Origin of the sequence: Halomonas alkaliantarctica, from assembly GCF_029854215.1 — a bacterium.
Taxonomy (GTDB): Bacteria; Pseudomonadota; Gammaproteobacteria; order Pseudomonadales; family Halomonadaceae; genus Vreelandella; species Vreelandella alkaliantarctica_A.
The window spans coordinates 516549-574219 of the sequence record NZ_CP122961.1 but is presented as its reverse complement, the minus strand read 5'-3'; the positions used below and the strand labels follow the sequence as shown (position 1 = coordinate 574219).

The window sequence follows — 57671 nt, the reverse complement described above, 5'->3', positions numbered from 1 at the left end:
CCAAGGCGATGGACGAGTACCGCTTTGACCACGCTTCTCAGGCGCTGTATGAGTTCGTCTGGAACGAGTACTGCGACTGGTACCTGGAGCTTTCCAAGCCGGTACTGTGGGACGAAAACGCCACGGCAGAGGCGAAGCGGGGAACGCGTCGCACGCTGGTACGCGTACTCGAAGCCATTCTGCGCCTTGCTCACCCGATGATGCCCTATATCACCGAAGAGATCTGGCAGCGCGTCTCGCCGCTGGCGGGCGTATATATGGGTGAAAATGCCTCGATCATGCTGCAAGCCTGGCCAGAAGCCGACGAGAGCAAAATCGACGACCAGGCCAGCCTGGATATCGAGTGGTTAAAAGGCGTCATCATCGCCGTGCGAAACATCCGCGCCGAAATGAACATCGCTCCCGGCAAACCGCTTGATGTGCTGCTCACCAAAGGCAAGCCCGAAGACGCCGAGCGCCTGGAGAGCAACCGTCGCTTCCTTTCCAAACTCGCCAAGCTGGAAAGCGTTACCTGGCTTGAAAACCCGGACGATGCCCCGCTCTCTGCCACGCAGTTGGTGGGTGATATGGAAGTGCTGGTGCCGATGGCAGATCTGATCGACAAAGACGCCGAAATTGCCCGCCTCAGCAAAGAGATCGAAAAGCAGGACAAGCTGATCGGTGGCATCGAGAAGAAACTCGGCAACGACGGATTTATCGCCAAAGCCCCTGTCGCCGTGGTGGATAAAGAGCGTGGCAAGCTGGCCGAATTCCAAGCCACCAAGCAGCTGCTTGAAGAGCAAAAGGCGAAGATTGAAGCCTTGTAAAGTTGGTTAGTAAGCAATAGCTCAAACGAAACGGCACCCATTAGGTGTCGTTTTTGTTTTCGGCAACCGGTATGGGAGCTTACTCTGGCGTTAAGGTTGACATCTCATCAGCCTGACAAGGCCCTGGCTCGAGATTCAGCAAAGTGCGAACCTAATTCGTAACAGAAGGGAGAAACGGTGGATAAATGAGCGTTTATGGAATGCTTTTCATCGCCTGGGGCGCCGGTCTTATGGCACTTTTCGGCGGCTTTCTAGCACACGTTGAGGGAACCGCAAATACAATTGCCAAGCAAGAGCTTGTGCATGGAATCACAGCCTTTGGTGGCGGCATTTTAGTGGCGGCAGTGGCCTTTGCGCTGGTGCCAGAAGGCATGCATGAGTTAAACACTTGGCAATTGACGGGATTGTTTGCCGCAGGTGGCGTTACGTTTTGTGTTTTGGATGCCTGGTTACAAAACAATGAAGGCAATGTCGCACAGTTTATGGCGATGTTATTAGACTTTGTGCCGGAAGCGGTTTCACTTGGCGCGGTGTTTGCTGCTAACCCGCAAATGGGTGTCTTACTGGCTCTTTTTATCGCTGCGCAAAATTTCCCCGAAGGATTTAACGCCTATCGTGAATTAAGAGCCGCGAAATTAACGACTAAAACAGCATTATGGGGACTCTTGGGCGTGTCATTTTTCGGCCCGCTGTCTGCAATAATGGGGTATTGGTGGTTGAGTGAGGCGCCACAAATTACGGCGATGATCATGAGCTTCGCAGCAGGCGGCATTCTGTATCTGGTATTTCAGGATATTGCGCCGCAAGCGCGAATGCGGCGCCATTGGACACCCTCACTGGGTGCTGTACTTGGCTTCATCATTGGCATGCTGAGTAAGCAACTTTTAGGCTAGCCTTCAGTTTATAAAATCACTTTTTCTTATAAAACGTGTAAGGTTGGTACAAGATTCGCCACTAAGTGGCATCGCTTATTCAGCAACGACACGGACTGCTCTATGCCGACACCAACCGAAGCGCGTTTACAGGCGCTGGCAACCGAATTAAAGCGGGCCGGAATTACCTACCGTGAGCTTACGCCGATGGCGGATACCGGTCTGGCCCATGATCATGTGTGGATTCATCGCAGTGAGGACGATGACTGGGTGGCGCGGCTGCCGAAGCAGAGTCAGATGAACCTGCCACCTGAAGAGAACCTGGCCTATCAGACCGCCTGCTACCAGCGCGCCAGCGCTGGCGGACATACGCCAACACTTTACGGCACCCTGCCACCGAGCGAGGCACTGCCCCGGGGTGGGCTACTGGTTGAGGCTATCCGTGGCCGCTTGGCTAAACTCCCGGAAGACCTACACGCCATTGCCGATGCCCTGGCCAGCCTACACAGGCAACCGCTGCCCAGCGAAACACTGAGGGCGCCGCTGCTTGCCCCTGAAGACCCGTGGCAAGCGATGAAAGAGGAAGTGTGTCAGCAGGCTAACTGGTTGGGCGATGCGCAACTCTCGAGCAAGGTCACCCAGCGCATTAAACAGGAGCTGGATTTACTTCCGCCTCGCTTAAGCGAGGCCACCCCGACACTGATTAGCTTTGACACCCACCCTGGCAACTTCTTGATCCGTGACGATGGCCGTGCGGTGTTGGTGGATTTAGAGAAGTGCCGATACGGCCTACCGGGTATCGATCTCGCTCACACCAGCCTCTACACCTCGACCACCTGGGACATAAGCAGCCAGGCGGTGCTATCGCTAAGTGACGTGATTAGCTTTTATCGCCGCTGGCAAGCCAACATGGATGAGTCACCCGATACAGACACCCTGGTCGCCTGCCGACGCGCAACCTGGCTCTGGTCGTTGACCTGGTGTGCCAAGTGGCGCGCCCAGCACTTGAACGCCAAGGATGCCGAGCAGCGAGGGGAAGACTGGTCCGCTGAGCTCACTGACCCGGCCGTGATCGACCACGTGCGCGACCGCGTCGAGCATTACCTCTCACTGCCGAGTATTGATCACGTTCATAGCGAACTGCAGTGCTTGCAAGCCTCTCTATAACGTTTGGAACGCCTACAAAAGAGAAATGCGATGCCCATTAAACATCTCCCTTTACGCCTAACTCTCGCCACAGCGATGTTAGCTCTTGCGTCTCCTACCCTGGCCAACCCTGCCCCTGATGATTGGCAAAGCGTGTTAGCGGAAGCCGAAGGCCAAACCGTTTACTGGAATGCCTGGGGCGGTGATACGCGCACCAATCGCTACATCGATTGGGTGGCGAAGCAGATGCAGGCACAGTACGACGTTGAGGTGGCGCACGTAAAACTGGACGATACGGGCAGTGCAGTAGCGCGGGTACTGGCGGAAAAACAGGCGGACAATAACGACGACGGCAGTATCGATCTCATTTGGATCAACGGCGAGAACTTCGCGGCGATGCGCGAAAGCGACCTGCTGTTTGGCCCCTTTGCAGAATCGCTGCCCCATTTTGCGCTCACCAATGCCACCGATAACCCAGAGGTGGTGACCGACTTCACGCTACCTACAGAAGGCTATGAATCGCCCTGGGGTAAGGCACAAATCACCTTTTATTACGACAGCGCTCAAACCGAGACACCACCCCAGGATATGCAGGCACTACTCGCCTGGGCCAAAGATAATCCCGGCCAGTTCAGCTATCCGCGTATTCCCGATTTCACCGGCAGCACCTTTTTAAAGCAGGCGCTGATCGAGCTCACCGATCAGGAGAAGGCACTTTATCAGCCGGTTTCAGAAAGCGATTTTGAGACCGTCACAGAACCGCTATGGGCCTATTTAGACGCGCTGCACCCGCACCTGTGGCGCAGTGGTCGTGCTTTTCCCGACTCTGGCCCCAACCTGCGCACGTTGATGAGCGACGGCGAGCTAAGTTTGGCGTTTTCGTTTTACCCCACCGATGCCGCTGTGGCGGTGATGGAGTATGAGCTGCCTGAAAGCGTGCGTAGCTACGTGCTGGAAGGCGGCACGTTGGGTAACGTTCACTTCGTGGCAATTCCTTATAATTCGCCGCATAAAGCTGGCGCCATGGTGCTCGCCAATTTTCTGCTTTCACCGGAAGCTCAGGCGCAAAAGCAGTCGCTCGCGATGTGGGGTGATCGCAGCGTACTGGATATCGAGCAGCTCGACGCCGAGAACCAGGCGCTGTTCGAACAGGGTGATCGCCACCCTTCCGAGCTACCGGCGGACGCGCTGTCGAACACCCTGCCTGAACCGCACCCCAGCTGGATGACCGCGCTTCAAGACGCCTGGCTTGAGCGTTACGGCGTTAACTAACGATGCTGCGACTGGCCCCAGCTCTCATTATTGCCCTATTAGTATTCCCCGTGGGGGCGGGTCTTATAATGGTTCTGCTGCCTGCGTTTGGCTACTTGCCAGCACTAGGCGGCTATGGCGCCAGTTTAGCCCCCTGGCAAATGCTGTTCGCCCAGCCGGGGCTAGGACGCTCGATGGCGGTGAGTTTTGCCAGCGGGTTAATAAGCGCGGCTGTCGCGCTAGTGATTGTGGTGCTGTTTTTAGCCGCCAGTCGAGGCACGTGGTTAGATCGCGGCATACGACGGCTGGTATCACCGCTACTCGCCATCCCTCACGCCGCTATCGCCTTTGGGTTTGCCTTTTTGATTGCCCCTTCGGGTTTGGTGGCGCGACTGATATCGCCGTCGCTGACAGGCTGGGAGCGCCCCCTGGACGCGCTGATTATCAACGATCCCTGGGGGCTCTCACTGATGGCGGGGCTGGTACTCAAAGAAGTACCATTTTTGCTGCTGATGAGCTTGGCGGCACTGCCGCAGTTAGCGCCGGAGAAGCGCCTGATGCTGGCGAGGTCACTAGGCTATTCCCCCACCATTGGCTGGTTAAAAACGGTGCTTCCCTCCCTCTATCCACTAATTCGCCTGCCGGTTTATGCCGTGATCGCCTACGCCACCTCGGTTGTCGATATGGCGCTGATTCTTGGCCCGAAGCTGCCCCCCACGCTGAGCGTGTCTCTCTTGAGTTGGTTCAACGACCCGGATGTCAGTCATCGCTTTATGGCTTCGGCGGCGGCGGTACTGCAACTCGGCGTCACTGTCGCTGCGCTGCTGTGCTGGTGGCTGCTAGAACAGCTGATCCGCAGGCTGACGCGGTACTGGCTGACCAATGGCAGCCGCCAACGCGGCGAAATTATCCTGCGCCTCGTTGGCCGCTCGGCATTACTGCTTTCGAGTATCACAGCGCTGGCGGCCTTGGTTGGGTTGGGGCTATTTTCACTGGCTGGTTTCTGGCGCTTTCCAGAAGTGTTACCGCAGATGCTAACGCTGGACCACTGGCAACGCAGCGGCCCTATGCTATCTACACCGCTCATTAATACGGCATTGATTGGACTTATTTCTACCGCCTTGGCCACGGCGCTAGTGCTGGCAACGCTGGAAAATGAACACCGTCAGCACATTCAACCCAAGCGCGCGTTATGGTTACTCTATTTGCCCCTATTAGTGCCGCAAATCGCCTTCCTGTTTGGACTGGTCGTAGCGGCGGAAAGCCTGGGTATTCGCCCTCAGCTTGGTTTGGTAATCGCGGGTCACCTGCTGTTTGTGCTGCCCTATGTGTACCTCTCCCTGGCTGAAACCTATCGCCGATTGGATCCGCGTTGGCTAGAGGTAGCGCGTTCACTGGGGGTGTCACGCAGTGCCGCTTTTTGGCGGGTTCGCCTGCCGCTGTTGCTTGCGCCGCTGTTAACGGCGTTTGCCGTAGGTTTGGCAGTGAGCATTGGCCAATACTTACCCACCCAGTTACTCGGTGCGGGCCGCGTGACAACCGTGACAACCGAAGCCGTCGCGCTTGCCTCTGGCAATAATCGACGCTTAATCGGCGTCTGGGCATTAGTGCAGGCGAGCCTGCCGTTGATTGGCTTTATGCTCGCGCTGGGACTGCCCCGTTTATTGGGTACCCACCGCCGTGATTTAGCTACCTAAGAGGGACTTTGTGACAGCTTCTTTTTGCGCGCCGCTACGTCTTGAAAAAATTAGCATCGCCCTGGCCGGCCGTGAGTTACTGGCAGTGGATGCCACTATTACTCCCGGTGAGGTACTCACGGTAATGGGGCCCTCGGGGTCGGGAAAATCTACCTTATTAGCGTATATTGCAGGCTTTCTTGATCATGAATTCACCGCCAGCGGCGGCGTATGGCTGGGTGAGCGCGATTTGCTCAGCCTTCCCGCCGAACAGCGCAATATAGGGCTTCTGTTTCAGGACCCGCTGCTATTTCCGCACTTAAGCGTGGGCGGCAACTTGCGCTTCGGGCTACCTCGCCACAGCAAAGGGAAGCACCAGCAGGTTAGCCAGGCCCTGGAGCAGGTTGGGCTAGCGGGCTTTGAGTCCCGCGATCCGTCCACCCTTTCCGGCGGCCAGCAATCACGGGTGGCGTTGATGCGTCTGCTGCTTTCCAAGCCGCGAGCGGTGCTGCTAGACGAACCGTTTTCCAAGCTGGATACGGCGCTGCGCCAGGAGATGCGCACGCTGGTGTTTAGCCAACTACGCGAAGCCGGCCTGCCAGCGCTGCTGGTCACCCACGACCACGCGGATGCCAACGCCGCGGGGGGGCCGGTCATTGAGCTCGGCTGAACTCCCCCCTCGGCTAAGCATCGTTATCCCGGTGTTAAATGAAGCAACCACCCTCGCCGCTCACTTGACGGGGTTGCAACCGCTGCGCGCGCAGGGGGTCGAAGTGCTCGTGGTGGATGGTGGGAGCGATGACAGGAGCGCTCAAATCGCCCAACCACTGGCGGATCGTGTGCTCAACAGCCCGACCGAACGGGCACGACAAATGAACCTGGGCGCACAGTACGCCACTGCACCCGCGCTACTGTTTCTGCACGCGGACACCCAATTGCCCAAGAACGCCATTGAGCAGATACTCCAAGCGCTTAAACGCCACGCCTGGGGGCGTTTTGATATTAAGCTTTCAGGCTACAGCGGCTGGCTGCCCGTGGTGAGTTGGATGATGAACCAACGCTCCCGGCTTACCGGCATCGCCACCGGCGACCAGGGCATGTTTATGCACGTGAGCACCTTCAAGGCAGTCGGTGGCTTTCCCGAGCAGCCGCTGATGGAAGACGTTGAGCTGTCTAAACGGCTCAAGCGGTTATCGCGCCCCGTCTGTTTGAAGGCGAAAGTGGTAAGCTCGGGCAGGCGCTGGGATGAGTTTGGCGCGTGGAAAACCATCCGCCTCATGTGGCGGCTGCGCTACCGCTACTGGCGCGGCGTTAGCGCCACTCAACTCGCCAAGGAGTACCGCGATGCCCGCTGAAACACCTCATCTGCATTTGCTCGCCAAAGCCCCGCTGCCGGGGCAAGCGAAAACGCGCCTGTCACCCCTGCTCGGTTTGGAAGGTGCTGCCAACGCTCACGCAGAGCTTGTGCGCCACTGCGTCGCCAATGCCTGCAAAGCGCTGCCCGCGGAAAAAATCACGCTATGGACAGCGCTTGACCATACGCACCCGCTGTTTATCGAACTTCGTGAAGCCTTTGGTGTGACGCTAAGCGCCCAGCCAGAGGGCAACTTAGGCGCACGGGTTCGCCACGCGCTGAACAGCACCCCAGGGCCTGCCATGCTAATGGGCAGCGACTGCCCAAGCATCACCAGCGCGCTGATTGCCACCTGTGCACAGCAGTTGGCCAACGTTGAGGTGGTGATGTTACCCGCCGAAGATGGCGGCTACGGTTTTGTAGGCACCCAGCAAGACTATCCCGCATTGTTTGAAGGTATCCCCTGGGGTACCCAACGCGTGCTAGCGACCACTCAGCAGCGCATTGAGGCATTAGGCCTGCGCGCCGCCTACCCCGCGACTATTTGGGACGTGGATCGCCCCGAAGATTGGCAGCGCTGGAAAGGATTGCCTGTATCGATGTAAGCAAGTGGGCACTCTCTTCACACAGCAAACACTGATACTTACCTTACTAACGCTGGAGCGTTTATTGTGACCCGACAACGTTTGATTATTGCAGCGTTACTGCTTATTGCCATTGGGGCGTTTTTCATTAGTGGTGCCCACCAATGGTTCACCCTAGAAACCCTAAAGGCTTACCAAAGCGATTTCCAAACGGCATTTAATCAAAACCCCTGGCAGGTAGCGGGGATCTTTTTTGCTGTTTATGTGGTGATCACTGCGCTCTCACTGCCAGGCGCCACACTGATGACCCTACTTGGCGGTACGCTATTTGGTTTAGGTTGGGGTCTGCTGATTATCTCCTTCGCCAGCACCATGGGGGCCACACTGGCCTTTCTACTTTCACGGTTTCTTTTCCGTGGCCCTATCGAAAAACGTTTTCCGCGCCAGTTCGCCTCGGTGAATCGGGGCGTAGAGCGCGACGGTGCTCTCTATCTTTTCACCCTGCGTTTAGTGCCGGTATTCCCGTTTTTTATGATCAACCTGGTCATGGGACTGACACGGATCAAAACCGTCACGTTTTACTGGGTAAGCCAGGTCGCGATGCTCCCCGGCACCGCCATCTATGTGAATGCAGGTGGGCAACTAGGTGATTTAGAGAGTCTGAGGGGGATTCTCTCGCCGACGCTTATCGCCTCGTTTTTACTGCTGGCTATCTTCCCCTGGATAGCTCGGCGCATTGTACAACTGGTACAGAAGCGCAAAGCGTATAAAGGTTTTACCCGGCCAGCGCGTTTTGACTACGACATTGTGGTCATCGGCGGTGGCTCAGCCGGGCTAGTCACCAGCTATATAGCCAGTGCTGTGAACGCCAAAGTGGCGCTGGTGGAAAAACACAAGATGGGCGGCGACTGCCTGAATACCGGCTGCGTGCCGTCTAAAGCGTTAATTCGTGCCGCCCGCGCCGCCCATGAGGTTCGCACCGCCCACCGGTTCGGAGTGACTACCAGTGAGCCGCAGGTCGACTTTGCCAAGGTGATGCGCCATGTGCATCAGGCGATTAGCGATATCGAGCCCCACGACAGCGTGGAGCGCTATAGCGGCCTAGGCGTTGAGGTGTATCAGGATCACGCCACGTTGGCCTCACCCTGGGAAGTGCAGGTGGGGGATAAAATACTCACCGCCAGACATATCGTGCTGGCCACCGGCGCAAGGCCCAAAGTCCCCCCGTTACCCGGCATTATGGATGCGCCCGTTCTAACCTCGGAGAACCTTTGGTCGCTTACTGAACTGCCCGAACGTTTAGTGGTGTTGGGCGGTGGTGCCATTGGCTGCGAGCTAAGCCAGAGCTTTGCCCGCCTGGGTAGCCAAGTCACGCTGGTCGAAGGCATTTCCCAACTGCTGGGTCGCGAGGATCCAGAGGTCGGTGAACTAGTTGAAAGCACCCTGGCTGACGAAGGTGTGATGGTGATGACCGACGCCAAAGCGCTGGAAGTTCTTAACGAGGATGGCGGCTATCAGCTAGCGGTGGAGCATCATGGCGAGCGGAAATTGCTCCGCTTTGACTATTTGCTGGTGAGCGTGGGTCGCCAGGCCAATGTTGAGGGCTTAGGGCTAGAAGCGCTGGGGATCACGACCACCCAAACAGGCACTTTTGAACTTAACGAGCGGCTGCAAACCCGCATACCCAATATCTGGGCCTGCGGTGATTTAGCCGGACCTTACCAACTCACCCATGCCGCCGCCCACCAAGCGTGGCATGCGGCCGTCAATGCGCTGTTCGGCGAGCTGAAAAGCTTTGCGGTGGATTACCGCTATATGCCCACGGTCACCTACCTGCAGCCGGAAGTTGCGCGGGTGGGTTTAAACGAAAAAGAGGCGAACGCACAGGGCATTGCCTTTGAGATCACCCGCTACGCCATGGGAGAAAGCGACCGTGCCATTGCCGAAGGCGCGACCCAAGGATTTATCAAAGTACTCACCGTGCCCGGCAGAGACAAGATTATCGGTGCGACCATCGTGGCGGAAAACGCCGGTGAATGGCTGGGTGAATTTACCCTCGCCATGAAACACGGCCTGGGCCTCAACAAGCTGTTGGGCACCATTCACCCCTACCCAACGCTGGGCGAAGCAGCTAAAGCCACGGCGGGCGTATGGAAAAACGCTCACAAACCCGAGCGGGCACTGACACTATTGAAGCACTACTTCAATTGGCGACGCGGTGACAGTTCAGCAAAGAAAATTGACACCTAGCACATCGAACTGAAAGATAATTAGAAAAATGAGTCGACCTAATCGTTACGCCCGCTGGCAGGCGGGTGCACTTTAGCGAATGTTTCAATAATTTCGCGCACCACTTTACGCTGGGCAGCGGGAAGCTCCCGGTAGAGTGACAGCAATTGGCGCTCTTCACTGGTGGATGAAACGTCCCAACTTGCGGAAGGTTCGCTGACCGTATAAGCGCTGCTACTGCCGTAGCGCAAGTGGTGTGGATCGACTAACAGCCAACGGGCCAGAACCTGGAGCTTATCCTGGCTGGGGATCGAATCTCCGCGCAGCCAACGCCTAACGGCCTGAAAAGTGATCGGCTTTCCCCAGTAACGCAGGTTAAATTCCCGCTCAAGCACTGACGGCCGCGCTTCGTAACCGGCTGCTTCTAGTGCAGCTTTCAGACGCTCGGCGAACATGATTTTTTCATTCATGCCGCCAATGTGAAGCGATTGTTCAATAACAGTTGAATAACGGTTCACCTTTTGATTGAATCATTAATTCAATTTCGAGTTTTCGCTTAGGCGAGTTGCTATGCTAAGCGCTGAGAAGCGGCGCTTGAGGAGTCATTCAGGATGAGTGGCACACTATCTCCATCGGTGCAAAATCTCGACAATCTGTGCCTTAAGCTGGCCTTGCTATGCGGCTCGAAAACCCCTTTTGAGCTTTTTGAACTGCTGGCTAAAACGCTACATGCGCTTACCCAGGGTCAACCAGTGGTACTTTATCGCCGATTGAGCACAGGCAACCTTCGTTTGGCCTACTGCTATCCACTGGAAAGCACACTCGCCTCTCATCACGCGCTGCTCTCTATTCATTGTTACGACGACCTAGCCGCCTCAGAGCTGCAACTGTATGAGCTAAAGGGCGAACATGAAGTGTGGGGGTATATTGGGCATTCACCTGCCGCCTACGCAGGGCCTGGCAAGTGGATCCAACTACTCATTGATATTGCTTCCCAACGCTTACGCTTGTTAAAAGCGGAACGTATGGCCACCCGCCAGCTAGGTTTAAAGTCGCGCCGCAGATTGCTATCCAGAGATATTAAACGACTGACTTCCATTGATGATATTTTGCAGCATCATGGCGCTAGCTGGTGCGATATTTTTCAGGCCGAAGGCATTGCGCTGGCTTATCAGGGCGATCTCCACTGCTTTGGCAAATCCCCCTCCAGGCCCCAGATATTTCATCAGTTACAGCAGTTGAAACAGTACAACGCTCAAGACGAGATTGCCGAGCTAAACGGGAGCTGCCAAGGCGGTCTGGCGGCCCAGCTCAGCGTCGCGAATGCCTCGTTAGGCTGGTTAGTGCTGTTTCGCCAACAGCCGCTCCTCCCCGCTCTGGTGGCTGATACAACGCTTCAAGACGTCTTGAGTTATTGGATGCCGCTGGAAGCCTCTATGATGATTGAGCTGGCCGACGATTTAGCCGTGGCTATAACGGCCCAGGAGGTTGTTCGCCTCAATCGCCAGTTAACCAAGACCAATCAACGTCTCGAGGGCCTGGCCCATACCGACCCCTTAACAAAGTGCTGGAACCGCTACTACACAGAGCTTGTGATTGAGGATTTGATCCATTCGTCAGTCAGTTTTGCCCTGTTGATGTTTGATATTGATGATTTTAAAAATATTAACGATACCTATGGGCACGCAACTGGCGATGATATCTTGCGTGATATGGCTCAGTTAGTGCAGGAAACGTTGAGACATGAGGATCACCTTGGGCGCTGGGGAGGCGAAGAATTCGTCATCATATCCAAGGGTCTAAACCAGGACGCCAGTCTAAAGCTGGCTAACCGGCTCTGCCACAACGTGGAGCAACACGCCTTCAATATCGCTGGCACTTTAACAATCAGTATCGGCCTGACCCTTGTCCAGCCCGACGACCGGCCCCGTCAGTTATTTGAGCGGGCGGATCAAGGTATGTATCTGGCTAAAATGGCGGGTAAAAACCAAGTCTTTGTCTGTTAATCCCCAACAGCACCTTGCTTCTTCTATAGGCGATGTCCATGCAGCAATTATTACTCATGGGTGCGGGCCATGCCCACGCCTTTGTACTCGAAGCCTTCGCCAAACAGCCTGAACCAAGCATTGCGGTTACCGTGGTGAGTGATAGTCCTTTAGCAGCATACTCCGGCAGTGTACCCGCATGGTTAGCGGGAGAGTGTACGTTACGCGAGACACAGATTGACGTCGCAGCATTGTGCCAAAGAGCCAACGCTCGGCTAATTCTTTCCCCAGCGAAAATGATCGACCCCCAGGAACGTTGCGTAACGCTGGCGAATGGCGAGCGCGTTAATTTTGATGTGGCCTCCGTCAATATCGGCTCGACCCTGGCGCCTCCTCCGCTAAACGGAGAGAACCTACCCAAGCTACTCGCCATGCGGCCATTGAGTAGTCTGCATCAACGCTGGCAGGCGCTGAAAAATGACATTAGCCACTTACCCAGCGGCGGTGCCCAACGGGTGGTGGGCGTCGGAGGGGGCGCCGCTGGCTGTGAGACACTGATGAGCGTGCTGGGCCAGCTGCGCAAACAGCGCCCGGATATTGTCTGGCAGGGGCATTTGCTCAGCGCGTCTAACGCGTTATTGCCCGATGCCGGGCGCGTGCCACGCTGGCTAATGCGACGCGCGCTGTCACAGGCAGGTATTACCGTTCACGTTGAACAACGCGGCGAAACACTGATTGAAGGCGGAGTAACAACCCAGAACGGTAAACGCATCGATGCGGACATCGTTCTGTGGGCAACGGGGGCTGTCGGTCATCCATGGCTGGCGGGGACTGATCTGCCGTTGGATCAACACGGTTTTATCCGCGTAGACAACAAGCTGGAGGTCACCGGCCAACCGAATATGTTTGCCGCTGGCGACTGCGCAGCATTTACCCCAGCGCTACCAAATGCAGGAGTGTATGCAGTGCGCATGGGGCAACACTTAGCGGACAACCTCCGCCGCGCCTGCTACGACAAAACGTTACTCCCCTGGCAGCCGCCCAAACGCGTATTGGCACTGATTGGCACCGGCGACGGCCGCGCGATTGCCAGCCGGGGAGGCTTTGGGGTATCCGGAAAATGGGTATGGCAATGGAAAAAGCGGATTGATGCGCGCTTTATCGCCCGCTTCAATCCGCCTTTTGAAGACTAACCGGCTATCAGTTACCTTCGCGCCAGCCGCCTAAAACCCGACTATCCGGACCAAAGAACACCAACCGATCATGGTCGATCAAATACCGATAAGCGGTCTCCATCATATCGGTGACCCGCTTGGCATCGGCCATTTGCGGGCACGCCATGCGGGTGGTGGCTAACGGGCTAAACTCAATACGTTGGTTCTCACCGAGTTTTACTTCGCCAGTAAAGCGGTTACAGCCGTCGTGGCCGCTCACTTTGCCCTCTTTTGAAATCTGGAAAAAAGGCGTTTCCGGCATGGAGAGCCGCTCATCGGTCCCCACCAGCAATAAATTCCAACGTTGGTCGACGATAGCGCCTGAAAGCGAGGCGTCACTCGGCCCTGATTGCGGCGAAGTGCTTGGCCCTGGCGAACTGCTACAAGCACTTAACAGTAGCGCAGCGGAAGCGAGCAGTGGCAGTAAACGCCAACCTTTCGTGGTCATGGTGAACTTTCCTTGTGTCATAGCCTTTGTGGAACAGTCTGTGTGGAATAAAGCTTGTGTAATAGTTACCAGCTACCGGTGTTTTCCATGGAGGCCCATGGCTCTTGCGGTGCCAGGGCATCGCCTTTCTGCAGCAGCTCCACAGAGATTCCATCCGGTGATTTAACAAACGCCATATGGCCATCACGAGGTGGGCGATTAATTGTCACGCCATTGTCCTGCAGGTGCTGGCAGAGCGCATAAATGTCATCCACCCGGTAGGCTAGGTGGCCAAAGTTACGCCCGCCTGTGTACTCTTCCGGATCCCAGTTATACGTCAGTTCAAGCTCTGGAGCCGTCAGCCGCTCTGAGCGTGGCTCATCTTCTGGTGCGGCCAGAAACACCAGGGTGAAGCGTCCTTTCTCATTCTCTTTACGGCGTACTTCTTTAAGACCCAGCAGGTCGCAATAAAAGCGCAGTGAAGCATCTAGGTCACTAACACGCACCATGGTATGTAGATATTGCATATCGACTCCTGATAAAAACGGGCTTGGTTACACTTTACAGAAACGTGACAACGAAAATAAATTGCTACAACGCTGTATAATTAAATCATACCGTTTATCTTAGCTGGGTTTACCCGTCGGAGAAACCTGTGGATTCAGTCACGCAAGCCGCACTTGGCGCAACCATTGGTGGAGTCGTACTGGGCCGACGCCTAGGCCGGAAGGCCATTCTCATCGGCGCCGTACTGGGCACCCTGCCCGATCTTGATGTAGCGTTGGATTATGGCGATGCCGTGGCCAATGTCACCGAGCATCGTGGTTTTAGCCATTCGCTTTTTGTACTCACAGGGCTAGCCACCCTATTGGCGCTGCTTTGCGCACGCTTTGCTCCCGCAAAGGATATTAGCCTGCCCCGCTGGTGGTGCTTTTTTGCGCTTATATTGCTTACCCATCCGCTGCTGGATGCGCTGACCACTTACGGTACCCAGTTGCTTTGGCCGCTTGATCTCGCTCCTGCCGCGTGGCCGATTATTTTTATTATCGATCCGCTCTATACGCTGCCGTTGTTACTCACCCTGGGGATCGCCTTGATCTCTCAACGGGTCCGTAAAGCCTGCACGTGGGGATTGGCCATCACCAGTGTTTATCTAGTGGTAGCAGCAGGTGCGAAGTTAGCGGTAGAGCAACGTCTTGCCCCAGTCCTTGCGGAGCAGGGGCTTGAAGAAGCTCCGCTGCTGTTACAGCCAACACCGTTTAACATTGTGTTATGGCGCGCCACAGTGATTGACGGCGACCGCTATTATGAAAGTCTAATCAGTGTGTTTGACGGCGACCGTCAACCGCGTCTTGAGCCGCTGATTCGTAACACTGAACTAGAAATGTTCGCTTTGGCCAGCCAGCAAGGGCAGCGCTTAACATGGTTTACGGGACCTTTCTTGCGCTACGAAACGCGGCAGTTGGATGGAAAAGAGACGCTGATCGCTACTGATATTCGACTCGGTTTCCCAGGTTTTCATCCGTTTAACTTTACACTGGCAACGTTAGAGGACGAACGCTGGGCGCCGCTTGCGGTCAGCGAGCAGCTGGAAAGTACCCGCGGCATTCAGATGGAAACGCTATCGCGTCTTGCTGCTCGTGCCGCAGGCAACACCTCGGCCCTGTGCGCCAGCGACTTTGTGGCACATGAATGGCGGGCCGAGCGTGTGATTTATCGCTGCTGAGCTAGCGCTTTATTAGGGCGCAATACCTTGGCCACAGCCGCTATATTGCTCTCCACCATAGGTCAGCGTAACGCGAGCGGGGAAAGGCTTGCCGCTCATGTTATCGAAACAGGCTCCAGCGTCGATACGCACGCGGAAAAAGGGCTTCACGTCGGCGTTTTCAATTACGACCCGACCCGCTTCATTGTCCATCACACTAACCATATAAGGTAGTTGAAGGCGCTCTTCCCCGTAATTCGTCTCCATCGTCAGCGTTGGCGTGTCATTCGCTAAGGCAACCGTCCAGCCCGGTTCGTTACCCTGGCCAAAGAACATCACGCCGGGCTGGTCAGTGCGGGTTAAGGCGTCACGCTGCTCGGCCAGCGAGCACTGCAATTGTCCTCTTGGCGTTTCCACTAACGCCTTGTCTCCCCGGTTCCAGAAGCTGATCTCACCATCTTGGTAGCGTGCGCCGCTAGCCACGACGGCTTGGGGCAGTTGCCATGCGCCATGCAGCGACCATAGGCGCAAATCGTTGGCATTGGTGGCGGTGACTAAGTGCTGCTGAGCAGGCTCGCAGTGCCACGCATCAAAGGCCTGCGCAGAGCCAGGAAAAAGCGCCGATGGCAGAAACGGCGCCCGGTTATCCAGCGTTGCTTGGTTAGCGGCGTTCGTTTCTGTGGAGGGCGTCGCTGCACACCCCCCAAGCACCACTATTAAACTGGCAGCGGCGATAGCCCCACCCCATGCTTTTAACGTATTCATACGTCATGCTCCCTGTATAACTAATTCTATTACTTGCTGAACAACTTACCCACGTTTGAACGCCTGCAGATCATGCGTATCGATACTTTCCACCTGCGGGGGCAACCCTAGCTCTTCGCGCTTGATTTTAACCTGCATTTTTTCCGCTAGCCGTTCGGCGTCGTCATCGGTGGTGCGCCCATTAAGCTCCGCCAACTGCGCCATGCCCTGGTGATAGAAAGTGAGCAGATCCAGCGCCGTGCGATTGTTCTCTTCCACCGCTTTACGCAGTTGCGAAAGATAGCCACTGACTTGTGACAAATGATGTTTGAGCTGCCAGACGTAGCGCACCTCCGTCATCCAGGGTCGTTCACGCAGCACAGCAAATAGCGCGCTGGTGGCCAATAGCCCAAGTAGCACGCCTAGGGCATTGAGCCATAGGCTGCTGCCAAAGGTGGAGGTAAGGAGCATTGAGAACAGGAGGCCGAAAATAATCAGTTGCCCCGCCATGGCAAAGCTGATCATGCGGGCTTTGCGGCGGTAAGTCTCGGGGTCGTGATGTTCTAGGGTAAATACCATGGCCAGCCTCATTATCGCTGCAAACGCCCTATGATACGGGGCTGGCCAGGGCAAACAAGTAATAGTATTCGACTCCCCGCGCACAAATTGACGCAAGGGCGCTGTAGACCCTTCCATGGGCGCTACTTTCGCCATCTGACCGCCATGGATGGCGGAAATGCCGGAATTGTTGGGAACATTTTCCGGCCCTGGCGAAAGACCCTTGCTTTAACTTGTCCCCGGTTGTGTATGTACCTACGCCAAGCGATCTGCAGCCGTTTTGAGTAAGTGTTCGGTCGTTTCCCAGCCCACGCAGGCGTCGGTGACGGATACGCCGTAGCGCATCGCGCCAGGTTTTAGCGGCTGCTTGCCTTCGAACAGGTGGCTTTCCAGCATCAGCGCGACCAGGTTGGCTTCTCCTGCCTGACGCTGCGCCAATACATCCAGCATTACTTCACTCTGGCGGCGATGGTCTTTACGCGCATTGGCATGGCTGCAATCCACCATGAGCCGCGGGTTTTGCCCGGCATTACGCAGCGCGGTGGTTGCCGCACGTACGTGTTGTGCCTGATAGTTCGGCTCGCCGTGCCCGCCACGCAGCACTACGTGGGTGTGCGGGTTGCCTGCCGTTTGCTGGACGATTGGGTAACCTTGCGGGTCTACCGCGAAACGCTGGTGCGGATGGGCCGCCGCACTCATGGCATCGATAGCCACTTGTACATCGCCACTGGTGGCATTTTTGAACCCCACTGCCGCTGACAAATCGCTGGCCAGCTCACGGTGCAGTTGCGACTCGGTGGTGCGCGCACCAATGGCTACCCAGCTCAGCAAATCGTCTACATAGGGCGCCAACATCGGCTGTAGGAGCTCGGTAGCCACCGGCAGGCCGCGAGCAGCGACGGCATGCATCAGTTCACGAGAGAGCGCCAAACCACGGGGCATATCGCCGCTACCATCCAAATCTGGATCGTAAGCCAGCCCTTTCCAGCCCACGGTGGTGCGCGGTTTCTCAACGTAGACACGCATGACCGGCAAAATACGTTCGCTGACCTCTTCGCTTAGGGCAGCCAGGCGATCCGCGTACTCCAGCGCTGCATCGGGATCGTGAACGGAGCAAGGGCCAACGACAACAAGCAGGCGATCATCGTGACCACTCAAAATTTGCTGTACGGCGTGGCGCTGACGGGCAATTTGCTCAATAAGCGGATCGCTTAACGCAATACGTTGCCGGAGCTCGGCGGGGGTAGGCAGCCGCTTGGCAACTGACTCAGGCGCTGCAGGCGTTAGTCGAGCAGTAGCGTGGGCATTGGTTACAACAGTTTTATTAATAACAGGGCTGACAGGCGCATTCATGATTAACTCTCCGCGATCGTGTGACATCGTATGGTTGTGTGACCACCCAAGTGAACACGGTCGGAGGTGGTAGCTAGCACCGACCGCGCGTCGCTAAATCGCCAGCTATAGCCATTACCCACAAAATAGGTAGCGAAAGCGTTAGTCAGTGCGCGATAAATCATGATGCTGCTCCTTGATGAAATAATGATGAATAACTATTGCCGAAAATCGCTCAGCCTATACATCGCTGGGGCTCTAAAACGCCAGAAGCCCCGGCGGGGTTACCGACCGGGGCTTCTGTGCTTGCGGCAGGCAACCGAGTGGTGTGCCTGGTGGCGCGACGTTAGGCGTCGGCCAGGGGCACACCGTGGCTAAACCAATACCCATAAAACGCAAAACCACCAACCAATTCTAGCGGTGGATTCACTGTATCTGGTGTGGTTAGTCGCTGCATGCCCATATTCCGTTAGATTCTGTTAGTTACGCTGGCAATCGCTAGCCCAAGTAAAGCGCTTGTGATAAGGCTACCGCCATGGCGCTAAGGTTTAATCCTGCCTGCAAGCGCTGCAAATGGCAATACTCAACCGCCAAAAGCTTGAATCACGCCAATCGTCGCGGGCAGCGCGCTCATACTTACCAGTACCACCAAGCCTAGAAAGATGGACAGGAAACCAGAATTGTCTTTAAAGTTTTCGTCGTGATGGGCCATGTTAGCCTCCTTTTTTATCAACGCTATATCAGGGGGAGCGTTACAACGCTGCGGCCATATTAAGTAGAACGGGGTGCGTAGGCAAACACATCCGAAAACACCCGCTCAAGCTTCATGCCTTTTGTGTCGAGCACATCCAGGCAAGCGTAGACCATGTTGGGCGAACCCGAGATATAAACATCATGGGTATCTGGCGTGATATCTGCGGTTTTCAACACCTGATCAATACGCCCCAGGTGATGGGTGATCCGCTCGCCCGCTGCTAACGGTTCTTCCAAGGGCGATTCGGTTACCGCATGAAAGCAGACATTGTTGTGGGTTTGCGCCCACAGGCTGGCCAACTGTTCCAAATAGAGGTCGCGGTGTTCCCGAGCGGCCCACCACAGCGAAATATCTCGTTGTGGCTGTTCATGCAGTACCGCTTCGACAATGGCTTTCATCTGGGAAAAACCGGTTCCTGCTGCAATCAGCAGCAGCGGCCTTTCGCTCTCGCGATCAAGCACGCACTCACCGCCGGGCAAACGCAGCGTGAGCTGATTGGCTACCTGCAGTAGCTCACGCAGCCGCGCTGAGTTATCCCGTTCCGGCCAGTGTTGAATATGCAGCTCGATAACCCCGTCTCTACGATCTGCACTGGCAATCGAAAACGGCACCCAGGTGGTGTCGTCCAATTTAAGCTCTAAATATTGCCCCGGCGCGTGCTGCATGGCTTCGGCGCGCCCGGTTAGCGTCACACCAAACACATCGGGGCTTAAGTTCTCAACCTCGGTGACTTGGCAAGTCAACGTCCTTGCACTCATGAAAGCCTCTTTTTACAAAGTTGGTCAGCGATACATCGCATTCAGTGTCGAGCGGGCGGCAACTCAAGGTCGATACCCAGCGCTTCCCAGCGTTCATCCACGCGCGCTTTAACGGCATCGTCCATTACAATCGGGGTGCCCCATTCACGGTCAGTTTCGCCCGGCCACTTATTGGTGGCATCTAGCCCCATTTTCGAGCCCAGGCCTGAGACCGGCGAAGCAAAATCGAGATAATCAATGGGCGTATTTTCGACCATCACGGTATCCCGCGCGGGATCCATCCGGGTGGTGATCGCCCAGATCACATCTTCCCAATTGCGTGCGTCCACGTCGTCATCCAGCACAATCACAAACTTGGTGTACATAAACTGACGCAGAAAGCTCCATACCCCCATCATCACGCGCTTGGCGTGGCCGGGGTACTGCTTCTTCATAGTGACCACCGCCATGCGGTAAGAGCAGCCTTCCGGTGGCAGGTAGAAGTCGACAATTTCGGGAAACTGCTTACACAGAATGGGCACAAACACTTCGTTAAGCGCCACGCCGAGAATCGCCGGTTCATCCGGCGGACGCCCCGTATAGGTCGAGTGATAGATCGCATCACGGCGCATGGTCATCCGCGTGATGGTAAACACTGGGAAGTGGTCGACCTCATTGTAGTAACCGGTGTGGTCACCAAAGGGGCCTTCCGCTGCCATATCATCCGGATAGATAAAGCCTTCGAGGATAATCTCGCTGGACGCGGGAACATCAAGGTCGGCGTGTCCACACTTCACCAGCTCAGTACGCGAACCGCGCAGTAGGCCCGCAAAGGCATATTCTGAGAGCGAATCTGGTACTGGGGTAACGGCGCCCAGAATCGTCGCCGGGTCGGCGCCAAGCGCCACCGCAACCGGGAAAGGTTCGCCTGGGTGGGCTTTCTGGAACTCCAGAAAATCCAACGCGCCGCCACGATGGGAGAGCCAGCGCATGATCAGGCGGTTCTTACCAATCTTCTGCTGACGGTAAATCCCTAGATTCTGGCGCTTCTTGTTCGGCCCTTTGGTAATCACCAGTGGCCAAGTGACCAGGGGTGCCGCATCGCCAGGCCAGCAGTGCTGAATCGGCAGCAGGCCGAGATCGACCTCGTCGTCTTCATACACCACTTCCTGTACCGGCGCATGCTTGACGTTTTTCGGCCCCATGCTGAGCACTTGCTTGAAGATCGGCAGCTTGTCCCAGGCATCCTTCAAGCCTTTGGGGGGATCAGGCTCTTTGAGAAACGCCAACAGCTTGCCCACTTCTCTGAGGGCTTCTACCGAGTCTTGACCCATGCCCAGCGCAACCCGTTTGGGGGTGCCAAACAGGTTGCCCAGCAATGGCATGTCGTGGCCTTTGACGTTTTCAAACAGCAACGCCGGGCCACCGGCACGCAGCGTGCGGTCGCAAATTTCGGTGATTTCCAGGTAAGGATCGACTTCGACATGGATACGCTTGAGTTCACCCTGGGCTTCAAGTGCCGCGATGAACTCACGCAAGTCTTTATACTTCAAGGCACGCTCCCTGGCTGGCGAATGCGCCGCTCTAGCGGCGCTCTTTTTTTACCACAAGCTAGCGGCGCTTCATCGCTTCAAAGAACTCCAGATTGGTCTTGGTATCTTTCAGACGGTCAATCAGGAATTCAGTGGCAGCGGTGTCTTCCATCGGATTGAGCAACTTGCGCAGAATCCACATGCGCTGCATTTCATCTTCAGAGGCCAACAGGTCTTCACGACGGGTGCCACTGCGACGGATATTGATCGCCGGGAATACGCGACGCTCTGCCAGCTTACGGTCCAGGTGGGCTTCCATGTTGCCGGTACCCTTGAACTCTTCGAAGATGACTTCGTCCATCTTGGAGCCAGTATCGACCAGCGCCGTGGCGATAATCGTCAGGCTGCCGCCCTCTTCGATGTTACGCGCCGCACCAAAGAAGCGTTTCGGCTTCTCAAGGGCGTGGGCATCGACACCACCGGTGAGCACTTTGCCGGAGCTCGGTACCACGGTATTGTAAGCACGCGCTAAGCGGGTAATCGAGTCAAGCAGGATGACCACGTCTTTCTTGTGCTCAACCAAACGCTTGGCTTTCTCGATTACCATTTCAGCCACTTGCACGTGACGCGCAGGCGGCTCATCGAAAGTCGACGCCACTACTTCGCCACGCACGGTGCGCGACATTTCGGTCACTTCCTCAGGGCGCTCATCTATCAGTAGTACGATCAGATGACACTCTGGGTTGTTGCGCGTGATGGAGGTCGCGATGTTTTGCAACATCAACGTTTTACCCGCCTTGGGCGGCGATACCAGCAAGCCACGTTGGCCTTTACCGATCGGCGCGGTTAGATCGATGATCCGTGCGGTAAGGTCTTCCGTGGAGCCGTTACCGATCTCCATACGCATACGATCGTCTGGGAACAGGGGCGTCAAGTTCTCAAACAGGATCTTGTGCTTGGCATTTTCCGGGCGGTCAAAGTTGATTTGACTGACCTTCAGCAGGGCGAAATAACGCTCACCCTCCTTCGGTGGACGGATTTTGCCGGAAATGGAGTCACCCTTGCGCAGATTGAAACGGCGGATCTGCGAAGGCGATATGTAGATATCGTCGGGACCGGCGAGATAGGAGCTGTCAGCGCTACGCAGGAAGCCGAAGCCATCCTGAAGAATTTCCAGCACACCGTCGCCGTAAATATCCTCGCCACTTTTGGCGTGTTTCTTGAGGATGGCGAAAATGATGTCCTGCTTGCGCGAACGGGCCAAGTTATCAATACCCATTTCACGGGCGATATCAAGGAGCTCGGGAACGGTTTTTTGCTTGAGTTCAGTGAGATTCATCGGTGTGTTAGAAAGTTGCTCATGGAAGCTGGGCGCCAGGCGCCGGGAGTATGACAGGAGGCGTGAAAGTGACGCCGTGTGATGCGTTCAGACCCCGGTAAAGGCACGCGCTCGAAGATGAAAGGAACGGCGTTGGACTTAACTAACAACACAGCTGCTTGTTGTTATTAAGACTCAACTCGAGGGTGCTAACACTTGTTTAATCTGGTTGCACAGGAGAGTAGTGAAACCAGTGGGCTATCTGACGACTTGGAATTCTGGCTGACGCTAACGGGATAAACAGTGAGTAACGTCTGGGGCGACCAAGGTGCCGTACTTGAACGACGCATGCAATATGATTTATCTAAACTCTCTATTCAACTCGTCTATCTAAACCATCTTAACAACGAAGTACTTGTGGACACACTAACTAATCAGGTCAGATCAAGCCAGTAGCTCGATGGTAGTCAAGCGCCGCGACAAACGCAAGCCTTTGGCAATTGACAATAGGTAAAGGCCACCGCAACCTTGGCACAGCCAATACGAAGGAATGCTCATGCCCACGGATATTTCGCCCCCCATTGCCACCTCTGCCGCGGAGGCAGACAGCGGTGCACCGCAGCGCTTCGCCGCTATAGACCTGGGCTCTAACAGCTTTCACCTACTGGTGGCTAACTACCAACACGAACGCCTCCAGGTGGTCGCCCGCTTAGGTGAAAAAGTGCAGCTCGCCGCGGGTTTAGATGATGACGGCCAGCTCAGCGAAGAGGCAATGCAGCGTGCCCTGGACTGCCTGGGCCGTTTTGCGCCGTTTTTAAGCGACATTGCCAACGCCAATTTGCGTATTGTCGGCACTAACGCGCTGCGCGATGCCGATAATAGCCAAGCGTTTATCGAGCGCGCCGAGGCCCAACTAGGTCACGCCATCGAAATTATTGCCGGTCGCGAAGAGGCCCGGCTGATTTATTTAGGCGCCGCCCACGCGCTGGCCGAAAATGGCCGCCGCTTAATCGTCGACATTGGCGGCGGTTCAACCGAATTTATCATTGGCGAAGCCTTTGAGCCCAAAGCGCTGGAAAGCCTGCGCATGGGCTGCGTGACCTTTTCTCGGCGCTTCTTCCCCGACGGCGAGTTAAACGAAAAACGTATGCGCCGCGCCGAGCTAGCCGCCCTTTCGGAGCTTGCCAATATTCAGCGTCCTTACCAGCGCCTGGGCTGGGATGACCCCGTTGGTTCAAGCGGTACGATCAAGGCCGCCGCCAGCGTGCTGTATGCTTACGGCGATACGCCCCACGAAGGTGTGATCACCCGTGGAGGGTTGAAGAAACTGCGCGACCGGCTGCTAAAATGCAAGCAGCTGGATAAAGTCGCGCTGGATGGCCTAAAAGCTGACCGCGCTAAAGTCTTCCCAGCGGGCATTGCCATCCTTGGCGCGATCTTTGAAGCCTTTGATTTAACCCAGATGCGCTTTGCCGATGGCGCTCTGCGCGAGGGCGTTCTCTACGACATGGCCGGGCGCAATACCGCGGAAGACTCACGCTCGAAAAGCCTGGAGTCGCTGCAGCGCACGTACGATGTTGACACTCGCCAAGGGCTTAACGTTGCCGACACCGCCGAGCGCTTGTTTAATCAGGTGCGCCATGCCTGGTCGCTAAACCTTGATCAAGGACGCTATTTGCAATGGGCCAGCCATGTGCATGAAATCGGCCTGGCGATCTCCCACAGCCAGTTTCATCGCCACGGTGCCTACTTGCTTGAGCACTCCGACCTTGCTGGCTTTTCACGCCCTGAACAGCGCCTGTTGGCGTTTTTAGTGCGCGCCCATCGTCGTAAATTTCCGCTCAAAGAATGGCAGGCGCTGCCTGAAGCACAGCAAGCCGTGACGCAAAAGCTCTCCCGGCTGTTGCGTTTAGCCGTACTGCTCAACCATTCGCGCCCTGAAACCGCTCCCTCGCTGCCTGAGATAAGCGCTGACAGCGATAGCCTGACCATCACGCTGCCTGCAAACGATGAACCTACCCTGCTGAGCACCGATTTGGAGCAGGAGCAGGCGTTTATGGAAGCCGCCGGTTTTAAGCTGATCATTAAACAGGCGAAGTCAGACGGGTAAAGCGAACGCCCTCTGCCTGCCATAGCAGCTGAGCAGGGGGGCAAATCACCCCAATGCACGCTTCATCCTGCATGATGACCACCAGCCGCTCACGCTCCCAGGGCGGCATATCCGCCTCTTGTAGCAGCCGTTTGAGATCGCGCCGCCCTCGTTTGGGCAAATGAATCACCTCGCCGCCCTGACGCCAGCTCGCCCTCAATAGTTGAGAGTGCGGTTGAGATGGTGCCACTTGCCAGCCTAGCGGCCCAATGGGCGTCTCTAGCGGCGTTTGACCATCCCAGCTAGCTTCCCAAGGCGGTAGCGGTTCAAGGGGCTTAAGCAGATAGAGCCGCTGGCGCCATAGGCGCGCCTGCGCGCCCGGCCACTCAACGCAAACCTCGGCATCGGCTTTGGCTGCCAGTTGATCTAGAAGACTCTCTAAACGCTTCTGCGGCGGCGTTGGCAATTCTTGCTGCTGGCAAAGAGCACGCACCAGCAGCCGCTGGCGGGGGCGGGAGCGCTGACTAAGCGCGCTTGCATCTACCTGCCCTTCTCCGGTGATGAGCTCTGTTAGCTCCGCAGCTAAATACTCACTAAGCACTGCATCTGCTTCACTGGCATGGGCAGCGCTATTCGCCAGCGCCGTTTCTGCCGCCGGCCAGCGCTCGCGCATCGCGGGCAGTAGCCGGTGACGCAGGCGGTTGCGATCAAAGCGAATATCTTGATTGGTGGGGTCTTCGCACCAGCTTATCTCAAGCAGCCCAGCCGCCGCTTCGAGCTCCGCTCGGCGCACAGAGAGCCAGGGGCGCACCAGATAGATACTCTGAGCGTCCCGGCGATAGGGCATACCGGCCAGGCCACGTAGTCCGCTGCCGCGCAGAGCGGCGAGCAGAAAGGTTTCCGCCTGATCGTCCTGATGCTGGGCTAGCCAAAGGGTGTCACCCCCAGGAATAGTCGCGAAGAAGGCCTCGTAGCGGGCGTTTCGGGCGGCGCTTTCGATGCCTTCGCCCTGAGCATCTACCGTCACATTGACCACCGTCAGCGGCACGTTTAAACGCACACACATATCTCGGCAGTGCACTTCGAATGTCTGCGCTGCCGCCTGCAGGCCGTGGTTAACGTGGATTGCCTGCAAGCGGCGGTCTGCGTGCTCGCAGACCTCTGCGGCTAACGCGAGCAGTAGACAAGAGTCTAAACCGCCCGAGAGTGCCACCCAAATAGAGCGCCCCGGCGGGGTTTCCGCCAGGGCGTCGTTGAGTAAGCCTTGCAGCAAATTAAGCGGCTGGGGCGCCATAGCTCATTAAACGCTTATAGCGACGCTCTAGCAGCGCGTCGGTGTCCATCGACTGCAAACGTTCCAGGCTGGCGGTAAGCGCCTCTTTGACCCGTTCAGCGGTGGTGAGCGGATGGCGGTGAGAACCACCAAGCGGCTCCTTAATTAGTGAGTCGACAAAACCCAGCTCTTTAAGTCGCTCGGCGGTAATCCCCATGGCCTGAGCGGCGTCGGAAGCTTTGGTAGCGCTCTTCCATAGAATCGAGGCGCAGCCTTCCGGCGAGATCACCGAGTAGGTGGAGTACTGTAGCATTTGCAGCTCGTCGCATACGCCAATGGCCAGCGCGCCACCGGAGCCGCCTTCACCGACCACGGTAGAGATAATCGGTGTTTTCAGTCGCGACATAACGGCCAGATTATAGGCGATGGCCTCTGACTGGCCGCGCTCTTCCGCATCGATGCCGGGATAAGCCCCAGGCGTATCGATAAAAGTCAGAATCGGCATTTTAAAGCGCTCGGCCATTTCCATCAGGCGGCACGCTTTGCGGTAGCCTTCTGGGCGCGGCATACCGAAGTTGCGGCGCACTTTTTCTTTTACATCGCGGCCTTTTTGATGGCCAATCACCATCACCGGCGCGTCGTTCAAGCGCGCGATGCCACCCACTAGCGCGGCATCATCGGCGAAATTACGATCGCCGTGTAACTCGTCAAAGTCGGTGAAGATGTGCTCGAGGTAGTCCAGCGTATAGGGCCGCTGGGGGTGTCGAGATAGCTGAGAAACCTGCCAGGGAGTCAAATCCTTGAAGATCGATTCCGTCAGCTTACGGCTTTTCTCTTCCAGCCGAGAGATCTCGTCGGAAAGGTTCACTTGGCTGTCGGAGCTGACCAAACGCAGCTCTTCAATTTTTGCCTGGAGTTCGGCAATAGGCTGTTCAAAATCGAGATAATTAGGATTCATCGGCTCTGCCTGGTCAAAATAAGCATGCATATGTGTGTAGAGAGTATAAAGAGCATTATCGCACCCTGACCCTGCTGCGCAAGGTGGATGCTCGCCCGTTTACCCGTTAACGATACTTTTAACGATAACGTAGCTGAACGCCTGCCTGGCCCTGCACATCCCGCAGCGCCAGCAGTAAATCGTCACTCGGGGCGACTTTCCACTCATCGGCGAGTTCCAGCCACGCGACGGCTGCCGGGTGCCGGTACTGTAGGCGTACCGGTAAGCCCTCTTGATCGCGATACGGCGTCAGGCTGTCACGCAGGGTTTCAATTAAGCGACCATTGATCTGCCCTGCGTCCAGCGCCAGCTCCACCGCTTGGCCGTAGCGAATACGCGCCGTCACCATCGGCGTAACGTCTTTACCGCGCAGGCGCAGGCCACCGGAGAATTCATCGCTGGAGACTTCGCCCTCTACGATGAGTACCTGATCGGCCTCAATCTGACCGCGCAACTGCTCGAATAGCTCCCCAAACAGCGAGGCCTCAATACGCCCGGTGCGGTCGTCCAGGGTAATAAACGCCATGGTATCGCCGCGCTTGGACTTCATGGTACGCACGCCAACCACGAGACCAGCTACACGTTGGGGGTCGCGGGAGGGTTTTAAATCGCTGATCCGCGTCGAGACAAAGCGCTTTAATTCGCGCTCGTACTCGTCGATCGGGTGCCCCGTCAGGTAAAGCCCTAAGGTGTCTTTCTCCCCAGAGAGACGCTCGCGATCTGTCCACTCTCGGGCGTTGATATACTCGGCGTAAACGTTGCTATCAGTGTCATCGGCTTCAACGAAGGCGTCGCCGAACATATCCAGCATACCCAGATTTTGATTGGCGTGGCTCTGAGCGGCGGCTTTTAGCGCGTCTTCCATGGCAGCGAACAACACCGCGCGGTTGGGGCCAATGGTATCCAGCGCACCAGAGCGAATCAGCGCCTCCAGGGTGCGCTTATTCATCCGCTTGGGGTCAATACGGCGACAGAAATCGAAGATATCTTTGAAGGGGCCATCTGCCCCACGGGCTTCGACAATGGCGCCAATCGGGCCTTCGCCCACGCCGCGAATCGCGCCCAAGCCATAAACTACACGCGCATCGGTATCGACGGTGAATTTATAGCCACCGACGTTAACGTTGGGGGGAGTCACAGTGAGCTTGAGGTTGCGACACTCCTCAATCAACGGCACTACTTTATCCAGGTTGTCCATTTCTGTGGACATCACCGCAGCCATAAACGGCCCCGGGTAGTGGGCTTTTAGCCATGCGGTTTGGTAGGAAACCAAGGCGTAGGCTGCCGAGTGCGACTTGTTAAAGCCGTAACCGGCGAATTTCTCTACTAGGTCAAAGATGTTACCGGCGAGGTCTTTATCGATACCGTTGGCGGCACACCCCTCCATGAAGCCGTCGCGCTGCTTGGCCATCTCTTCAGGCTTTTTCTTACCCATGGCCCGGCGCAACATATCGGCTTGGCCGAGGCTGTAGCCTGCCATGACCTGAGCGATCTGCATGACCTGCTCTTGGTAGAGGATGATGCCGTAGGTAGGCGCCAACACGGGTTTCAACAGTTCGTGCTGGTAATCCGGGTGTGGATAAGAAACTTCGGCTCGGCCGTGCTTACGGTTGATAAAGTCATCAACCATCCCTGACTGCAGCGGGCCAGGGCGGAACAATGCCACCAGGGCGATCATATCGTCCAGTGAGTCGGGCAGCAGGCGCTTGATCAGTTCCTTCATGCCGCGAGATTCAAGCTGGAATACCGCCGTGGTTTCAGCGCGCTTGAGCATCTCAAAGGTTGGCGCGTCGTCCAACGGGATGCTCTCGATTTTGAGCGGCCCCTGGCCATTAACGCTACGCACCTTATCGACCATCTCCAGGGCCCAGTCGATAATCGTCAGCGTCCTCAAACCCAGAAAGTCGAACTTGACCAGCCCCGCCTCTTCGATATCGTTTTTATCGAATTGCACCACCAGCCCTGAACCGTCTTCGTCGCACAACAGAGGCGAGAAGTCAGTCAGTTTGGTCGGCGCGATGACCACGCCCCCGGCGTGCTTACCGGTACCCCGGGTGGTGCCCTCAAGCTTGAGGGCCATCTCCCAGATCTCCTCGGCTTCTTCATCGTTGCCGATAAACTCTTTGAGCGCGGGCTCCTGCTCAATGGCTTTGGCCAGGGTCATGCCCACTTCAAAGGGGATCAGCTTGGAAAGCTTGTCGCCCAGCGAGTAGGGGCGACCCTGAGCGCGTGCAACATCACGCACTACGGCCTTGGCGGCCATGGTGCCAAAGGTCACAATCTGGGATACCGCATTGCGCCCGTAGCGCTCGGCCACGTACTCGATCACCTTGTCGCGTTTTTCCATGCAGAAGTCGACGTCAAAGTCGGGCATGGAGACACGCTCGGGGTTAAGAAAGCGCTCGAACAGCAGGTCGTAGCCGATCGGATCCAGATCGGTAATCTTTTGCGCGTAGGCCACCAGCGAACCAGCACCGGAACCACGCCCCGGGCCTACCGGCACGCTGTTGTCTTTGGCCCACTGGATAAAGTCCATAACGATCAGGAAGTAGCCAGGGAAGCCCATCTGGATAATAACGTTGAGTTCAAACTCCAACCGGTCGCGGTAGCGTTGGTCGATCGCCCGGTACTCTTCGCTGTCGCGGGGATAGCGTTCAGCGGGGAAAAGGAAATCCAACCGCTCGGTTAGGCCGTCATGGGACACCTTGCGGAAGAATTCATCCTGGGTCATGCCTTCAGGAATGCCGAATTCGGGCAGGAAAATCTCGCCTAGGCGCACGTCCACGCTGCAGCGTTCGGCGATCATCACGCTGTTTTCCAGCGCTTCGGGAATATCTGAGAACAGCGCCGCCATCTCGTCGGGGCTTTTTAAGTACTGCTCTTCGGTATAGCGGCGTTCGCGGCGCGGGTCGTCCAGCGCCTTACCTTCGCCGATGGCGACACGAGTCTCATGAGCCCAATAATCGTCGCGCTCAAGAAAGCGCACGTCGTTTGTCGCCACCACTGGGGTGCCTGTTTCAATGGCCAGCTTGACGCTGGCGTGAACGCAGGCCTCTTCCAGCGGGCGGCCGGTGCGAACCAGCTCTAGATAAAAGCGCTCAGGAAATGCCGCCTGCCACTCTTCGAGCAGTACCCGCGCATCCTGTTCGTGATCAGACAGCAGGTGGCGGCCAATCTCACCCTCACGCGCACCAGAGAGCGCAATCAAACCTTCGCTCTGCTCAAGCACCCACTGTTTATCGAGAATAGCGCGCCCCTGACGTTGACCATGCGTCCAACCTTTCGAGATCAACTCGGTCAGGTTGCGATAGCCAACGTCGTTCATCGCCAGCAGCGTTAGCCGGTAAGGGTGGGACTCATCATGGGGATTCTGCAGCCATAAGTCGCTGCCAATAATCGGCTTCAACCCCGCCCCCTGGGCGGCTTTATAAAATTTCACCAAGCCGAACAGATTGGTTTCATCGGTCAAGGCCAGCGCTGGCATCGCCCGTTCAGCCGTGGTGCTGACCAGCGACTTGAGCTTCACCAAGCCATCGACCAGAGAATATTCACTGTGCAAACGTAAATGAACGAACGGAACCGTCATGGGACTCTCAGCAAAACGCTAGATGAAGAAAAAATTCGTTAAAGCAGCGCCAACTGACGCTGCACTGGCGCGAAGCTACGACGATGTTCGGTAAGTGGCCCGTGAGCTGCAAGCGCCGTCAGATGCTCTTTGGTCGGGTAGCCTTTATGGCGCGCAAAACCATACTCAGGATAGCACTCATCCAAGGCGACCATCTGGGCGTCGCGAGCGACCTTGGCCAAAATCGACGCTGCGGCGATGGCACAGTGGCGTGAATCGCCCTTTACCACGGCCTGGCCGGGCAGCAGATGCCCAGGTAATTTATTGCCATCAACCAGTAGATATTCCGCCGCCGGTGCTAGTGCATCAATAGCTCGACGCATGGCCAAGTGAGTGGCGTGGTAAATATTCAACGCATCCACCTCGGCAGCGCTGGCTTCTGCCACGGCAAAGGCTAACGCCCTCTCGCGTATCTGACTATCCAGCGCTTCACGTTTGCGCGCCGTTAACTTTTTAGAATCGGTAAGACCGTCAATCGGCTTAGTGGGATCAAGAATCACCGCAGCGGCTACCACACTGCCGATCAGCGGCCCGCGGCCTACTTCATCGACTCCTGCCAGCCGCTCACCACGGTAGGCAATGTCTAATGGTGGAAAATCGTTATGCTCTATCAACCAGTGCTCAATCGCCATCAACAGCCTCCAGCGGCAGTCGCGCAGCCAATAGACTAATGGCCTCGGCAGCGCGACGGCTGGCGTTGCGCTGGAGCGTAGCATGCATCTCGGCAAAGCGCGCTTCCAAGGCATGGCGGCTATCGTCATCCGCCAGCATGGCACTGAGTTGATCGGCAATCGCCGTCGGGGAGGCGGCGTCTTGAATGAGTTCAGGCACCAGCGTCTCTTGAGCAATCAGGTTGGGCAGTGAGACCCATTGGGTTTTTACCAACCGCTTAGCCAGCCAGTGGGTGACCGGTGCCATCTTATAGGCCACTAGCATGGTGCGGTGACATAGCATGGCTTCCAGCGCGGCGGTGCCCGAGGCCAGCAATACAACATCGCTAGCCACCATCGCTTCGCGGGCCTGACCATCCAGCAGCGTAGTACGCTCGGCAAGCAGCGGGTAACTGGCCATCACTGCGCTGATTTCCCGGCGCCGATCAGATGTGGCCGCTGGAATCACTACGCTTAGCGCGGGGTGACGCTGGCAGAGCTGTTCGGCGGCGGCAAGAAAAGTGTCGCCCAAAAACCGAATTTCATTGGCTCGGGAGCCTGGCAGCAGCGCCAACACTTGGTTATCAGGCGCCAGCTCCAGAGCCAGGCGGGAGGCAGCGCGGTCATTTTCCAGTGGCATTTCATCTGCCAGCGGGTGTCCCACAAAGGCGACGGGGACACGGTGTTCACGATAAAAGGCGGCTTCAAAAGGGAGTAGTGTCAGCATGCCATCTACCGACTTAGCGATGCCTTTTACCCGCCCCTGGCGCCACGCCCATACGGAAGGGCTGACGTAATGGGCGGTGGTCATGCCCGCTTCGCGCAGCTGGCGCTCCAGGCCTAAATTGAAATCAGGCGCATCGATGCCAAGCATAATATCCGGCTGCCAGGCCAACGCTTCGGCTTTTAGGGTGCGCCGTACACGGATTAGTTCGGGGAGGTGCTTAAGCACCTCAACCAGCCCCATCACCGCGAGGGTCTCTAAAGGAAAGCGGCTCTCCATGCCTTCCGCCTGCATGCGCGGCCCGCCAATACCACGAAACTCAACATCGGGATGACGTGCTTTCAGTTCACGCATCAGCCCAGCGCCAAGAATATCGCCGGAAAGTTCTCCGGCCACGAGGTAGACGCGTTGCAGGGTCATAAAATGATTAGCATCGGTTAACGGGTAATGCCGCGAGTCGAACGCTCAATGGAGGCAGCAAAATGCTCGACTTCGGGTAGCTCAAAGCGGCTACGCATTTCGGTAAGCGCCTGCTCAGTGGTCAGCCCTTGGCGATAGACCATTTTATAAGCGGCGGTTAAGGCATTAATCGCTTCGCGGCTAAAGCCACGGCGCTTTAAGCCCACCAGGTTAAGGCCACGTGCTTCGGCAGGGTTGCCATTAATCATGATGTAGGCGGGCGTGTCTTTGGTAATAATCGAGCCGCCACCGGCCATGGCGTGATCGCCAAAATGGCAGAACTGGTGCACTGCCGCCAAACCACCCAGAATGACATGATTGCCAACGGTGACATGCCCCGCCAGGGTTACCTGATTGGCCAAAATGCAGTCATTACCGATCACGCAGTCATGGCCGACATGGACGTAGGCCATCAACAGGTTGCGCGAACCAATGGTGGTTTCACTGCGATCCTGCACGGTGCCACGGTGAATCGTGGCGCCTTCGCGGATCACGTTATCGTCACCCATGACTAACCGCGTGGGCTCGCCAGCGTATTTTTTGTCCTGACAGTCTTCACCTACCGAGGCAAACTGAAAGATACGCGTGCGCTCACCCAGCGTAGTAGGGCCTTTAACCACCACATGGGGGCCAATCACCGAGCCCGCGCCTATTGCGACGTCGGGGCCGATGATACTAAAAGGGCCTACCTCAACGTCGTCGGCAAGGCGCGCCGTCGGGTCGACCAGTGCAGTAGGATGTATCAAGCCACCTTCCTCTCGGCACAAATAATTTCCGCTTCGCAGGCCAGCTCACCGTCAACCTTGGCACGGCATGCAAATTTCCAAATACCGCGTTTACCTTTAATCACATCGGCCTCTAAGGTGAGCTGGTCACCCGGCAATACCGGGCGCTTAAAGCGCACTTTGTCACTGCCGACCAAATAGTAGACATAGCCATCGGCAGGTAGTTTATTAACCGTTTTAAAGCCGAGAATGCCGCATACTTGGGCCAGTGCTTCGATCACCAGCACGCCCGGCATAATCGGGTGATGGGGGAAATGGCCGTTGAAAAACGGCTCATTAATGCTGACATTCTTATACGCAACGATGGATTCACCGATGGCTAGTTGCGTTACTCGATCCACCAACAAAAAAGGGTAGCGGTGGGGCAAGTACTCGCGAATTTCATTGATATCCATAACCATCGTAGCGACCTCTAAAATAACAAAAAACCTGATGTACTCCTGAAGAGAGTCAGGCGAATACCAGCACGTCCGCTGATTAAAAGACAGAGATTATACCCCGCTGCCATCTAGCCACAAAACCGCAGCAGGTAAAATTCAATCAGCTACTACTAATCACGCTGCTTTTTTTCCAATCTCGCCAGACGCTTAGCAATGTCATCAAGCTGTTTAAAACGCACTGCGTTTTTACGCCACTGGGCATTAGCCATGGCGCCGGTACCGGAGGAGTAGACTCCTGGCTCATGAATTGAGTTAGTCACTAAACTCATTCCCGTCACCTGGACGCCATCGCAGATGGTTAGATGGCCGGATAAACCAACGCCGCCACCCAGCATGCAATGCTTACCCACCTTGGTAGACCCAGCAATACCCACACAGCCCGCTAAGGCGCTGTGGTCGCCAATAATGACGTTATGGGCAATTTGTACCTGACTATCAATTTTGACGTCATCGCCAATCACCGTATCACCCAGCGCGCCTCGATCAATGCTGGAGCAACTGCCCACCTCAACGTCGTCGCCCAGCACAACGCCCCCCAACTGGGCAATTTTATGCCAGCCAGCACCGTCGTGGGCGAAGCCAAAACCGTCACCGCCGATAACACAGCCGCTCTGCAGAATGACTCGCTTACCTACCACCACACCATGGCACACGGTGACATTGGCATGCAGCCGCGTTGCTTCACCGATAATGCTGTCGGCCCCCACCATGCTGCCCGCCCCTATCACTACGCGGTCACCCAGCACCACGCCAGACTCAATCACCGCGTGAGCTTGAATGCAAACATCGGCGCCTAGCTTCACGCCTTCCGCCACTACCGCCGTAGGGTGAATACCGACGACGTCGCGGGCGGGCAGCGGGTCAAACAACTGCGATAGCTTGGCGTAGCCCAGGTAAGGGTTGTCGATTTCCAGACGAGGTACCGGGCAGTGCTTGCCATGTTCAGGGTGCAGCAATACTGCTGCCGCCTTAGTCGTCGCCAAATCTTTCAGATAGGCACGATTGGCCAGGAAAGCGACTTGATCCGGCTGCGCTTCTTTTAACGTTGCCAAACCACGTATCGGCTGCTGGGCATTGCCGCTAACGGTAATGCCCAATTGGCGCGCAATGTCTGCGAGAGTAAGCTGATGAGAAGCGTGCGTCATAGGAGCCCAGGGAAGCTTTGGTGTGGCTTGGCCACACCAATCATCGTTTAAATTTAGTTCAAGGAATCAAAAATCTGTGTGACTTCATCGGTCACATTGGGCAGATCAACCCCGGAGTGCAGTACGCCCTGAGGCTCGACCAGCACATCAATACCGTGGCGTTCCAGCACTTCCTCAACAGCTTGCTCAAGTTTCGGCTCGGCGCCTTCTAAAAATTGCTGTTCGGAACGCTGCTGTGCCTGCAACACTTCCTGGCGAAGCTGCTCAAAACGGCTGCCTTTCTGCTGAAGCTCGCTAATCAGCGACTCCCGCTGGGACTGAGCCATCGTTTCGCCTTCATTCTGCAAACGCTGCTGAAGCTGCTGCAACTCATTGCCAAGGCTCTGCGCTTCACGCTGCTGATTGCCAACTTCACCTTCCAGGCTGCTCATTGACGCCTGTGCAGACTGGGTATTCATCAGTGCTGCTCGCCAGTCCAACACCGCTACTTCTGCGGCGTGAGCAGGCAAAATCATCGCGCCCAACAGGCATAGCATCGCTGTTAGTCTACGCATATTGTTACCTCCTTAAATTACGCTAGCGCGCGCCACCATGGCACGCGGTCTAGCAAAACTAGAACGATTGGCCGAGTGAGAACTGGAAGAACTGGGTATCGTCCCCGCTCTCATCGTTCAAGGGTTCGGCAACGCTAAAGGTCAGCGGGCCTACCGGCGTCAGCCAAGAAAGGCCGATACCGGCGCTGTAGCGCAAATCGCCCAGATCAACGCCGGAGTTGCACTGCTGGCGCCCTGCATCTTCCTCGAGCACATCGTAGCAAGAGCTCAGGAATGTATTACCCCCATCCAGGAACAGTGATGTTTGCAGGGAACGTTGATCTTCAACAAAGGGTAGTGGGAAGATAATCTCGGCACTGCCTTCAATAGAAACGTTACCGCCTAGGGTGCGGTCACGGTCGCCTTCATTTGCTGGCGTAGTGCGCTGGCCCAGCGTATTGGAGGTATAACCGCGCACCGAGCCAAGACCGCCAGCGTAGAAGTTTTCATAGAAGGGGAAGGGATCGTTGCCACCCAGGGTATCTGCATAGCCGACGTTGCCGGTAAATTTGAACGCCCACGACTCATCGTCGTTAATCGGGAAAAGCTGTTGAGCCCGCGCACGCAGTTTGTAGTACTCAGCATCGCTGCCGGGCACGCCGGTTTCCAGCGACAGGCGCTGGTAGTTGCCATCGGTCGGCATAATACCGCGGTTGAGGTTGTTGCGTGTCCAGCTAGCGGTCAGCTTCAGGCTTTGCGCATCTTCGCCCTCATCTTCCACATAGCGAAGAATTTCCGAGGCCGTATCGTTGTAGGTCTTGACCGACAACTCTTCAATACTTGCACCGAAGTTAAGCCTTGATAGCTCGCTGATGGGGTAACCGAAGTTTATACCGCCACCGTAGGCATCTGTTGAGTACGTCGAGATATCCGAATCGGCATAGTCTGTTTCACGGTAGAACAGATTATAGCCGCGAGAAATGCCATCCAGTGTCCAGTAGGGGTCGGTGAAACCAAAGTTCACGCTGGTAAAAGTGTCGCTGCGCTGTGCGCCCACGTTGACCCGGTTACCCGTGCCCAGGAAGTTGTTTTGCGACAGGCCGACGCCGTAAATAACCCCGGCGCTCTGGGAAAAACCGACACTTGCGGAAACCGAGCCAGAGGGCTGTTCTTCGACGGTATAGGTAACGTCGAGTAAGTCTGGTTCACCGGGAACAGGCTGGGTGTCAACTTCGACTTGGCTAAAGAAGCCCAAGCGCTCAAGGCGCTGGCGGGACTGTGTAATGGCTTCGGTGGAAGCGGGTGCGCCCTCTAGCTGGGTCATTTCACGCCGCAGCACTTCATCCTGGGTAGTGGTATTACCGAAGAACTCGATACGGCGTACATAGGCGCGCTCACCGGGTTCAACAGCGATAACAAGATCGACCGTTTCACCATCGTCTGACACTTCAGGGATGCCCTGAATATCAGCAAAAGCGAAGCCCTCGGCACCAAGACGTTGGCGTAAGGCTTCAGTCGACGTATTGACATCGTCGCGCGAGAAAATCTCACCCTCTTCGACGGTCAACAGTTGGCGGGCTTCATTTTCACTGATCTGTAGATCACCCACGAAACGAATGTTGCCAACCCGATACTGGGCACCTTCATCGACGTTGAGAGTAATAAAGATTTCGGACTTTTCCGGGCCAATCGACACCTGAGTCGATGTCACATCAAAGTTGACGTAGCCACGGTCCAAATAAAATGAACGCAGTCGCTCAATATCACCGGATAGTGCTTCACGGGAATACTCGTCGCTAGAGAACCAGCCGAAGAAGCGTCCTGGTCGGTCATTTAACTCAAACACGCCGCGCAGCGTTTCATCGTCAAAGGCTTCGTTACCAACGATATTAATTTGACGAATCTTAGCAACTTCGCCTTCGTTGATATTGATATTGACCTGAACCCGGCCCTCATCAACCTCTTCAACTTCGGTATCGATGCTGGCGCTGTAGCGACCTTGAGACTGGTAGACGCCTTCCAGTTCACGCTGAATCTCTTCAAGCGTGGAGAGCTCCAGTACCTGACCTTCCGAGAGCCCCGATTGACGCAACCCATCGCGCAGGTCTTCTTCAGATATTTGATCGTTGCCGCTAATATCTAGCCGCGCAATGGTCGGGCGCTCGACGACCTGAATCACCAGTACATCGCCTTCGCGTGCCAGGGAGACATCGTCAAATAGCCCGGTAGCGAACAAGTCACGGGCAGCAGCAGCTAATTGTGCTTCGCTGACGCGCTCATTGGCACTCACCGGAAATGCATTGAAGACCGAGGCGGCGGATACCCGCTGCAGTCCTTCCACTCGAATGTCTGAAACATCAAAGGATTGTGCTTGGGCGCCGCTGGCGCCTGCCAGCAAGAGTACCGCCATTCCAAGGGTCTTGATTTTCATGCAGTCAATTCGCTCGCGTTGGTCTGCCGTTCATTCCAGAAAAGCACCATATACATTTGTGCAGGCAGGTGACAAGGCATCCTGCGCGCTACACGCGTCATTACCACAGGCGCATCAGATCAAAATAGAGTGCCATCAACATCAGGGTGCCGACCATGGCAAGCCCAATGCGTAATCCTACAGCTTGAGTTTTTTCAGATACTGGCCGTCCACGCACGACCTCCATAAAATAATAAAGCAAGTGGCCGCCATCGAGCACGGGGATAGGCAGTAAGTTAAGCACCCCAAGACTGATAGAAAGATACGCTAGAAAGCCAATAAACGCCTCCATTCCAGCACGGGCTGAATCACCCGAGATCTGCGCAATGGTGATCGGCCCCGACAGATTGGAGGGCGAAATAAGCCCTACCAGCATTTTTCGAATGGCGTCGATGGTGAGCAGCGTCATCTCGCCGGTGCGTGAAAGCGCCTGACCTACCGCTTCAATAGGCCCATAACGAATTTCACGCTGAAACGCTTCTGGCCACTCGACCTGTTGCGCGCCTGCGCCGATATAACCAATTTCAACACCCGTTTCCAAACGGTTACGTCCTGGGGTTAAGTCGACGTTCGACTGCTCACCGTCACGCTCGTAGGTAAGCTGCAGCGTTTCACCAGGACTACCTCGCACCCTATTAACGAAGTGCATCCAATCATCCACTGGTTCGCCATTAATCGCTACTATCCTATCGCCCGCCTCGAGTCCTGCTTGCTCGGCGGCCTCACCGCTGATCACTTGACCTAAGACCGCGGGAAATTCCGGCTGCCAAGGGGTAATGCCCAACGATTGCAGCGGCTGTGGCGGATCTTGGCGAACCAAATAATCGTTCACCGATAAGCCAAAACGCTGTGGGTCGCTGGCGCCTTCGGGGCGGGCGTCGATATCCAGCTCACCGCTAAAACCAATGATCGACACCAGCTTAAGGTTAACATCTTCCCAGGAGCGCATCTCATCGCCCTGGATAGCGACAATTTCATCGCCATTGGCAAGACCGGCTTCGGCGGCGGGCGAGTCAGGCGCAACGCTGCCTACCATCGGCGATACCACCGTGGTGCCCGCCACAAACAACGCCCAGTAAGCGACGATCGCCAGTAAAAAGTTGGCAATAGGCCCCGCTGCCACAATCGCAATGCGCTGCCACACGGTTTTGCGGTTAAACGCTTGGTCAAGCTGCTCTTCCGGAACCGGCGCCTCACGCTCATCAAGCATTTTGACATAGCCACCCAGCGGAATGGCGGCTATCGCGAACTCGGTGCCGTGGCGATCAACCCGTGACCATAGCGGCTTACCAAAGCCTACCGAAAAACGCAGAACTTTGACTCCGCAGCGCCTGGCCACCCAAAAATGGCCAAACTCGTGGAAGGTCACTAACAGGCCTAAAACCACAATGACCGCTAAAATATTCTGTATAAGGCCCACACTGAACTCCTTAATGCCCCGCTCTAACGACCAGCTCAGCGAATGCTTAAGCGGACCACCTTGTTACTAGTTCCAGCGCCTGCTGTCGCGCCCATTGATCCGTTGCTAATACGCTATCAAGGCTATCAACCCGGCCTTGACAGGGGCGCGACAAAACGTCGGCTACCAACTGCCCAATGGCTGTAAAGCCAAGCCGACGCTGTAGGAATGCCTCAACCGCAACCTCATTGGCAGCGTTGAGCACTACGGGTGCCATGCCGCCCTGCCGCATCGCTTCACGGGCAAGCCCTAAACAGGGAAAACGTGTTTCATCGGGGGCTTCGAAATCAAGCCGCGCCACCTGAAAAAGATCCAGTGTTTCGACCCCCGCGTCAATTCTCTCTGGCCACGCTAGCCCGTAGGCGATGGGGATGCGCATATCAGGATTACCTAACTGAGCAATCACTGAGCCATCCTGATAGGCCGCCATGGAGTGAATCACGCTTTGCGGGTGAACCACCACCTGGATCTGTTCGGGGGTAGCATCAAACAGCCAGCAAGCTTCAATAAGCTCCAGCCCTTTATTCATCAGCGTGGCGCTATCCACCGATATTTTACGCCCCATCGACCAGTTCGGATGAGCGCAGGCCTGCTCGGGAGTGACATTGTTGATATCGGCCTGGCTCCAGGTACGAAACGGGCCACCTGAGGCCGTTAGCAGCAGTTGACGTACGCCGTGCTTGGCAAGCCCGCCACGATGCTCCGCAGGTAGACACTGGTAAATGGCATTATGTTCGGAATCTATCGGCAGTAATGTTGCGCCGGAGCGGGAAACAGCCTCCATAAATAGCGCGCCGCTCATCACCAGTGCCTCTTTATTGGCCAATAGCACACGCTTGCCTGCTTCCGCTGCGGCTAGTGCAGGCAGCAAGCCCGCCGACCCAACAATGGCTGCCATTACGCAGTCGACGCTGGCCTCTCGAGACACCTCGCATAACGCCTCGGGGCCTGCGTTCACCTCGGTTAGCTGGCCTGCCCCTTTGAGCTTTTGGCGCAGCCAAGCGGCATCGGCTTCATCATCTAGCACGGCAACCGCGGGGCGGTGCGCTAAACACTGCGCTAGCAGAGCCTCTTTTGAGGTGTGCGCGGTCAGGGCATGTACGCAATAGCGGTCGGGATGGCGACTAATCACATCCAGCGTGCTAGTGCCCACAGAGCCTGTCGAGCCAAGTACGGTCACACGTTGCTTATTAGCGAGTTGGCTCATAGCGGTGGCACCTGAGCAAACACCTCAATCAGTACTTCCACATAGAACAGCGCAAACAGCGGAATTGCCGCGGTGAGACTATCAATGCGATCCAGAACCCCGCCGTGGCCGGGGAGCAACTGGCTCGAATCTTTGATATTACGGTGGCGCTTGAGCATGCTTTCCAGCAGATCCCCTAGCACCGAGGCCAGGGTGACCACGGCGGTGATGAGTATCAGAGCAATGCCACCCACTAGACCGAGCGGCAACCACAGCGCAAAGAGGATGGCCAGAATAGCGGTCGCCGCTAATCCGCCGTAAACGCCCTCCCATGATTTGCCAGGGCTCACATGGGGAGCCAATTTGCGCTTACCCCAATTCCGCCCCACAAAGTAGGCGCCGATATCCGCGCACCAAACCAGCAGGAGCACAAACAGCAGCCAAACCATACCGATGTCACGCAGAACGTTAAAGCCCACCCAGCAGGGCAATAGCACCCATAAGCCCATCGCCAGGCGACGTGCGGTGGCCTGCCACTGTTCACCCGCCGCAGGGTAGCGGGTTACCCAGTAGAGATTCACCAGCCAGCCAGCGGCGGAGAGCCAAAGCGGCCATATCGATGTGGCAGCCCCGATAAGCCACATGACCACCATCAACACCGCCATCACGGCCACTAGCTGGGCACGCTGCGCCGAGCGGGTAACACCCGCCAGATTGGCCCACTCCCAGGTGGCGAGTAGCACTATCAGTGCCGTAAAAAGCGCAAAAGCGCCGCCGTCTAAACCAAACAGACCAGCCAGCACCAGAGGTGCTAGCCAAGCTGCGGTGATAATCCGCTGTTTAAGCACCCTGCGCCTCTATTTGTTCGTCCGTCATACCAAAGCGACGACGACGCTGACAGAAGTCGTTTAATGCCGCATCAAACGCATCTGCACCGAAATCGGGCCATAGCAGTGGGGAAAAGTGCAGCTCGGCATAAGCCAACTGCCAAAGCATAAAGTTGGATAGCCGCTGCTCACCACTGGTGCGTATACACAGATCTACCGGTGGTACATTATCAACTCCCATCGCTTGATCAAAGCAGACTTCGTCAATATCTGCAGGTGCTAATTCGCCAGCCGCCACTTGCTCGGCTAGAGTGCGCGCCGCGCGTGCGATATCCCACTGACCGCCATAGTTGGCGGCAATCACCAGATGCATGCCCGTGTTGTCGGCCGTTAGCGCTTCAGCACGCTGAATATGCTTTTGAATGGCGTGGGAAAAGCCGCGCTGCTCGCCAATAATCGAGAGGCGGACATTACGCTCATTGAGCTTTTTGACTTCACGCTTCAGCGCCATCAAAAACAGCTCCATTAACGCATTGACCTCTGCGGCTGGGCGTTTCCAGTTTTCACTGGAGAAGGCAAACAGGCTAAGCGTTTGCACTTCGCGCTCGGCGGCCCGCTGAATCACCGCACGAACGGTTTCCACCCCAGCCCGGTGCCCGCGCACCCCCGAGAGCCCGCGCGCGCGCGCCCAGCGGTTATTGCCATCCATAATGATGGCAACGTGGGACGGCGGGGCCTCCCCGGCCAAAGAAGAAGCACAGGCGTCATCCGGCTGTTTATCAGGAAGCTGCGGAGACGTCATGGATTCTCGCACCAAAGTTCAGTCATAAAAAAACCAGCCAGAGTGTGGCAAAACGGGCAGCCTAAGCTGCCCGCGGCTGAATAAAGCACAGGTTTATACCTGCATGAGATCCTGCTCTTTTGCAGTCAGCGCTTTATCGATCTCAGCAATATACTTGTCGGTCAGCTTTTGAATCGCGTCTTCGCCTTCACGCTGATCGTCTTCAGTAATCTCTTTATCTTTTAACAACGACTTGAAGTCGCCGTTCGCATCACGACGTACGTTACGTACGGCAACGCGGGCGTGTTCAGCTTCGCTACGCGCCTGTTTGATGTAACCTTTGCGGGTCTCTTCGGTGAGCATCGGCATCGGCACCCGGATCACGTTACCCGCACTGGCCGGGTTCAAACCAAGATCAGAGGTCATGATGGCTTTTTCGATCTTCTGCACCATGCCCTGCTCCCACGGCGCAATCGTCAGCGTGCGGGCGTCCTCAACGTTGACCGATGCCACTTGGCTAAGCGGTACCTGGCTGCCGTAATAGTCCACGGTAACGGCGTCTAATATGCTCGGGTGAGCACGACCGGTACGAATTTTATTGAAGTTGCTATGCAGCGCCTCAACGCTTTTTTGCATGCGCGAATCGGCATCTTTCTTAATATCGTTGATCACGTCATTACCCTCTGTATATCAGCGTGCCTTCCTTGCCCCCTACGACCATATTCAGTAGGGCACCAGGCTTATTCATGTCAAATACCCGCACCGGCATATTATGGTCACGTACCAGGCAGATAGCGGTCAAATCCATAACGCCCAATTTTTGATCCAGGGCGTCGTCGTAAGAGAGCTGGTCGTACTTCACCGCATCTGGATGTTTTACCGGGTCTTTATTGTAGACGCCATCGACTTTGGTCGCTTTGATCACGACGTCGGCGTCCACCTCAATACCGCGCAAACAGGCAGCAGAGTCGGTGGTGAAGAAGGGGTTACCAGTACCTGCAGAGAACAGCACTACGTCCCCAGAGGTTAAGTAGCGAATGGCGGTACGCCGGTCATAGTGCTCTACTACGCCGCTCATCGGGATGGCAGACATCACGCGCGAGCGGATATTGGAACGCTCTAACGCATCACGCATCGCCAGCGCATTCATCACGGTCGCCAGCATGCCCATATGGTCACCGGTGACACGATCCATGCCAGCTTCATTAAGCGCCGCGCCGCGGAACAAGTTCCCACCGCCAATCACGATGCCAACCTGAACCCCGATGCCGACGAGCTGGCCAATTTCCAGCGCCATGCGGTCAAGCACCTTAGGGTCAATACCAAAATCGTGCTCACCCATGAGCGCTTCGCCAGAAAGCTTGAGCAAAATACGTTTGTATTTTGACTTCGAACCCTCAGCCTTGCTGGGTGCTACATGGGGGGTAGGTTCTTGAACATCACGCGACATGGCATCTCTCCTGAGGCAGACCTGTAAACAGGCAGGCGGGTCAGCCCCTTGGTATAAAACCAGTGTATAAAACCAGCTATCTTAGGGCCGATTATACTAGCATTAATTATACAGGGGCCGGATACGCGAAGGCGTGCGCTCACGCGCACGCCATCTTTTTTCTGAAACCTCTGACCTTAGCGACGGCCAGCCTGTTCCATAACTTCTTTAGCAAAGTCGACTTCTTCTTTCTCGATACCTTCGCCAACTTCAAAGCGCGTAAAGCTAACCACTTCGCCGCCAGCAGCTTTGACGAACTCAGCAACCGTCTGATTGGGATCTTTTACAAACGGCTGCTCGGTCAGGCTGTTTTCTGCCAGGTACTTTTTCAAGCGGCCTTGAACCATTTTCTCAGCGATCTGCTCCGGCTTACCAGCCATATCCGGCTGTGCCAGAATAATCGCTTTTTCCTGATCCAGCTGCTCTTGGGGCATGTCGGCAGGATGCGCAACCGCAGGGTTAATTGCGGCTACGTGCATCGCAACGTCTTTTGCCACTTGCGCAGTACCGCCAGTCAGCACGGTTAGAACACCAATGCGACCGCCGTGGACATATTCGCCTACCAGGCCACCACCAACAGCGTTCACAACGATGGCACGACGCACACCGATGTTCTCGCCGATTTTCTGAACCAACTGCTCGCGAGCAGTTTCCAGCTCGCCAGCCATAACGGCGGCGACATCTTCACTTTTCGCTGCAAAGAAGGCTGCGGCGATTTTGTCGGCAAATGCGATGAAGTTGTCATCACGGGCAACAAAGTCGGTTTCGGAGTTGATTTCAACCATTACGCCGTAGCTGCCGTCTTCCGCTACACGCGTAACCACTACACCTTCTGCGGCGATACGATCGGCTTTCTTCGCCGCTTTTAGGCCGGAGCTTTTGCGCAGGTTTTCAATCGCAACTTCGATATCACCGTCGGTTTCGGTGAGTGCTTTTTTACACTCCATCATGCCGAGACCGGTACGTTCGCGAAGTTCCTTGACCTGAGAGGCGCTGATAGCTGCCATGAGAATTCACCTCTGAAATGGTTCTATGAGAGTTAGACGCAACACAGAGTATAGGCATGATAAATGACCATCATGTATCACGCTGCCTATATCTCCCTGTATTGCGGGGCCGGTACTGAGTGCCGGCAAATTCGTCCGCTCAGACAGTTCATCTGTAGCGGGAAAAAGGGGGCATAGCCCCCTTTGTCTTGATGCGGCACACCTGCTCACCGCACCCACTGCTGCTATTACTCAGCGGCAGTGTTGTCTTCAGCTGCAGCGGCCTCTTCGGTCACTTCAACGAACTCTTGAGCGTTGCCTTCTTTGGCACGACCACACGCATCCGCAATCGCTTTTACGTAGATCTGGATAGCGCGGATAGAGTCATCGTTGCCGGGGATTACGTAGTCAACGCCATCGGGGTTGGAGTTAGTGTCCACCACGCCGATAACCGGGATACCCAGCTTGTTGGCTTCGTTGATCGCGATGCGCTCGTGGTCAACGTCGATCACGAACAGTGCGTCCGGTAGGCCGCCCATGTTCTTGATACCGCCGATAGAGCGCTCAAGCTTTTCCTGCTCGCGAGTCGCTACCAACACTTCTTTCTTGGTCAGCTTCTCAAAGGTGCCGTCTTCGCGCATAGCTTCAAGATCGCGCAGACGCTTAATCGACTGACGGATGGTCTTGAAGTTAGTCAACATGCCGCCCAACCAGCGATGGTTGACGAAGTGCTGACCTGCACGATTGGCTTCTTCTTTAATTACCTTGCTAGCGCTGCGCTTGGTGCCAACAAACAAAATTTTGTTGTTGGATGCCGCCATCTTCTCGACCACATCGATCGCTTCGTTCAGCGCCGGAAGGGTGTGCTCAAGGTTGATGATGTGAATCTTGTTGCGCGCGCCGAAGATAAATTTGCTCATCTTCGGGTTCCAGTACTTAGTCTGGTGACCAAAGTGAGCGCCTGCTTTCAGCAGGTCACGCATATTAACGTGAGACATGGTAGAACTCCTAAAACTCGGGTTAGGCCTCCACGCACCCCATGGATCCGACCGTTGACCGCGTTAAACGCTGCCAGCGGCACCCGGGACCATGTGCCGGTGCATGTGTGTTTTTAAGGCTTGATAGTAAGCAACGCGCCCGTTAGCGAGCACCCTGCGGATTCATCGCCCTGCCCTACTGCGTCCTTCCCAGCTAACAAGAAGCTCGGAATCACGATTGCAGGAAAGCGCGCGGCTTTATACCATAGATCATTGCCAAGATGAAGTCGCACCCCGTTTGACGGTCTTAAATTGCGCCATTCAATTATCCATTCAGAACCCATATCGAGCATTCATGAACGTTCCTATCAAGACGCCTTCTGAAATCGAACACATGCGCGAAGCCGGGCGCCAAGCGGCTAGCGTGATTGAAATGATCACCCCGCACGTACAGGCGGGCATTAGCACGGGTGAAATCGACCGTCTCTGTCATGAGTATATTGTTAACGAGCTGGGTTCAGCCCCGGCACCGCTGAACTACCACGGTTTTCCCAAAGCGACCTGTACGTCGATCAACCATGTGGTGTGCCACGGCATCCCCGACGACGCCAAGAAGCTCAAAAATGGCGATATCATGAACCTGGATATCACCGTTAAGACCACCGACGGCTACCATGGCGACTCCAGCGTGATGTTCGTAGTGGGTGAGACCATCCAGGGCGAAAGGCTGTGCCGAATTACTCAGGAGTGCCTGTATAAAAGTATCGAGCTGGTGAAGCCTGGCGTGCGCCTCTCAGAGCTTGCCCGCGTGATTCAAAAACATGCCGAAAGCAACGGCTACTCCGTCGTTCGGGACTTCTGCGGCCACGGCATCGGCGCCGAATTCCACGAAGAGCCGCAGTTTTTACACTACGACGGCTACGCACCGGATGCCGACATTAAGCTCGCCGCAGGCATGTGCTTTACCATCGAGCCGATGATTAACGTTGGCGGGTATAAAACCAAGGTGCTACGCGATGGCTGGACCGCCGTCACCAAAGATCGCAGCCTTTCAGCGCAGTGGGAACATACGCTGCTGGTGACCGAGGGCGGTGTAGAAGTACTGACCGCGCGTGGCGATGAAGACTTCAGTTTTCTAACCAACTGATGCTATTACACCACCACCGGTTTGAGCCGGACACCACGCTTTTCGACCTGGATCTTTTCCGCACCGAGCTTGCCGGCTCACGTTCGCCGGTAGCGCCCTTCAAGGCCGCACTGCGCGAGCTACAGGCGCGCCTGGACGACCAGTTCCGCGCCGGTGCAGACATCCGCGACCTTGTGCGCGGCCGCGCCTGGTACCTGGATCAACTACTGGCGATTGCCTGGGCGCAGCATGAGTGGCCTGATGATGGTATTGCGCTTGTGGCAGTAGGCGGCTATGGCCGTGGTGAGCTACACCCCCACTCGGATATCGATCTACTGCTACTGTTGGAGCAGGACGACGACACTGCCTATCGCGAACCGCTGACCGCTTTTATCACCTTCCTGTGGGATATTGGCCTGGAAATTGGTCATAGCGTTCGCTCGCTTAGCGACTGCGAGCGGGAAGCCGAAGCGGATGTCACGGTGATCACCAACCTGCTCGAATCTCGCCTGATTGCGGGACCAGAAAGCCTGCGCGAAGCGATGCGCGAACGCCTCAGGGCCGAGCACATTTGGCCCGCCGACCGCTTCTTTGAAGCCAAGTGGCAGGAGCAGATCTCCCGTCACTACCGCTACAACAACTCCGAGTACCACTTAGAACCGAACCTCAAAAGCTCCCCTGGCGGACTACGCGATATCCAGATGATCGGCTGGGTGGCCAAGCGTCACTTCGGTACCGAGCAGTACACCGACATCGTCGCCAACGGCTTTATGAACGATGCCGAACTGCGCATTTTAAGCCAGGGGCAGGCGTTCTTGTGGCAGGTGCGCTATGCCCTGCATATGATTACCGACCGCGCCGAAGACCGCCTGCTGTTTGACCACCAGCGCACCATCGCCGAAATGTTTGGCTTCCGCGATACGCCGGAACGTCTAGCGGTTGAGCAGTTTATGAAGCGCTATTACCGACACGTCACCGCGCTGGCGGGACTCAACGATATGCTGCTGCAGCACTTTGACGAGGTCATTCTGCGCGGCAAAGAGGCGCTGGAAACCGTCAAACTCAACGAGCGCTTCGAGACCAAGGGAGGCTATATCCAGGTACGTTCGCGCAATCTATTCCGCGAGCGGCCTGCGGCGATGCTGGAGCTATTCCTGCTGATGGCCAAGCACCCCGAAATCGAAGGGGTACGGGCAGACACTATCCGGCTAATTCGCGATCATCGCCACCAGATCGACGACCACTACCGGGAAGACCCGCGCCATCAGCGACTATTTATGGCCATTATGCGCGCCCCCGGCAACGTACCCCGTCAGCTACGGCGCATGAACCGCTACGGTATTCTGGGCAAATACCTGCCCGAATTTGGCCGCGCCATAGGGCTGATGCAGCACGACCTGTTTCACATCTACACGGTCGATGCCCACACCCTGCTGCTGCTCAAATTTCTGCACAATTTCCGCAAACCGGAAGCGAAGGGTGACTTTCCTGTGGCAGTGGCCTTGATGCAGCAGTTGCCCAAGCTTGACCTGCTGTGGATCGCCGGGCTGTTTCACGACATTGGCAAGGGCCGCGGCGGCGATCACTCGGAAATCGGCGCCCGGGACGTTGAGCATTTTTGCCAGCGCCACCACGTCTCGCCCCACGACACGAACTTGGTCAGTTGGCTGGTTGAGCACCATCTATTGATGTCGATGACGGCGCAAAAGCGCGATATCAGCGACCCCGATGTGATTCGCGATTTTGCCTTGATCGTGCGTAACGAAACGCGCCTGGACTATCTTTACGTGCTCACCGTGGCCGACATTAATGCCACCAACCCCACGCTGTGGAACGGCTGGCGGGCATCGCTGCTGCGCCAACTACACGCTGAAACCAAGCGCGCCCTGCGCCGTGGCCTGAACAATCCACCCGACCGCGACGACTGGGTGCGGGAAACGCGCACCGAAGCACGCTCTCTGCTGCAAACCATCGGCGTTAATCGTGAGCAAATCGATCATCTTTGGGAATCGCTAGGGGAAGACTACTTCCTACAGTACGCGCCCAGCGAAATCGTTTGGCAGACCCAGGGCATTCTCAATCACAACCAGTCGCCGCTGCCGCTGGTGTTGATCAGCGCACCGACGGCGGACATGTCCGAAGGCGGCACCAAAGTGTTTATCCACACCCGTTCGGTGGACGACCTTTTCGCGGCTACTGCCGCTGCCATGGAGCAGTTGGGGCTTTCGATTCACGATGCGCGCATTGCGACCTCCCACAACGATTGGACGCTGAACACCTTTATCGTGCTCGACCACCATGGCCAGCCCATTCGTGACCCAGGCCACATCGAAGAGATGCGCCAACATCTGGTGGAAGAACTGGATGACCCTGACGACTATCCAGATATCGTCACCCGCCACACGCCGCGCCAGCTCAAGCATTTCAAGGTGCCTACGGAAGTGCTGATTGAGCAGGATCCAGCCAATGAGCGCACGCTGCTGGAGCTAACGGCTCCCGACCGTCCCGGCCTTCTGGCCCGGGTGGGGCGTATCTTTATGGAGCAGGACATCTCGCTTTCCGCGGCAAAAATCGCCACTCTCGGTGAGCGGGTAGAAGACGTCTTTTTTATCACCACCAAAGCAGGCGAACCACTGACTGACCCCGAGCGCCAGCAGCAGCTGCGCGAACGCCTGATTGAGGTGCTGGGGGTTTGAGTTTGAGACTGCACCTGGGCTTGCCTATAATCGACGGTTTATGCCGCCAGCCATCAACGGACACATCATGAACGCCGACCTTGACGCCCTGCATCCCTACCCGTTTGAAAAGCTGGCCGCACTGAAAGCCGAATTAACGCCTCCAGCTGGCGTGGCGCATATCCCGCTGACCATTGGCGAACCCCAACACGCACCCTTCCCAGCGGCGCTTGAAGCGCTGGTGGCGCACCAACTGGAAATGGCCCGCTATCCTGCGACCAATGGCCTGCCAGCGCTCCGCCAAACCATCGCCAGTTGGGCAAGCCAACGCTTTCAACTGCGCGAACTCGACAGCGAACGGCACGTGGTCCCCGTTAACGGCACTCGGGAAGCCATTTTTGCCTTTGTGCAGGCGGCGCTGGATCGAACCCGCCCGGCGAAAGTCGCGGTGCCCAATCCGTTTTATCAGATTTATGAAGGCGCAACGCTACTGGCAGGCGGCGAACCGCTCTATCTGGATTGTACCGCTGAAAACGATTTCCGACCTGACTTCAACGCTGTGCCTGCTGCTATTTGGCGCGATGTGCAGGTGGTGTTTATCTGCTCACCGGGCAATCCCACCGGAGCCGTCACGCCTCTTGAGGAGTTCAAACAACTCATTGCGTTAGCCGATGAGCACGACTTTATTATCGCCTCGGACGAGTGCTACTCCGAGCTCTACCTCGACGAAGCCGCCCCACCGCCAGGGTTGCTGCAAGCCTGCGCCGAGCTGGGTCGTGATGACTACCGGCGCTGTGTGGTGTTTCACTCACTCTCCAAGCGCTCCAACTTGCCGGGCCTGCGCTCGGGCTTTGTGGCGGGGGATGCGGCACTGCTCACTCCTTTTAAGCGCTACCGCACTTACCATGGCTGTGCCATGTCGCTGCCGCTGCAGCACGCCTCCATCGCCGCCTGGCAGGATGAGCAGCACGTGCGCGCCAACCGCGACGCCTACCGCGAAAAATTTAGCGCGGTCACCGAGGTGCTTGCTCCGGTCATGGATTTTCCCGCGCCACAAGCTAGCTTTTACCTATGGCCTGCAGTACCCGGTGGCGACGATATCGCCTTCACGCAGAGACTGTTTGCCGAGCAGCACGTTAGCGTACTGCCGGGCAGCCTAATGGGCCGCAGGGGTGCAACTGGCGTTAACCCCGGCGCGGGGCGTTTGCGCCTGGCGCTGGTGGCTGAACTAGCACCCACTCTTGAAGCCGCCCAACGAATTCGTCGACTCGTCGAGCGCGGTTAACTTATTCAACTCTTTCTGACTCAACATTCTCTGGTTCAACATTCTCAGGAGGTCGTATGCTGACGCTGTATATCATCGATAACTGCGATACCTGCCGCAAAGCACGTAAAGCCTTGGATGAGAAAGCGCTGCTGTATAAAACCCACGATCTGCGCAAAGATGGTCTCTCCGCTGCGCTGCTAGAACATATTTTACATCGCGTGCCGCTTGTGGAAGTCATTAACAAACGCAGCAAAACCTGGCGCGAACTTTCCGATGAGGAAAAAGATTACGACGCCAACTCGGCCCGCCAGCTACTAATGAAATACCCTACGCTGCTGAAGCGGCCGCTGCTGGAAGTAGACGACTCCACAATTTTAGTCGGCTACCGCGAGGGCGATTACGACAAGCTCGGCTAAGTACTCAAGTAGCTAAGTAATTAAACAACCAGGCACCTTGGCTTTGTCTGTTTTTCTTCACTATTTCTCACTACAGGACACCTTCTTATGCTGAGCTTTGCACTTGGAATCGGCACCCAAAACACCCAGGGCGATTGGCTGGAGATCTACTACCCGGCGCCGCTGCTCAACCCACCAGCCAACCTAGTGGAAGCCGCTAAACAGGCTCTTGACGCCCCCCAAGGCAATACCGCCCTCAGCTTTTTGCCTGAAGACTGCACCCGTCTGGCTAAAGCGTTAGACGCCGCCGGGCACGCTGACCAAGCAGAGCTTGCCGAAGCGCTCTCTGCCAGCCAACGCCCGCTGGTCGCCATGTTCCTAGAGAGCGACGAAGCGCCACAAACCGCGCCAGAGGTATATTTAAAACTGCACCTGCTGTCGCACCGCCTGGTCAAACCTCACGGTCTCGATCTCACCGGCATGTTTGGCCTTCTGCGCAATATTGCCTGGACCAACGAAGGCGCCATCGACATTGAAGAGCTGCCTACGCGCCGCTTGAAGGCGCGCATGGCGGGCCGCGCGCTTTCCGTCGACTGTGTCGATAAATTCCCCAAAATGACCGACTACGTAGTGCCCACCGGCATCCGCATTGCCGACACTGCCCGCGTACGCCTGGGCGCTTACCTGGGCGAAGGTACTACCGTCATGCACGAAGGCTTCGTCAACTTCAACGCGGGTACGGAAGGACCCGGTATGATCGAAGGCCGTATCTCAGCCGGGGTGATGGTCGGTAAAGGCTCCGACCTGGGCGGTGGCTGCTCCACCATGGGCACCCTCTCAGGTGGCGGCAATATCGTCATCAAGGTCGGGGAAGGCTGCTTGGTCGGTGCCAACGCCGGCATCGGCATTCCACTGGGTGACCGTTGCACAGTAGAAGCAGGTCTGTATATCACCGCTGGCTCAAAAGTAACCTTACTGGATGATCAGGGCCAGGAAGTGAGCACCGTAGCCGCCCGCGAGCTAGCCGGGCAAGACGACCAGCTGTGGCGCCGCAACTCCCAGAATGGCCGCATTGAGTGCTTGACCAATAAAAGTGCTATCGCCCTGAACGAGGCGCTGCATGCCCACAACTGAGCCTGAAGGACTGTCGCCGACGCTCACGCTCGCCTTTGAGCTGCTCAGCCGGGCCTCAGTAACGCCGGACGACGAGGGCTGCCAGGAACTCATGATCGAGCGCTTAGCAGCGCTCGGTTTTCATATTGAGCGGCTGCCGTTTGGCGACGTAAAGAATTTCTGGGCGGTTCGCGGCCATCACGGCCCTGTGGTGGCCTTTGCCGGTCACACCGACGTGGTACCCAGCGGCCCCTATACCAACTGGCAGTACCCGCCGTTTGAGCCCTGCATTGATGACGAGGGCATGCTGTGCGGGCGCGGCGCGGCGGATATGAAAGGCAGCTTGGCCTCGATGCTGACCGCCGTTGAGCGCTTTGTGAACAACCACCCAGATCACGATGGCCGTATCGCCTTTCTGATCACCTCCGATGAAGAGGGCCCGGCAGTGGACGGCACCCGCGCGGTGGTCGAGCACCTGCGCGAGCGCAATGAGCGCCTCGACTACTGCATTGTCGGCGAGCCATCCTCGACCACGCGCCTGGGCGATGTGATCAAAAACGGTCGCCGCGGCTCACTAGGGGCCACGTTGCACATTAAAGGCGTGCAGGGTCACGTGGCCTATCCACATTTAGCCCGGAACCCCATTCATCAGGCCATGCCAGCGCTGGATGCGCTGGTCAACGAGCACTGGGACGCGGGCAACGACTTTTTTCCCGCCACCAGCTTTCAGATTTCCAATCTGCGCGCAGGCACCGGTGCCACCAACGTGATCCCCGGCGATGTGGAAGTGGTGTTTAACTTGCGCTTCTCCACCGAGGTGACCTCTGATGAGCTCAAAGCGCGCACGGAAACCATTCTCGACCAGCATGGATTGGAATATCAGGTAGACTGGACGCTCAACGGCGAGCCGTTTTTAACCGCGGAAGGCGCGCTGGTTGACGCCGCCATTAAAGGCGTTGAAGCGGTGACTGGCGAGCGCCCGACGCTCTCTACCAGCGGCGGCACCTCCGATGGCCGTTTTATCGCCACTCTTGGCGCCCAAGTGGTCGAGCTAGGCCCGCTCAACGACACCATCCATAAGGTCAATGAGCGCGTTCGCGCCAGCGATCTAGACGACTTAAGCCGGATTTACGAAGCGACGCTGCAAGCGCTGCTCTCCTCCGGCGAGGTAAACCTATGATGGAGCGTTACCCCGATATAGAGATTTACCTAGCCAGCGTGTCGCTTGATGCGCTCAATGAGTGGTTGAAAAGCGCGCTAATCGCACCGCCGCTGAGCCCCGCAGGCAAAGGCAAATGGAAAACCCGCGGCCAATACCAGGGCGATTGCGTGCCGGTATTGCTGGTAGACAAAGCCGCTGATGGCTTTGCCAGCCTATGGTTTGATAGCAACCACACACCTTGGATGACCGACCAGGAGTGTGCCCAACAGGCCGCAGAAGCGTTGCAAACCGAGGTGCGCTGCTCACTGGGCGGCTGGCACCCCGGTGATGATCCCGACCGCTTTTGGCAAGTGTTGCCCGGCGGGAAAGAAGGGGCAATAGAGTGGCCCGATTCAGGGCGCTAAGCGAGCGCTTAAACGCAAACGACCCCGCCGAAGCGGGGTCGTTTGCTACCCAACGATCAATCTAAATTAACTAGCCGTTGGGCTCACTCAATAATACTCACATCGTCGGCCTGCAAACCACGCTCATTTTTAATCACGTGATAACGCACGATTTGACCTTCTGCCAGCATACGCGGACCACGACCCCGAATGGCTCGGAAGTGGACAAACACATCTTCGCCATTATCGCGGGTAATAAAACCGTAGCCTTTGTTGGTATTAAACCACTTCACTTCACCCTCTTCGCGGCCATCGTTAGGATCGATGATGTCTTCCTCTTCATCATCGTCCAACGGTGCGGCTGCTTGAGGTTGGCGCGCTGCTAGCTTCGAAGCCACCACATCGGATGCCACCACGATCGAGGGCGCAAAAGCGGCAGACGCTAATGTGCCAATACACAGAACAATAAAACTACCTATCGCAACGGCAATATAAACGCTGCTAACTCCACTGATTGCCAGCTCGGCCATCCACAGCTCGGCGAGGGCACTATCGGTTAAATGAACAATCCCCGCCAGCAAAAGTGGCGTGGGGGCGGCAAGTAATACACTGATTAAGAAACAGCGAAACACAACTTTTGGGTTCATAGAAAAAAAAAGCTCTCTTGTTGTATGGGTAACAGACGAAGGACAATACCCGCACTATCAGGCCCATTCCCAATAGCACCGGCATACTACTACATAAGGCTGCAATGTTATCATGACACACGAATTATCGCCTGTTGACCTGGCTCAACGTCTTGAATCTTTAGAGAGCCGCTTAGCCCATCAAGAGCACTGGCTGGATACCCTGGATCAAGCAGTGGTACAACAGGAGCGGCGCCTGGAGAAACTGGAGCAGCTCAGCGGGCTAATGCGCGAACGTCTGCGTGAGCAGCACCAGGCACTCCAGGCAAGCGAACCCCAGGGCAGTCAGCGCCCCGAGGATGAACTTCCGCCCCACTACTGAACTAACGCCAGCCCGGGATGCGACTAATTAATTAGCCACCAGCAGTTTGCTTCTAACAGCTTAGCTGCCAACAACGCTTGCAGGATCACTGCTTTCCAGCCCAAAGGCATCCGCTACGGCTTGGTAGGTGACTTGACCCGCGTGCACGTTAAGGCCCGGCAGGAAGTGCGGGTCGTCACGCAGCGCCTGCTGCCAGCCCTTATCTGCCAGGGCAAGCACAAAGGGCAGCGTGGCGTTGGTCAGCCCCTGGGTGGAGGTACGTGCTACCGCGCCGGGCATATTGGCCACGCAGTAGTGCACCACCCCATCGACGATATAGGTCGGCTCGGCATGAGTAGTGGGCTTGCTGGTTTCAAAACAGCCGCCCTGATCGATGGCAACATCGACCAGTACGCTGCCAGGCTTCATATCAGCCAACATGCTGCGCGTTATCAATTTTGGCGCGGCGGCGCCGGGCACCAGCACCGCGCCAATGATCATATCCGACTCACGTGTGGCCGTTTCCAGCGCGTCTGCGGTGGAGTAAACGGTTTTAATGCGGCCCTGATAACGGTCATCCAGCACTTCAAGCCGCGCTAACGACTTATCCAGAATGGTAACCTCCGCGCCTAACCCCAGCGCCATGCGCGCAGCGTTTTCGCCTACTACGCCACCCCCGATCACGGTTACCTTACCCGGCGCCACACCGGGCACACCGGGCAACAGTACGCCTGCACCGCCCTGGGCCTTCTCCAGGCTATGAGCCCCCGCCTGTACCGCCATTCGTCCCGCCACGGTGCTCATTGGCGCCAGCAGCGGCAGGCCACCGCGGGCATCGGTAATGGTTTCATAGGCGATACAGGTGGCACCGCTCTCCATCAGACCGCGGGTAAGGGGCTCTTCGGCGGCCAGGTGTAGATAGGTGAACAGCGTATGCTGTGGGGTGAGTCGCGCCACTTCGTCCGGCTGCGGTTCTTTCACTTTGAGGATCAGCTCGGCGTTACGCCACAAAGTATCCACATCCGCTTCTATTTGTGCGCCAGCGGCTTGGAAATCAGCATCGCTAAAGCCTGCACCTTCTCCAGCACCGGCCTGAACGCTCACCTGATGGCCGCGTCCGGCTAATTCCCGTGCGCCGGTAGGGGTTAAGGCCACGCGATACTCGTGATTTTTGATCTCTTTGGGAACGGCGATTTTCATTGGATTTTTCCTGTGCTTTTAAAGGTGAGTCATGTTGTTAAGCAAATTACAGCACAGCTAACGTTGACCACCACCCCAGGAACGCAAAACAAAAAAAACGCCGGTTAAGGCGTTTTTTAGGAGAAAAATCTAGCGATTGCCGGTTCTACACGAAAAAATCCACTTCTTTCTTCGTCACTCCACAATAACTGCGCCGCCGTAGATACGCCGATACTCCTCGGGCAGGCGTTTGGGTCGACCCGAAGTAAGCGCTACACAGGCAAAGCGCGTACGGGCGTAAAGCAGTGTTTTCGCATCGTTGACACGCACCAACTGAAAACGCCTCGTTAGACTAAAGCGCTCGTCACAATCGACAATCCAGGTCGCCAACTGTAGCTCATCACCTGCAAAGGCAGGCGCCAGATAATCCAGCTCGTGGCGGTGAACCACCATGGCCCGATCAAGCTCTTGGTAACGCTCGAGAGAGAGGCCGAGCGCGACCGAGTGAGCCCAGCTAATCTGCTCAACCCAGCGCAGGTATTCACTGTTGTTGACGTGCTGATAAGCATCGATCGCCTCATCGGCCACGCGGATATCGATCACAAAAGGATCGGGCAGTGCCCACTCCATTGGCTAACTCCCGTGTAACTTGAATCCCCTGCACGCTGACGTCTCTGAACTCTAGCCTGAACTAGTCGCGGAACACACGCACACCCAGCGCCTTCAGGTAAGACGTTTCAGGAATAGCCGGATGCACCGGGTGATCAGGCCCTTGGTGGCCTTGGAAAATCACCTGCCCGTGACGATCCTGGTGGCGAACCGCACCACGCACTACGTCCATTAAACGCTCAGGTGCAAGATGCATTGAGCAAGAGGCTGACAGCAGCAGACCATCACGCCCCAACAGTCGCATAGCTTCGCGGTTCAAGCGGGCATAGGCGCGCTCACCGTTGGGAATGTCCTTGCGCTTTTTGATAAACGCCGGCGGGTCAATAATGACCACGTCAAACTCCTCGCCCTCTGCCTTCAACGCCGCTAGCGCTTCAAACGCGTCTCCTTCGCTAACCGCCACCTTCTCCTGCACGCCGTTCAGCTCGGCGTTGCGGGCGACTTGATCCAGCGCCGGGCCAGAAGAGTCCAGACACAGCACCTCTTTCGCGCCATGAACGGCCGCCTGCACGCCCCAACCACCTACGTAGCTGAATACGTCCAGCACACGCTTACCTTCCACCTGGCGATTGACCCATTCGCGATTAACCCGGTGATCAAAGAACCAGCCGGTTTTCTGACCATTAAGCACCGGCACCACAAAGCGGGCACCGTTCTCTTCGAGCACCACTTCGTCAGGCAGCGTGCCTTTGATGACGTCAACGTGGGCCTCAAGACCTTCCTGACGGCGGCCGCCAGTGTCATTACGGAAAACGATCACTTCCGGCTTGATGACTTTTTCCAGCGCGTCGACAATTTCATCAGCCAAGGCCTGCATACCCGCGGTATTGAGCTGCACGACGAGGACATCACCAAAACGATCAATCACCAAGCCTGGCAACAGGTCGCCTTCGCCGTGAATCAAGCGGTAGAACGGCTGCGCATACAGGCGCTGACGCAGCGCCAACGCTTGATTAAAGCGGTGCACAAACAGCGAGCGATCCAAGCGCATCTCGGGGTCGCGAGACATCACACGGGCTGCAATTAGCGAATGGGGATTAACGTAAGCCACCGCCATGACTTTTCCATTGGAGGCTTCTACCAGAGCGGTTTCGCCTGCCGCAAAGTTTTTCAGCGGCGTCTCTTTGATATCCACCTCATTGGAGTAGATCCAGAGATGGCCCGCTTTCAGGCGGCGGTCAGCATTTTTATTCAGGCGCAGGCGTTGGGTCACAGCAATCTCCAAAAATTTTGTCTTTAAAACCTTGCCTTAAAAACCTGTGTCTTAAAACCTGGGCTTAAAAACCCGTGTTTTAAAAACTCAGACAAGGCAAAAAGATGAGGCAAAGCGATACTTAAATAAAACAGTAGCACTGATAGGTAGGCATTAGCGCTGGCAGCCAGGGCAGAACACACTGGCACGCTGGCCAAGCGTAATGCGCCTAAGCTCAGCGCCACAGCGCAAACAAGGCTGGCCGTGGCGACCATAAACATTCAGGCGTTGGGCGAAGTAGCCGGGCTCGCCCTGGCCACTGACAAAATCCCGCAGCGTGGTGCCGCCCTGGGTAATCGCCGCCGCCAACACCTCTTTCACGGCCAGGGCCAAGGCGTCATAGC

General features: G+C 56.4%; 54 protein-coding genes (2 of these 54 cut by a window edge). 21 read left to right on the top strand and 33 right to left on the bottom strand.

The features are described from left to right. From QEN58_RS02620 to QEN58_RS02580, 9 genes are all read left to right on the top strand, one after another. Positions 1 to 806, top strand: the final stretch of a protein-coding gene (locus QEN58_RS02620; protein WP_280106889.1) for a valine--tRNA ligase. The gene continues 2041 nt to the left of window position 1, outside the view; only the last 806 of its 2847 coding nucleotides appear in the window; its start codon lies off the left edge, out of view; its stop codon occupies positions 804 to 806. A gap of 185 nt (positions 807 to 991) precedes the next feature. Then, positions 992 to 1699, top strand: a complete 708-nt coding sequence (locus QEN58_RS02615; protein ID WP_133730925.1) for a ZIP family metal transporter — start codon at positions 992 to 994, stop codon at positions 1697 to 1699. Between the two features lie 102 nt (positions 1700 to 1801). After that, positions 1802 to 2845 (top strand): aminoglycoside phosphotransferase family protein, encoded by a 1044-nt coding sequence (locus QEN58_RS02610; protein WP_280105617.1) that lies wholly within the window; start codon positions 1802 to 1804, stop codon positions 2843 to 2845. 30 nt (positions 2846 to 2875) lie between these two features. Then, positions 2876 to 4096, top strand: a complete 1221-nt coding sequence (locus tag QEN58_RS02605) for an ABC transporter substrate-binding protein (protein WP_280105616.1) — start codon at positions 2876 to 2878, stop codon at positions 4094 to 4096. 2 nt (positions 4097 to 4098) lie between these two features. After that, positions 4099 to 5772 carry an ABC transporter permease gene (locus QEN58_RS02600; RefSeq protein ID WP_280105615.1) on the top strand — a complete coding sequence of 558 codons (1674 nt, stop codon included), beginning with the start codon at positions 4099 to 4101 and terminating at the stop codon, positions 5770 to 5772. 10 nt (positions 5773 to 5782) lie between these two features. Beyond that, the gene (locus QEN58_RS02595) at positions 5783 to 6421 is read left to right on the top strand and encodes an ATP-binding cassette domain-containing protein (protein ID WP_280105614.1); all 639 of its coding nucleotides are present in this window, start codon (positions 5783 to 5785) and stop codon (positions 6419 to 6421) included. After that, on the top strand, positions 6408 to 7106 hold the full coding sequence (locus QEN58_RS02590; protein WP_280105613.1) for a TIGR04283 family arsenosugar biosynthesis glycosyltransferase: 699 nt from the start codon (positions 6408 to 6410) through the stop codon (positions 7104 to 7106). Before QEN58_RS02595 ends, QEN58_RS02590 begins: the two co-directional genes overlap by 14 nt. Beyond that, the gene (locus tag QEN58_RS02585) at positions 7096 to 7710 is read left to right on the top strand and encodes a TIGR04282 family arsenosugar biosynthesis glycosyltransferase (RefSeq protein WP_280105612.1); all 615 of its coding nucleotides are present in this window, start codon (positions 7096 to 7098) and stop codon (positions 7708 to 7710) included. Before QEN58_RS02590 ends, QEN58_RS02585 begins: the two co-directional genes overlap by 11 nt. A gap of 66 nt (positions 7711 to 7776) precedes the next feature. After that, positions 7777 to 9939 (top strand): FAD-dependent oxidoreductase, encoded by a 2163-nt coding sequence (locus QEN58_RS02580; protein ID WP_280105611.1) that lies wholly within the window; start codon positions 7777 to 7779, stop codon positions 9937 to 9939. A 38-nt stretch (positions 9940 to 9977) separates the two neighbouring features. Here the strand turns inward: QEN58_RS02580 and QEN58_RS02575 are convergent, their stop codons facing one another. Next, on the bottom strand, positions 9978 to 10373 hold the full coding sequence (locus QEN58_RS02575; protein ID WP_280105610.1) for a transcriptional regulator: 396 nt from the start codon (positions 10371 to 10373) through the stop codon (positions 9978 to 9980). Positions 10374 to 10529: 156 nt separating this feature from the next. Between QEN58_RS02575 and QEN58_RS02570 the strand changes: the two genes are divergently transcribed. Then, on the top strand, positions 10530 to 11924 hold the full coding sequence (locus tag QEN58_RS02570; protein WP_280105609.1) for a GGDEF domain-containing protein: 1395 nt from the start codon (positions 10530 to 10532) through the stop codon (positions 11922 to 11924). Between the two features lie 32 nt (positions 11925 to 11956). Then, positions 11957 to 13096 carry an FAD-dependent oxidoreductase gene (locus QEN58_RS02565; RefSeq protein WP_280105608.1) on the top strand — a complete coding sequence of 380 codons (1140 nt, stop codon included), beginning with the start codon at positions 11957 to 11959 and terminating at the stop codon, positions 13094 to 13096. A 7-nt stretch (positions 13097 to 13103) separates the two neighbouring features. Here QEN58_RS02565 and QEN58_RS02560 read toward each other — a convergent pair whose 3' ends face one another. After that, a complete protein-coding gene (locus QEN58_RS02560; protein ID WP_280105607.1) occupies positions 13104 to 13565 on the bottom strand; it encodes an META domain-containing protein in 462 nt (153 codons plus the stop codon). 65 nt (positions 13566 to 13630) lie between these two features. Beyond that, a complete protein-coding gene (gloA, locus tag QEN58_RS02555; RefSeq protein WP_088698806.1) occupies positions 13631 to 14071 on the bottom strand; it encodes a lactoylglutathione lyase in 441 nt (146 codons plus the stop codon). A 128-nt stretch (positions 14072 to 14199) separates the two neighbouring features. Here gloA and QEN58_RS02550 point away from each other — a divergent pair, with 128 nt between their 5' ends. Continuing rightward, positions 14200 to 15270 carry a metal-dependent hydrolase gene (locus QEN58_RS02550; protein ID WP_280105606.1) on the top strand — a complete coding sequence of 357 codons (1071 nt, stop codon included), beginning with the start codon at positions 14200 to 14202 and terminating at the stop codon, positions 15268 to 15270. Between the two features lie 12 nt (positions 15271 to 15282). Here the strand turns inward: QEN58_RS02550 and QEN58_RS02545 are convergent, their stop codons facing one another. The 7 genes from QEN58_RS02545 to rho all read right to left on the bottom strand — a co-directional run bounded on the left by QEN58_RS02545 (position 15283) and on the right by rho (position 22245). Further along, entirely contained in the window at positions 15283 to 16014 is a 732-nt protein-coding gene (locus QEN58_RS02545) for an MliC family protein (RefSeq protein ID WP_280105605.1), read from the bottom strand. A 45-nt stretch (positions 16015 to 16059) separates the two neighbouring features. Then, positions 16060 to 16572, bottom strand: a complete 513-nt coding sequence (locus tag QEN58_RS02540) for a DUF3087 family protein (protein ID WP_064236090.1) — start codon at positions 16570 to 16572, stop codon at positions 16060 to 16062. A 234-nt stretch (positions 16573 to 16806) separates the two neighbouring features. Then, positions 16807 to 17904 (bottom strand): 3-deoxy-7-phosphoheptulonate synthase, encoded by a 1098-nt coding sequence (locus QEN58_RS02535; protein ID WP_280105604.1) that lies wholly within the window; start codon positions 17902 to 17904, stop codon positions 16807 to 16809. Positions 17905 to 18466: 562 nt separating this feature from the next. Beyond that, complete coding sequence (locus QEN58_RS02530; protein WP_280105603.1) at positions 18467 to 18595, bottom strand: hypothetical protein; 129 nt, start codon at positions 18593 to 18595, stop codon at positions 18467 to 18469. Positions 18596 to 18654: 59 nt separating this feature from the next. After that, positions 18655 to 19395 (bottom strand): FAD-binding oxidoreductase, encoded by a 741-nt coding sequence (locus QEN58_RS02525; RefSeq protein ID WP_280105602.1) that lies wholly within the window; start codon positions 19393 to 19395, stop codon positions 18655 to 18657. Positions 19396 to 19436: 41 nt separating this feature from the next. Beyond that, complete coding sequence (gene ubiD, locus QEN58_RS02520; protein WP_280105601.1) at positions 19437 to 20927, bottom strand: 4-hydroxy-3-polyprenylbenzoate decarboxylase; 1491 nt, start codon at positions 20925 to 20927, stop codon at positions 19437 to 19439. A 58-nt stretch (positions 20928 to 20985) separates the two neighbouring features. Continuing rightward, positions 20986 to 22245, bottom strand: coding sequence for a transcription termination factor Rho (rho, locus tag QEN58_RS02515; RefSeq protein ID WP_007111700.1), 1260 nt, complete (start codon positions 22243 to 22245; stop codon positions 20986 to 20988). 535 nt (positions 22246 to 22780) lie between these two features. Between rho and ppx the strand changes: the two genes are divergently transcribed. Next, positions 22781 to 24334 carry an exopolyphosphatase gene (ppx, locus tag QEN58_RS02510; protein ID WP_280105600.1) on the top strand — a complete coding sequence of 518 codons (1554 nt, stop codon included), beginning with the start codon at positions 22781 to 22783 and terminating at the stop codon, positions 24332 to 24334. Here ppx and tilS read toward each other — a convergent pair. The 18 genes from tilS to rpsB all read right to left on the bottom strand — a co-directional run bounded on the left by tilS (position 24309) and on the right by rpsB (position 45140). Further along, on the bottom strand, positions 24309 to 25607 hold the full coding sequence (tilS, locus tag QEN58_RS02505) for a tRNA lysidine(34) synthetase TilS (protein ID WP_280105599.1): 1299 nt from the start codon (positions 25605 to 25607) through the stop codon (positions 24309 to 24311). The genes ppx and tilS overlap by 26 nt on opposite strands. Further along, positions 25588 to 26544: an acetyl-CoA carboxylase carboxyl transferase subunit alpha gene (gene accA / locus QEN58_RS02500; RefSeq protein ID WP_280105598.1), complete on the bottom strand. Its 957-nt coding sequence runs from the start codon at positions 26542 to 26544 to the stop codon at positions 25588 to 25590. The genes tilS and accA overlap by 20 nt, the downstream gene beginning before the upstream one ends. A 118-nt stretch (positions 26545 to 26662) precedes the next feature. Then, on the bottom strand, positions 26663 to 30169 hold the full coding sequence (dnaE, locus tag QEN58_RS02495; RefSeq protein WP_280105597.1) for a DNA polymerase III subunit alpha: 3507 nt from the start codon (positions 30167 to 30169) through the stop codon (positions 26663 to 26665). Positions 30170 to 30207: 38 nt separating this feature from the next. Continuing rightward, on the bottom strand, positions 30208 to 30840 hold the full coding sequence (gene rnhB, locus QEN58_RS02490; RefSeq protein WP_280105596.1) for a ribonuclease HII: 633 nt from the start codon (positions 30838 to 30840) through the stop codon (positions 30208 to 30210). Then, on the bottom strand, positions 30830 to 32002 hold the full coding sequence (gene lpxB / locus QEN58_RS02485) for a lipid-A-disaccharide synthase (RefSeq protein ID WP_280105595.1): 1173 nt from the start codon (positions 32000 to 32002) through the stop codon (positions 30830 to 30832). Before lpxB ends, rnhB begins: the two co-directional genes overlap by 11 nt. Before the next feature lie 17 nt (positions 32003 to 32019). After that, positions 32020 to 32787 (bottom strand): acyl-ACP--UDP-N-acetylglucosamine O-acyltransferase, encoded by a 768-nt coding sequence (gene lpxA / locus QEN58_RS02480; protein WP_280105594.1) that lies wholly within the window; start codon positions 32785 to 32787, stop codon positions 32020 to 32022. After that, positions 32784 to 33227: a 3-hydroxyacyl-ACP dehydratase FabZ gene (fabZ, locus tag QEN58_RS02475; protein ID WP_280105593.1), complete on the bottom strand. Its 444-nt coding sequence runs from the start codon at positions 33225 to 33227 to the stop codon at positions 32784 to 32786. The genes lpxA and fabZ overlap by 4 nt, the downstream gene beginning before the upstream one ends. A 149-nt stretch (positions 33228 to 33376) precedes the next feature. Beyond that, positions 33377 to 34411 (bottom strand): UDP-3-O-(3-hydroxymyristoyl)glucosamine N-acyltransferase, encoded by a 1035-nt coding sequence (lpxD, locus tag QEN58_RS02470; RefSeq protein WP_280105592.1) that lies wholly within the window; start codon positions 34409 to 34411, stop codon positions 33377 to 33379. Positions 34412 to 34464: 53 nt separating this feature from the next. Next, positions 34465 to 34965, bottom strand: a complete 501-nt coding sequence (locus QEN58_RS02465) for an OmpH/Skp family outer membrane protein (protein WP_280105591.1) — start codon at positions 34963 to 34965, stop codon at positions 34465 to 34467. A 58-nt stretch (positions 34966 to 35023) separates the two neighbouring features. Next, positions 35024 to 37375 (bottom strand): outer membrane protein assembly factor BamA, encoded by a 2352-nt coding sequence (gene bamA, locus QEN58_RS02460; RefSeq protein WP_425270300.1) that lies wholly within the window; start codon positions 37373 to 37375, stop codon positions 35024 to 35026. Positions 37376 to 37475: 100 nt separating this feature from the next. After that, complete coding sequence (rseP, locus tag QEN58_RS02455; RefSeq protein ID WP_280105590.1) at positions 37476 to 38834, bottom strand: RIP metalloprotease RseP; 1359 nt, start codon at positions 38832 to 38834, stop codon at positions 37476 to 37478. Positions 38835 to 38880: 46 nt separating this feature from the next. Then, complete coding sequence (gene ispC, locus QEN58_RS02450) at positions 38881 to 40080, bottom strand: 1-deoxy-D-xylulose-5-phosphate reductoisomerase (protein WP_280105589.1); 1200 nt, start codon at positions 40078 to 40080, stop codon at positions 38881 to 38883. Next, a complete protein-coding gene (locus QEN58_RS02445) occupies positions 40077 to 40907 on the bottom strand; it encodes a phosphatidate cytidylyltransferase (RefSeq protein WP_280105588.1) in 831 nt (276 codons plus the stop codon). Before QEN58_RS02445 ends, ispC begins: the two co-directional genes overlap by 4 nt. Next, complete coding sequence (uppS, locus tag QEN58_RS02440) at positions 40900 to 41688, bottom strand: polyprenyl diphosphate synthase (RefSeq protein WP_280105587.1); 789 nt, start codon at positions 41686 to 41688, stop codon at positions 40900 to 40902. Before uppS ends, QEN58_RS02445 begins: the two co-directional genes overlap by 8 nt. Before the next feature lie 93 nt (positions 41689 to 41781). After that, entirely contained in the window at positions 41782 to 42339 is a 558-nt protein-coding gene (gene frr / locus QEN58_RS02435; protein WP_280105586.1) for a ribosome recycling factor, read from the bottom strand. Between the two features lie 4 nt (positions 42340 to 42343). Continuing rightward, complete coding sequence (gene pyrH, locus QEN58_RS02430; protein ID WP_007111718.1) at positions 42344 to 43117, bottom strand: UMP kinase; 774 nt, start codon at positions 43115 to 43117, stop codon at positions 42344 to 42346. Between the two features lie 176 nt (positions 43118 to 43293). Next, positions 43294 to 44163: a translation elongation factor Ts gene (tsf, locus tag QEN58_RS02425; protein ID WP_280105585.1), complete on the bottom strand. Its 870-nt coding sequence runs from the start codon at positions 44161 to 44163 to the stop codon at positions 43294 to 43296. Positions 44164 to 44390: 227 nt separating this feature from the next. Then, positions 44391 to 45140 (bottom strand): 30S ribosomal protein S2, encoded by a 750-nt coding sequence (rpsB, locus tag QEN58_RS02420; RefSeq protein WP_007111720.1) that lies wholly within the window; start codon positions 45138 to 45140, stop codon positions 44391 to 44393. Positions 45141 to 45474: 334 nt separating this feature from the next. Between rpsB and map the strand changes: the two genes are divergently transcribed. From map to QEN58_RS02385, 7 genes are all read left to right on the top strand, one after another. Next, complete coding sequence (map, locus tag QEN58_RS02415) at positions 45475 to 46266, top strand: type I methionyl aminopeptidase (protein ID WP_280105584.1); 792 nt, start codon at positions 45475 to 45477, stop codon at positions 46264 to 46266. Further along, a complete protein-coding gene (locus QEN58_RS02410; protein WP_280105583.1) occupies positions 46266 to 48941 on the top strand; it encodes a [protein-PII] uridylyltransferase in 2676 nt (891 codons plus the stop codon). Before map ends, QEN58_RS02410 begins: the two co-directional genes overlap by 1 nt. A 67-nt stretch (positions 48942 to 49008) precedes the next feature. Then, the gene (dapC, locus tag QEN58_RS02405) at positions 49009 to 50205 is read left to right on the top strand and encodes a succinyldiaminopimelate transaminase (RefSeq protein WP_280105582.1); all 1197 of its coding nucleotides are present in this window, start codon (positions 49009 to 49011) and stop codon (positions 50203 to 50205) included. A 56-nt stretch (positions 50206 to 50261) separates the two neighbouring features. Beyond that, complete coding sequence (locus QEN58_RS02400) at positions 50262 to 50603, top strand: Spx/MgsR family RNA polymerase-binding regulatory protein (protein ID WP_022520197.1); 342 nt, start codon at positions 50262 to 50264, stop codon at positions 50601 to 50603. Between the two features lie 87 nt (positions 50604 to 50690). Next, on the top strand, positions 50691 to 51716 hold the full coding sequence (dapD, locus tag QEN58_RS02395) for a 2,3,4,5-tetrahydropyridine-2,6-dicarboxylate N-succinyltransferase (protein WP_280105581.1): 1026 nt from the start codon (positions 50691 to 50693) through the stop codon (positions 51714 to 51716). Then, positions 51703 to 52875, top strand: a complete 1173-nt coding sequence (gene dapE, locus QEN58_RS02390) for a succinyl-diaminopimelate desuccinylase (RefSeq protein ID WP_280105580.1) — start codon at positions 51703 to 51705, stop codon at positions 52873 to 52875. Before dapD ends, dapE begins: the two co-directional genes overlap by 14 nt. Continuing rightward, positions 52872 to 53261, top strand: a complete 390-nt coding sequence (locus QEN58_RS02385) for a hypothetical protein (RefSeq protein ID WP_280105579.1) — start codon at positions 52872 to 52874, stop codon at positions 53259 to 53261. Before dapE ends, QEN58_RS02385 begins: the two co-directional genes overlap by 4 nt. A gap of 83 nt (positions 53262 to 53344) precedes the next feature. On the opposite strand, the gene QEN58_RS02380 is transcribed toward QEN58_RS02385, so the two are convergent. After that, positions 53345 to 53887, bottom strand: a complete 543-nt coding sequence (locus tag QEN58_RS02380; RefSeq protein WP_280105578.1) for a cold-shock protein — start codon at positions 53885 to 53887, stop codon at positions 53345 to 53347. Between the two features lie 112 nt (positions 53888 to 53999). On the opposite strand from QEN58_RS02380, the gene QEN58_RS02375 reads away from it, so the two are divergent. After that, positions 54000 to 54248, top strand: coding sequence for a SlyX family protein (locus QEN58_RS02375; protein WP_280105577.1), 249 nt, complete (start codon positions 54000 to 54002; stop codon positions 54246 to 54248). Positions 54249 to 54308: 60 nt separating this feature from the next. Here the strand turns inward: QEN58_RS02375 and ald are convergent, their stop codons facing one another. The 4 genes from ald to mutM all read right to left on the bottom strand — a co-directional run. After that, positions 54309 to 55427, bottom strand: a complete 1119-nt coding sequence (gene ald / locus QEN58_RS02370) for an alanine dehydrogenase (protein WP_280105576.1) — start codon at positions 55425 to 55427, stop codon at positions 54309 to 54311. Positions 55428 to 55601: 174 nt separating this feature from the next. Next, positions 55602 to 56036: an acyl-CoA thioesterase gene (locus QEN58_RS02365; RefSeq protein WP_280105575.1), complete on the bottom strand. Its 435-nt coding sequence runs from the start codon at positions 56034 to 56036 to the stop codon at positions 55602 to 55604. Positions 56037 to 56097: 61 nt separating this feature from the next. Beyond that, positions 56098 to 57288 (bottom strand): class I SAM-dependent rRNA methyltransferase, encoded by a 1191-nt coding sequence (locus QEN58_RS02360; protein ID WP_280105574.1) that lies wholly within the window; start codon positions 57286 to 57288, stop codon positions 56098 to 56100. A gap of 153 nt (positions 57289 to 57441) precedes the next feature. Continuing rightward, positions 57442 to 57671 carry the 3' portion of a bifunctional DNA-formamidopyrimidine glycosylase/DNA-(apurinic or apyrimidinic site) lyase gene (gene mutM / locus QEN58_RS02355; protein WP_280105573.1) on the bottom strand. Its footprint extends 613 nt past the window's final position, so only the last 230 of its 843 coding nucleotides appear in the window; its start codon lies beyond the right edge, outside the window; it ends in the stop codon at positions 57442 to 57444.

Coding starts and splice junctions, on each gene's coding strand:
- QEN58_RS02615 (WP_133730925.1), top strand. CDS start 992: ATGAGCGTTTATGGAATGCTTTTCATCGCCTGGGGCGCCGGTCTTATG.
- QEN58_RS02610 (WP_280105617.1), top strand. CDS start 1,802: ATGCCGACACCAACCGAAGCGCGTTTACAGGCGCTGGCAACCGAATTA.
- QEN58_RS02605 (WP_280105616.1), top strand. CDS start 2,876: ATGCCCATTAAACATCTCCCTTTACGCCTAACTCTCGCCACAGCGATG.
- QEN58_RS02600 (WP_280105615.1), top strand. CDS start 4,099: ATGCTGCGACTGGCCCCAGCTCTCATTATTGCCCTATTAGTATTCCCC.
- QEN58_RS02585 (WP_280105612.1), top strand. CDS start 7,096: ATGCCCGCTGAAACACCTCATCTGCATTTGCTCGCCAAAGCCCCGCTG.
- QEN58_RS02575 (WP_280105610.1), bottom strand. CDS start 10,373: ATGTTCGCCGAGCGTCTGAAAGCTGCACTAGAAGCAGCCGGTTACGAA.
- QEN58_RS02570 (WP_280105609.1), top strand. CDS start 10,530: ATGAGTGGCACACTATCTCCATCGGTGCAAAATCTCGACAATCTGTGC.
- QEN58_RS02565 (WP_280105608.1), top strand. CDS start 11,957: ATGTCCATGCAGCAATTATTACTCATGGGTGCGGGCCATGCCCACGCC.
- QEN58_RS02560 (WP_280105607.1), bottom strand. CDS start 13,565: ATGACCACGAAAGGTTGGCGTTTACTGCCACTGCTCGCTTCCGCTGCG.
- gloA (WP_088698806.1), bottom strand. CDS start 14,071: ATGCAATATCTACATACCATGGTGCGTGTTAGTGACCTAGATGCTTCA.
- QEN58_RS02545 (WP_280105605.1), bottom strand. CDS start 16,014: ATGAATACGTTAAAAGCATGGGGTGGGGCTATCGCCGCTGCCAGTTTA.
- QEN58_RS02540 (WP_064236090.1), bottom strand. CDS start 16,572: ATGGTATTTACCCTAGAACATCACGACCCCGAGACTTACCGCCGCAAA.
- QEN58_RS02535 (WP_280105604.1), bottom strand. CDS start 17,904: ATGAATGCGCCTGTCAGCCCTGTTATTAATAAAACTGTTGTAACCAAT.
- QEN58_RS02530 (WP_280105603.1), bottom strand. CDS start 18,595: ATGGCCCATCACGACGAAAACTTTAAAGACAATTCTGGTTTCCTGTCC.
- QEN58_RS02525 (WP_280105602.1), bottom strand. CDS start 19,395: ATGAGTGCAAGGACGTTGACTTGCCAAGTCACCGAGGTTGAGAACTTA.
- rho (WP_007111700.1), bottom strand. CDS start 22,245: ATGAATCTCACTGAACTCAAGCAAAAAACCGTTCCCGAGCTCCTTGAT.
- ppx (WP_280105600.1), top strand. CDS start 22,781: ATGCCCACGGATATTTCGCCCCCCATTGCCACCTCTGCCGCGGAGGCA.
- tilS (WP_280105599.1), bottom strand. CDS start 25,607: ATGGCGCCCCAGCCGCTTAATTTGCTGCAAGGCTTACTCAACGACGCC.
- accA (WP_280105598.1), bottom strand. CDS start 26,544: ATGAATCCTAATTATCTCGATTTTGAACAGCCTATTGCCGAACTCCAG.
- dnaE (WP_280105597.1), bottom strand. CDS start 30,169: ATGACGGTTCCGTTCGTTCATTTACGTTTGCACAGTGAATATTCTCTG.
- rnhB (WP_280105596.1), bottom strand. CDS start 30,840: ATGGCGATTGAGCACTGGTTGATAGAGCATAACGATTTTCCACCATTA.
- lpxB (WP_280105595.1), bottom strand. CDS start 32,002: ATGACCCTGCAACGCGTCTACCTCGTGGCCGGAGAACTTTCCGGCGAT.
- fabZ (WP_280105593.1), bottom strand. CDS start 33,227: ATGGTTATGGATATCAATGAAATTCGCGAGTACTTGCCCCACCGCTAC.
- lpxD (WP_280105592.1), bottom strand. CDS start 34,411: ATGACGCACGCTTCTCATCAGCTTACTCTCGCAGACATTGCGCGCCAA.
- QEN58_RS02465 (WP_280105591.1), bottom strand. CDS start 34,965: ATGCGTAGACTAACAGCGATGCTATGCCTGTTGGGCGCGATGATTTTG.
- bamA (WP_425270300.1), bottom strand. CDS start 37,375: ATGAAAATCAAGACCCTTGGAATGGCGGTACTCTTGCTGGCAGGCGCC.
- ispC (WP_280105589.1), bottom strand. CDS start 40,080: ATGAGCCAACTCGCTAATAAGCAACGTGTGACCGTACTTGGCTCGACA.
- uppS (WP_280105587.1), bottom strand. CDS start 41,688: ATGACGTCTCCGCAGCTTCCTGATAAACAGCCGGATGACGCCTGTGCT.
- pyrH (WP_007111718.1), bottom strand. CDS start 43,117: ATGTCGCGTGATGTTCAAGAACCTACCCCCCATGTAGCACCCAGCAAG.
- tsf (WP_280105585.1), bottom strand. CDS start 44,163: ATGGCAGCTATCAGCGCCTCTCAGGTCAAGGAACTTCGCGAACGTACC.
- rpsB (WP_007111720.1), bottom strand. CDS start 45,140: ATGTCTCACGTTAATATGCGTGACCTGCTGAAAGCAGGCGCTCACTTT.
- map (WP_280105584.1), top strand. CDS start 45,475: ATGAACGTTCCTATCAAGACGCCTTCTGAAATCGAACACATGCGCGAA.
- QEN58_RS02410 (WP_280105583.1), top strand. CDS start 46,266: ATGCTATTACACCACCACCGGTTTGAGCCGGACACCACGCTTTTCGAC.
- dapC (WP_280105582.1), top strand. CDS start 49,009: ATGAACGCCGACCTTGACGCCCTGCATCCCTACCCGTTTGAAAAGCTG.
- QEN58_RS02400 (WP_022520197.1), top strand. CDS start 50,262: ATGCTGACGCTGTATATCATCGATAACTGCGATACCTGCCGCAAAGCA.
- dapD (WP_280105581.1), top strand. CDS start 50,691: ATGCTGAGCTTTGCACTTGGAATCGGCACCCAAAACACCCAGGGCGAT.
- dapE (WP_280105580.1), top strand. CDS start 51,703: ATGCCCACAACTGAGCCTGAAGGACTGTCGCCGACGCTCACGCTCGCC.
- QEN58_RS02385 (WP_280105579.1), top strand. CDS start 52,872: ATGATGGAGCGTTACCCCGATATAGAGATTTACCTAGCCAGCGTGTCG.
- QEN58_RS02380 (WP_280105578.1), bottom strand. CDS start 53,887: ATGAACCCAAAAGTTGTGTTTCGCTGTTTCTTAATCAGTGTATTACTT.
- QEN58_RS02375 (WP_280105577.1), top strand. CDS start 54,000: ATGACACACGAATTATCGCCTGTTGACCTGGCTCAACGTCTTGAATCT.
- ald (WP_280105576.1), bottom strand. CDS start 55,427: ATGAAAATCGCCGTTCCCAAAGAGATCAAAAATCACGAGTATCGCGTG.
- QEN58_RS02365 (WP_280105575.1), bottom strand. CDS start 56,036: ATGGAGTGGGCACTGCCCGATCCTTTTGTGATCGATATCCGCGTGGCC.